At 46.8% G+C, this 57,671-nt stretch carries 53 protein-coding genes and 4 tRNA genes (2 of these 57 cut by a window edge); 48 read left to right on the forward strand and 9 right to left on the reverse strand.

What is annotated here, in order from left to right; all coding sequences use genetic code 11:
- The 17 genes from E1757_RS17575 to E1757_RS17655 form a co-directional block, all read left to right on the forward strand.
- Window positions 1-73, forward strand: the 3' portion of a protein-coding gene (locus tag E1757_RS17575) for a glycosyltransferase (protein WP_133230416.1). It extends 1,247 nt beyond the left edge of the window; 73 of the gene's 1,320 nt are visible here — the last part of the coding sequence; its start codon lies off the left edge, out of view; its stop codon occupies window positions 71-73.
- Window positions 74-152: 79 nt separating this feature from the next.
- Window positions 153-1,073 (forward strand): NAD-dependent epimerase/dehydratase family protein, encoded by a 921-nt coding sequence (locus E1757_RS17580; RefSeq protein ID WP_133230418.1) that lies wholly within the window; start codon window positions 153-155, stop codon window positions 1,071-1,073.
- A 20-nt stretch (window positions 1,074-1,093) separates the two neighbouring features.
- On the forward strand, window positions 1,094-2,470 hold the full coding sequence (locus tag E1757_RS17585) for a sugar phosphate nucleotidyltransferase (RefSeq protein ID WP_133230420.1): 1,377 nt from the start codon (window positions 1,094-1,096) through the stop codon (window positions 2,468-2,470).
- Window positions 2,471-2,504: 34 nt separating this feature from the next.
- The gene (gene gmd, locus E1757_RS17590) at window positions 2,505-3,590 is read left to right on the forward strand and encodes a GDP-mannose 4,6-dehydratase (RefSeq protein WP_133230422.1); all 1,086 of its coding nucleotides are present in this window, start codon (window positions 2,505-2,507) and stop codon (window positions 3,588-3,590) included.
- A 19-nt stretch (window positions 3,591-3,609) separates the two neighbouring features.
- Entirely contained in the window at window positions 3,610-4,551 is a 942-nt protein-coding gene (locus tag E1757_RS17595) for a GDP-L-fucose synthase family protein (protein WP_133230424.1), read from the forward strand.
- A 10-nt stretch (window positions 4,552-4,561) separates the two neighbouring features.
- Window positions 4,562-7,852 carry a hypothetical protein gene (locus E1757_RS17600; RefSeq protein WP_133230426.1) on the forward strand — a complete coding sequence of 1,097 codons (3,291 nt, stop codon included), beginning with the start codon at window positions 4,562-4,564 and terminating at the stop codon, window positions 7,850-7,852.
- A gap of 2 nt (window positions 7,853-7,854) precedes the next feature.
- Complete coding sequence (locus E1757_RS17605) at window positions 7,855-9,060, forward strand: NAD(P)-binding protein (protein ID WP_133230428.1); 1,206 nt, start codon at window positions 7,855-7,857, stop codon at window positions 9,058-9,060.
- A gap of 12 nt (window positions 9,061-9,072) precedes the next feature.
- Window positions 9,073-9,813, forward strand: coding sequence for a glycosyltransferase (locus E1757_RS17610; protein ID WP_133230430.1), 741 nt, complete (start codon window positions 9,073-9,075; stop codon window positions 9,811-9,813).
- Between the two features lie 23 nt (window positions 9,814-9,836).
- Window positions 9,837-10,184, forward strand: a complete 348-nt coding sequence (locus E1757_RS17615; RefSeq protein ID WP_133230432.1) for an EamA family transporter — start codon at window positions 9,837-9,839, stop codon at window positions 10,182-10,184.
- Window positions 10,177-10,521 (forward strand): EamA family transporter, encoded by a 345-nt coding sequence (locus E1757_RS17620; RefSeq protein ID WP_133230753.1) that lies wholly within the window; start codon window positions 10,177-10,179, stop codon window positions 10,519-10,521. The genes E1757_RS17615 and E1757_RS17620 overlap by 8 nt, the downstream gene beginning before the upstream one ends.
- A 68-nt stretch (window positions 10,522-10,589) precedes the next feature.
- Window positions 10,590-11,333, forward strand: coding sequence for a sugar phosphate nucleotidyltransferase (locus E1757_RS17625; protein ID WP_133230434.1), 744 nt, complete (start codon window positions 10,590-10,592; stop codon window positions 11,331-11,333).
- 9 nt (window positions 11,334-11,342) lie between these two features.
- Window positions 11,343-11,891 (forward strand): dTDP-4-dehydrorhamnose 3,5-epimerase, encoded by a 549-nt coding sequence (gene rfbC, locus E1757_RS17630; RefSeq protein ID WP_133230436.1) that lies wholly within the window; start codon window positions 11,343-11,345, stop codon window positions 11,889-11,891.
- Between the two features lie 14 nt (window positions 11,892-11,905).
- Complete coding sequence (rfbB, locus tag E1757_RS17635; RefSeq protein WP_133230438.1) at window positions 11,906-12,913, forward strand: dTDP-glucose 4,6-dehydratase; 1,008 nt, start codon at window positions 11,906-11,908, stop codon at window positions 12,911-12,913.
- 9 nt (window positions 12,914-12,922) lie between these two features.
- The gene (gene rfbD / locus E1757_RS17640) at window positions 12,923-13,768 is read left to right on the forward strand and encodes a dTDP-4-dehydrorhamnose reductase (RefSeq protein ID WP_133230440.1); all 846 of its coding nucleotides are present in this window, start codon (window positions 12,923-12,925) and stop codon (window positions 13,766-13,768) included.
- Entirely contained in the window at window positions 13,768-14,715 is a 948-nt protein-coding gene (locus tag E1757_RS17645) for a glycosyltransferase family 2 protein (RefSeq protein ID WP_133230442.1), read from the forward strand. The genes rfbD and E1757_RS17645 overlap by 1 nt, the downstream gene beginning before the upstream one ends.
- 82 nt (window positions 14,716-14,797) lie before the next feature.
- Window positions 14,798-15,664 (forward strand): glycosyltransferase family 2 protein, encoded by an 867-nt coding sequence (locus E1757_RS17650; protein ID WP_133230444.1) that lies wholly within the window; start codon window positions 14,798-14,800, stop codon window positions 15,662-15,664.
- Window positions 15,665-15,671: 7 nt separating this feature from the next.
- Complete coding sequence (locus E1757_RS17655; RefSeq protein ID WP_133230446.1) at window positions 15,672-17,081, forward strand: undecaprenyl-phosphate glucose phosphotransferase; 1,410 nt, start codon at window positions 15,672-15,674, stop codon at window positions 17,079-17,081.
- Window positions 17,082-17,178: 97 nt separating this feature from the next.
- Here the strand turns inward: E1757_RS17655 and galU are convergent, their stop codons facing one another.
- Complete coding sequence (gene galU / locus E1757_RS17660) at window positions 17,179-18,066, reverse strand: UTP--glucose-1-phosphate uridylyltransferase GalU (protein WP_133230448.1); 888 nt, start codon at window positions 18,064-18,066, stop codon at window positions 17,179-17,181.
- Window positions 18,067-18,333: 267 nt separating this feature from the next.
- On the opposite strand from galU, the gene E1757_RS17665 reads away from it, so the two are divergent.
- From E1757_RS17665 to E1757_RS17685, 5 genes are all read left to right on the forward strand, one after another.
- The gene (locus E1757_RS17665) at window positions 18,334-19,389 is read left to right on the forward strand and encodes an outer membrane lipoprotein-sorting protein (RefSeq protein ID WP_133230450.1); all 1,056 of its coding nucleotides are present in this window, start codon (window positions 18,334-18,336) and stop codon (window positions 19,387-19,389) included.
- A gap of 491 nt (window positions 19,390-19,880) precedes the next feature.
- Window positions 19,881-21,077: an alanine racemase gene (alr, locus tag E1757_RS17670; protein ID WP_133230452.1), complete on the forward strand. Its 1,197-nt coding sequence runs from the start codon at window positions 19,881-19,883 to the stop codon at window positions 21,075-21,077.
- 217 nt (window positions 21,078-21,294) lie between these two features.
- Window positions 21,295-21,576 (forward strand): CopG family ribbon-helix-helix protein, encoded by a 282-nt coding sequence (locus E1757_RS17675; protein ID WP_133230454.1) that lies wholly within the window; start codon window positions 21,295-21,297, stop codon window positions 21,574-21,576.
- A gap of 3 nt (window positions 21,577-21,579) precedes the next feature.
- Window positions 21,580-21,930, forward strand: coding sequence for a type II toxin-antitoxin system PemK/MazF family toxin (locus E1757_RS17680; RefSeq protein WP_014649298.1), 351 nt, complete (start codon window positions 21,580-21,582; stop codon window positions 21,928-21,930).
- A 479-nt stretch (window positions 21,931-22,409) separates the two neighbouring features.
- A complete protein-coding gene (locus tag E1757_RS17685; protein WP_133230755.1) occupies window positions 22,410-24,632 on the forward strand; it encodes a Tex family protein in 2,223 nt (740 codons plus the stop codon).
- A gap of 323 nt (window positions 24,633-24,955) precedes the next feature.
- Here the strand turns inward: E1757_RS17685 and cmpA are convergent, their stop codons facing one another.
- Together cmpA and E1757_RS17695 are read right to left on the reverse strand one after the other, a co-directional pair.
- Window positions 24,956-25,099, reverse strand: a complete 144-nt coding sequence (gene cmpA, locus E1757_RS17690; RefSeq protein WP_133230456.1) for a cortex morphogenetic protein CmpA — start codon at window positions 25,097-25,099, stop codon at window positions 24,956-24,958.
- 258 nt (window positions 25,100-25,357) lie between these two features.
- Entirely contained in the window at window positions 25,358-25,717 is a 360-nt protein-coding gene (locus tag E1757_RS17695) for a hydrolase/acyltransferase (protein WP_133230458.1), read from the reverse strand.
- A 139-nt stretch (window positions 25,718-25,856) separates the two neighbouring features.
- Between E1757_RS17695 and E1757_RS17700 the strand changes: the two genes are divergently transcribed.
- The 3 genes from E1757_RS17700 to E1757_RS17710 all read left to right on the forward strand — a co-directional run bounded on the left by E1757_RS17700 (window position 25,857) and on the right by E1757_RS17710 (window position 26,520).
- Entirely contained in the window at window positions 25,857-26,330 is a 474-nt protein-coding gene (locus E1757_RS17700; protein ID WP_133230461.1) for a SprT family protein, read from the forward strand.
- A gap of 18 nt (window positions 26,331-26,348) precedes the next feature.
- Window positions 26,349-26,424: transfer RNA gene (locus E1757_RS17705), tRNA-Asn, on the forward strand.
- A 7-nt stretch (window positions 26,425-26,431) separates the two neighbouring features.
- Window positions 26,432-26,520, forward strand: a tRNA-Ser gene (locus E1757_RS17710).
- A gap of 413 nt (window positions 26,521-26,933) precedes the next feature.
- Here E1757_RS17710 and E1757_RS17715 read toward each other — a convergent pair.
- The gene (locus E1757_RS17715) at window positions 26,934-27,755 is read right to left on the reverse strand and encodes a helix-turn-helix domain-containing protein (RefSeq protein WP_133230463.1); all 822 of its coding nucleotides are present in this window, start codon (window positions 27,753-27,755) and stop codon (window positions 26,934-26,936) included.
- Between the two features lie 287 nt (window positions 27,756-28,042).
- Between E1757_RS17715 and E1757_RS17720 the strand changes: the two genes are divergently transcribed.
- From E1757_RS17720 to E1757_RS17780, 13 genes are all read left to right on the forward strand, one after another.
- Entirely contained in the window at window positions 28,043-28,852 is an 810-nt protein-coding gene (locus E1757_RS17720; RefSeq protein ID WP_133230465.1) for a phytanoyl-CoA dioxygenase family protein, read from the forward strand.
- 345 nt (window positions 28,853-29,197) lie between these two features.
- Window positions 29,198-30,784, forward strand: a complete 1,587-nt coding sequence (locus E1757_RS17725) for a response regulator (RefSeq protein WP_133230467.1) — start codon at window positions 29,198-29,200, stop codon at window positions 30,782-30,784.
- The gene (locus E1757_RS17730; protein WP_165972164.1) at window positions 30,768-32,534 is read left to right on the forward strand and encodes a sensor histidine kinase; all 1,767 of its coding nucleotides are present in this window, start codon (window positions 30,768-30,770) and stop codon (window positions 32,532-32,534) included. The genes E1757_RS17725 and E1757_RS17730 overlap by 17 nt, the downstream gene beginning before the upstream one ends.
- A gap of 106 nt (window positions 32,535-32,640) precedes the next feature.
- Window positions 32,641-33,984 carry an ABC transporter substrate-binding protein gene (locus E1757_RS17735; protein WP_133230471.1) on the forward strand — a complete coding sequence of 448 codons (1,344 nt, stop codon included), beginning with the start codon at window positions 32,641-32,643 and terminating at the stop codon, window positions 33,982-33,984.
- 181 nt (window positions 33,985-34,165) lie between these two features.
- Window positions 34,166-35,089 carry a carbohydrate ABC transporter permease gene (locus E1757_RS17740; RefSeq protein ID WP_246079250.1) on the forward strand — a complete coding sequence of 308 codons (924 nt, stop codon included), beginning with the start codon at window positions 34,166-34,168 and terminating at the stop codon, window positions 35,087-35,089.
- Window positions 35,086-35,889, forward strand: a complete 804-nt coding sequence (locus E1757_RS17745) for a carbohydrate ABC transporter permease (RefSeq protein ID WP_133230473.1) — start codon at window positions 35,086-35,088, stop codon at window positions 35,887-35,889. The genes E1757_RS17740 and E1757_RS17745 overlap by 4 nt, the downstream gene beginning before the upstream one ends.
- A gap of 180 nt (window positions 35,890-36,069) precedes the next feature.
- Window positions 36,070-36,144, forward strand: a tRNA-Glu gene (locus E1757_RS17750).
- A gap of 305 nt (window positions 36,145-36,449) precedes the next feature.
- Window positions 36,450-36,531: transfer RNA gene (locus E1757_RS17755), tRNA-Leu, on the forward strand.
- Between the two features lie 264 nt (window positions 36,532-36,795).
- Window positions 36,796-37,023, forward strand: coding sequence for a spore germination protein (locus E1757_RS17760; RefSeq protein WP_133230475.1), 228 nt, complete (start codon window positions 36,796-36,798; stop codon window positions 37,021-37,023).
- Window positions 37,024-37,323: 300 nt separating this feature from the next.
- Window positions 37,324-38,337: a UDP-glucose 4-epimerase GalE gene (gene galE / locus E1757_RS17765; protein ID WP_133230477.1), complete on the forward strand. Its 1,014-nt coding sequence runs from the start codon at window positions 37,324-37,326 to the stop codon at window positions 38,335-38,337.
- A 236-nt stretch (window positions 38,338-38,573) separates the two neighbouring features.
- Window positions 38,574-38,753: a YjfB family protein gene (locus E1757_RS17770; RefSeq protein WP_133230479.1), complete on the forward strand. Its 180-nt coding sequence runs from the start codon at window positions 38,574-38,576 to the stop codon at window positions 38,751-38,753.
- 163 nt (window positions 38,754-38,916) lie between these two features.
- On the forward strand, window positions 38,917-41,151 hold the full coding sequence (locus tag E1757_RS17775) for a YhgE/Pip domain-containing protein (RefSeq protein ID WP_133230481.1): 2,235 nt from the start codon (window positions 38,917-38,919) through the stop codon (window positions 41,149-41,151).
- 111 nt (window positions 41,152-41,262) lie between these two features.
- On the forward strand, window positions 41,263-42,012 hold the full coding sequence (locus E1757_RS17780; RefSeq protein ID WP_133230483.1) for a glycerophosphodiester phosphodiesterase: 750 nt from the start codon (window positions 41,263-41,265) through the stop codon (window positions 42,010-42,012).
- A gap of 153 nt (window positions 42,013-42,165) precedes the next feature.
- Here the strand turns inward: E1757_RS17780 and E1757_RS17785 are convergent, their stop codons facing one another.
- Window positions 42,166-42,591, reverse strand: a complete 426-nt coding sequence (locus E1757_RS17785) for a DUF2621 domain-containing protein (protein WP_133230485.1) — start codon at window positions 42,589-42,591, stop codon at window positions 42,166-42,168.
- A 195-nt stretch (window positions 42,592-42,786) separates the two neighbouring features.
- Here E1757_RS17785 and E1757_RS17790 point away from each other — a divergent pair, with 195 nt between their 5' ends.
- Together E1757_RS17790 and purU are read left to right on the forward strand one after the other, a co-directional pair.
- Entirely contained in the window at window positions 42,787-43,911 is a 1,125-nt protein-coding gene (locus E1757_RS17790; protein ID WP_133230487.1) for a deoxyribonuclease IV, read from the forward strand.
- Window positions 43,912-43,951: 40 nt separating this feature from the next.
- Complete coding sequence (gene purU, locus E1757_RS17795; protein ID WP_133230489.1) at window positions 43,952-44,842, forward strand: formyltetrahydrofolate deformylase; 891 nt, start codon at window positions 43,952-43,954, stop codon at window positions 44,840-44,842.
- A gap of 403 nt (window positions 44,843-45,245) precedes the next feature.
- Here the strand turns inward: purU and E1757_RS17800 are convergent, their stop codons facing one another.
- Entirely contained in the window at window positions 45,246-46,355 is a 1,110-nt protein-coding gene (locus E1757_RS17800; RefSeq protein ID WP_133230491.1) for a GGDEF domain-containing protein, read from the reverse strand.
- A gap of 275 nt (window positions 46,356-46,630) precedes the next feature.
- On the opposite strand from E1757_RS17800, the gene tkt reads away from it, so the two are divergent.
- Together tkt and ppnP are read left to right on the forward strand one after the other, a co-directional pair.
- A complete protein-coding gene (tkt, locus tag E1757_RS17805; protein ID WP_133230493.1) occupies window positions 46,631-48,640 on the forward strand; it encodes a transketolase in 2,010 nt (669 codons plus the stop codon).
- Window positions 48,641-48,867: 227 nt separating this feature from the next.
- Window positions 48,868-49,191 (forward strand): pyrimidine/purine nucleoside phosphorylase, encoded by a 324-nt coding sequence (ppnP, locus tag E1757_RS17810; protein WP_133230495.1) that lies wholly within the window; start codon window positions 48,868-48,870, stop codon window positions 49,189-49,191.
- An 86-nt stretch (window positions 49,192-49,277) separates the two neighbouring features.
- On the opposite strand, the gene E1757_RS17815 is transcribed toward ppnP, so the two are convergent.
- Window positions 49,278-50,519 (reverse strand): NAD(P)-binding domain-containing protein, encoded by a 1,242-nt coding sequence (locus E1757_RS17815; protein ID WP_133230497.1) that lies wholly within the window; start codon window positions 50,517-50,519, stop codon window positions 49,278-49,280.
- A 199-nt stretch (window positions 50,520-50,718) separates the two neighbouring features.
- Between E1757_RS17815 and E1757_RS17820 the strand changes: the two genes are divergently transcribed.
- The 3 genes from E1757_RS17820 (at window position 50,719) to E1757_RS17830 (ending at window position 53,828) form a co-directional block, all read left to right on the forward strand.
- Window positions 50,719-52,074, forward strand: a complete 1,356-nt coding sequence (locus tag E1757_RS17820; RefSeq protein ID WP_133230499.1) for a glucose-6-phosphate isomerase — start codon at window positions 50,719-50,721, stop codon at window positions 52,072-52,074.
- 238 nt (window positions 52,075-52,312) lie between these two features.
- Window positions 52,313-52,957, forward strand: a complete 645-nt coding sequence (locus E1757_RS17825) for a YigZ family protein (protein WP_133230501.1) — start codon at window positions 52,313-52,315, stop codon at window positions 52,955-52,957.
- Window positions 52,958-53,237: 280 nt separating this feature from the next.
- Window positions 53,238-53,828, forward strand: coding sequence for a TetR/AcrR family transcriptional regulator (locus E1757_RS17830; RefSeq protein WP_133230503.1), 591 nt, complete (start codon window positions 53,238-53,240; stop codon window positions 53,826-53,828).
- A gap of 113 nt (window positions 53,829-53,941) precedes the next feature.
- On the opposite strand, the gene E1757_RS17835 is transcribed toward E1757_RS17830, so the two are convergent.
- Window positions 53,942-54,349 carry a secondary thiamine-phosphate synthase enzyme YjbQ gene (locus tag E1757_RS17835; RefSeq protein ID WP_133230505.1) on the reverse strand — a complete coding sequence of 136 codons (408 nt, stop codon included), beginning with the start codon at window positions 54,347-54,349 and terminating at the stop codon, window positions 53,942-53,944.
- Window positions 54,350-54,536: 187 nt separating this feature from the next.
- Between E1757_RS17835 and E1757_RS17840 the strand changes: the two genes are divergently transcribed.
- Both E1757_RS17840 and E1757_RS17845 read left to right on the forward strand, forming a co-directional pair.
- Window positions 54,537-54,761, forward strand: coding sequence for a DUF1128 domain-containing protein (locus E1757_RS17840; RefSeq protein ID WP_133230507.1), 225 nt, complete (start codon window positions 54,537-54,539; stop codon window positions 54,759-54,761).
- Between the two features lie 353 nt (window positions 54,762-55,114).
- Window positions 55,115-55,387 (forward strand): 50S ribosomal protein L33, encoded by a 273-nt coding sequence (locus E1757_RS17845; protein WP_133230509.1) that lies wholly within the window; start codon window positions 55,115-55,117, stop codon window positions 55,385-55,387.
- 204 nt (window positions 55,388-55,591) lie between these two features.
- Here E1757_RS17845 and E1757_RS17850 read toward each other — a convergent pair whose 3' ends face one another.
- The gene (locus E1757_RS17850) at window positions 55,592-55,873 is read right to left on the reverse strand and encodes a hypothetical protein (RefSeq protein WP_133230511.1); all 282 of its coding nucleotides are present in this window, start codon (window positions 55,871-55,873) and stop codon (window positions 55,592-55,594) included.
- A 68-nt stretch (window positions 55,874-55,941) separates the two neighbouring features.
- On the opposite strand from E1757_RS17850, the gene E1757_RS17855 reads away from it, so the two are divergent.
- Window positions 55,942-57,671, forward strand: partial view of an alpha-amylase family protein gene (locus E1757_RS17855; RefSeq protein WP_133230513.1) — the 5' portion only. It continues 274 nt past the right edge of the window; the window shows 1,730 of its 2,004 coding nt (coding positions 1-1,730); the start codon lies at window positions 55,942-55,944; the stop codon falls past the right edge of the window.

The raw sequence follows: 57,671 nt of genomic DNA on the forward strand, positions 1-57,671 counted from the left end.
ACTTACTGAAAACATTCAAGTGCCAAACCAAGTAGAACATTATGTAGATAATTTGATAGATATATGGAACTAAAATTTAAATATAGCTACATTATTGTTGGAATCTAATAGAATTCTTCTTCAGGATACAGAGATTTCGGAGGAATAATAAAATGAATTGTATTGTTTTTGGTGGTGGTGGATTTATAGGTTCACATATTTGCGACGAACTTTTATCACAGGATAATAAAGTTAGGGCTTTTGGGAGAACTCGATCTAATTATTTATCAAGAGATGTAGAATGGTATCAAGGAGACTTCTGTAAAGCTAGTGATGTAGAAAATGCACTAGATGAAATGGAAGTTATTTTTCATGTGATAAGTACTACTATTCCCCAAACTTCTAATGAAAGTCCCGATAAGGACATAGAATCAAATGTTATTTCTACTCTTCGTATGTTAGAAATTGCAAGAATAAAAAAAATTAAAAAAGTTATTTTTATTTCTTCGGGGGGAACAGTTTATGGAATACCTGAAAATATTCCAATTAATGAAAAACATGTAACTAACCCAATTAGTTCATATGGAGTTCATAAACTTACTATTGAAAAGTATTTAATGTTATACTTTTATTTATATGGTTTAGATTATGCTATTTTAAGAGTTTCAAATCCATACGGAATAAGGCAACCAATAATAGGAAGTCAAGGTGCAATAGGCATTTTTATTAATAAAGCACTTAATAGAGAAGTAATAGAAATATGGGGAGATGGTTCTGTAGTAAGAGATTATATTTATGTAACTGATGTTGCAAAAGCGGCATCATTGGTAGTTAATAATAATTCCTCATTAAAAATATTTAATATTGGAAGTGGAGAAGGTAAGTCTTTACTGCAAATTATTCAATATATTGAAAAACAATTAGATATAAAACTGAAAGTAAATTTTAAAAATGAGCGAAAATTAGATGTTCCAAAAAATATACTAGATATAAACCTAGCTCTTAATATATTATCCTGGAAACCATCGATATCCTTTGAAGAAGGAATAAATAAAACAATAGATTTTATGAAAGTTGAAATGTTACAGAAATAAGAGATTAGGATGGATATCAAATGAAATTTATTTTGCTTTCAGGTGGTTCTGGTAAAAGATTATGGCCTTTATCAAATGATTCTCGTTCTAAACAATTTTTGAAAGTCTTGAAAAATGATAATAACGAGTTAGAATCAATGTTACAAAGAGTTTGGAATCAATTAAATAAATATAATCTTTGCGAGAATTCATACATTACTACAAGTAAGTCCCAAGTAGAAATGTTACAAAATCAGCTAGGTCTTGAGGTACCATTGATTGTAGAACCGGAAAGAAGAGATACCTTTCCTGCTATTGCACTAGCTGCATCTTTTCTTTATTCAGTAAAGCAAATTAACTTAAACGAAGTAATCTGTGTATTGCCTGTAGACCCTTATGTTGAAGATGATTTTTTTGAAGATTTGTTAAAACTCGAATCAATTATTGAAAACGATATAGATATTGCTTTAATGGGTGTACGACCGACTTATCCATCTGAAAAGTATGGTTATATAGTACCAACGGAAATCGACACCTATTCTTCCTTTTTTGCAGTGGAATCTTTTATAGAAAAGCCTAGTGAAACAAAAGCGAAAGAGTTAATTTCTAAAAATGGATTGTGGAACTGCGGCGTATTTGCTTTTAAATTGAAATATTTGTTAGAACTATTAGTTGAAAAAAACTTACCATTGGACTATCACATTTTACAAAGAGAATATAGTAAATTGCCCAAGATTAGTTTTGATTATGAGGTAGTAGAAAGTGCTAAGAAAATAGCTGTTCTTCCCTATAATGGATTATGGAAAGATTTAGGGACTTGGAACACTCTGACTGAAGAAATGAGTACTGATGTTCTTGGTAGAGGAATCATTAGCGGGGATTCAAATAACACTCATCTTATTAATGAAATAGACATTCCTGTTATAGTGCTTGGTGTATCAAACGTAATAGTAGCTACAAGTCCTGATGGAATTCTAGTCGCTGATAAAAAAGAAAGTCCCAAAATTAAAGATATTATTAAAGGATCTACTTCAAGGCCAATGTATGAAGAAAGGCGTTGGGGATGGTATCGAGTTATAGATTATAAAAAATTGGAAAATGGAACTGAAGTATTAACAAAAAGAATTAATATACTTCCAGGAAAGAACTCAAGTTATCAAGTTCATCATAAAAGGAATGAGGTTTGGACTATTATTTCTGGTGATGGCGAATTTATTTTAGATAATAATTATTATCATATTTCTCAAGGGGATGTTTTAAAAATACCTGCTGGTTCAAAACATGCGATAAAGTCAGAAGAGGGTATTGAATTTATAGAAGTTCAAATGGGGTGTGAATTGATTGAAGAAGATATTATTAGATTAAGCTTAAATTGGGATGAAATACTTATGTGGGTTAATGATGAAAATATTGGATAAAATTAAAGAGATTTGAGAGGAAGAAAAATATAACATGAAAAAGACTGCAATTATTACAGGAGTAACAGGTCAAGATGGTGCATATTTAGCAGAGTTGTTGTTAAATAAAGGTTATATCGTTCATGGAATTAAACGTAGAACTTCATTAATAAATACAGCTAGAATAGATCACCTTTGTAGGAAAGAAGGAGAAAAGGACTTTTTTCTTCATAATGGTGATTTGACGGACTCTACCAACTTAATTAGGCTTGTTCAAGAAACTCAACCTGACGAAATATATAATTTAGCTGCACAAAGTCATGTGCAAGTTTCTTTTGAAACTCCTGAGTATACTGCGAATTCAGATGCGTTGGGACCTTTAAGAATACTAGAAGCAATTAGGATTTTACAATTAACAGAAAAAACTAAATTCTATCAAGCATCAACAAGTGAACTTTACGGACTTGTTCAAGAAGTTCCTCAAACTGAAAGAACTCCTTTTTATCCTCGAAGTCCGTATGCGGCAGCCAAATTATACGCTTATTGGATAACTGTAAACTATAGGGAAGCTTACAATATATATGCTTGTAATGGTATTTTATTTAATCATGAATCTCCTCTACGTGGGGAAACTTTTGTAACTCGAAAAATTACCAGAGGAGTAGCAAGAATTAAATTTGGTTTGCAGAAAAAAATTCTTCTTGGGAATCTTGATGCAAAAAGAGATTGGGGTCACGCTAAAGATTATGTCGAAGCAATGTGGAAAATGATGCAGTTAGATAAAGCAGAAGATTTTGTTATTGCGACAAATAAAACACATTCCGTCAGAAGCTTTGTGGAATTAGCATTTAAAGAGATCGGTATCGAAATTATTTGGGAAGGAAAAGGAATTAATGAAAAAGGCATTAATAGTAATACTGGAGAAGTTTTAGTTGAAGTAGATTCTAAATTTTTTAGACCGACTGAAGTAGATCTTTTGATTGGCGATGCAACTAAAGCGCAGCATAAATTAGATTGGTTTCCTAGAGTCAGTCTTTCAGAGTTAGTACAGGATATGGTTGCTTCAGATATATTGTCAGTTAAAAGAGATATATTTTGCTTAGAAAATGGTTTTGACGTACCGCATTACAATGAAAATTAATGTAATTGGAGTGAACATTTTGAATAAAAATTCAAAAATATATGTTGCAGGTCATCGTGGTTTAGTAGGTTCGGCAATAATTAAGAGTCTAGAAAAAGAGGGATTTACAAATCTTATTTATCGTACAAGTAGCGAACTCGATTTGCGAAAGCAATTTGAAGTTGAAGCTTTTTTTAACAAAGAAAAACCGGAATATGTATTTTTAGCAGCTGCATACGTAGGTGGAATTCAAGCGAATAATAATTTTCCAGCAAAATTTATTTATAATAATTTAATGATACAGACTAATATTATTGAAGCGGCATATAGATCAGGAACGGTCAAGAAATTAATGTTTCTTGGCAGTTCTTGTATATACCCTAAATTTGCTGAGCAACCCATTAAAGAAGAGTATTTATTGGGAGGTCCTTTAGAACCAACTAATGAGCCATATGCTATAGCAAAAATAGCAGGTTTAAAAATGTGTTCCTCTTATAATCGTGAATATGGTACTAATTTTATTTCCGTAATGCCCACAAATCTTTATGGCCCAAATGACAATTTTGATTTAGAAAATTCCCATGTCTTACCTGCTTTAATTAGGAAAGTTCATGAGGCGAAGAAAAATAATAACAACATCGTTGAAATTTGGGGAAGCGGGACTCCTAGACGTGAATTTCTATACGTTGATGATTTAGCTGATGCCTGTTTATATTTGATGAAAAATGTTGATGCTCATCAAATCGGAGAATGTATTAACATTGGTACAGGAATAGATGTTACCATACGTGAATTAGTTGAAATAATAAAAGAGGTAATTGGTTATGAGGGTGAAACTATTTATAACACTCAAAAACCTGATGGTACTCCTCGAAAATTATTGAATATTTCTTTAATTGAAAAGTTAGGGTGGAGAGCATCAACTTCTTTAAAAGAAGGAATAAAACAAACCTATAGTTGGTATATCCAAAATGAAGGGTAGAATAAAAGTCATGAGGCCATCAAAATTAACAAAAAAAAATATTGGTACTAATATACCAAAAATTGAGCCATGGATTTTGATGTTAAGTTTATTAATAAGTTTATTAATTACTATTCAGATATTTAAAAATCTGGATATTTCATTGCATTCTTTTACCGATAGAAGTATAGGAATTGTAGTTATGGATGGCGTTGATGCATCGCTTAGAACTTTTAATTATATAAAATTATTACTAATATTTACAATCCTTCTCTTGTTTTTATTATTTTTTATCTCATGGATCAATAATATTCTTAAACCCAAAATAATAAGTAATCTTATGATAGAAAAAAATGTTATAGCAATATTATCTGCTTTTTCAATCTGTCTTATATTATTGTATATAATAGGCAACCAAAATATTCATTTAATAATTTTATCACTATTAATTTTTTTATTAACTTTAGTCATTACAGTTATGTTTTTCAAAGTTCTTTTTTTTCAAAACAAAAATAAATATTTTCGATTGAATCCATTCTCAAATTACAATATTAATATTTTAGGTTTTTTATTGCCAATTGTTTGTATATTTTTATATTGGGTAGTTACTAACGGGGATTTTAAGTTTAGTTACAAACATTTATTTGTAATTGCTTTTACTTGGCTTTTTATTCATTTAATATATTATAAATTTCTCAAAAAAATTAAAAGCAAAACTTCGTTTTCTTTAATAAACAAAGCAATAATAATATCTGGAATTCCAATTATTTTTATTCCATTCTCTATACCGATTTCAAATGAAATTCAGTTTATGTTATCAGCTTATCTAAATATTCCTGCTCGAATCTTTAGTTTAATCATTATTATTTTTCTCCTATTTTTTAGCGTTTTAACTTATATATATATAATAAAAAGAAAGTTAAAATTTAATATTTCTAAAGCCATTTATAATATTTATTTTCCAATAATTATTGCAACATTTGTATTGTTTAATAATTATACATCTTTTATAAATAAAACTGAGTTTGATATGTTTCATGACGGTGAAGATTTAATAACCAATCAACAATTATTTTCATTCAATCATATCCCATTTATTCATACTTATCCGACTCATGGTCTATCAAGTATGATTTTCCAAATGGCTTATTCTTTTTTTAATGGTTATAGACCAGTAGAGACATGGCTTTGGAATTGGATGTTTGTTGTCTTCAGTTTCGTTTTATTATATTTTATCATTAAAAAAGTAATGAGCCCCTTGATAGCGGTATTAATTGTGTTATGTCTACCTATTCAAGAATTATTCTCTATATATTTTGCAATTTCAATAATTCCAGCATTATTATTAGGAAGCTTACTAACTAAAGGCATTACAAAAGTAAAATTATATTTTTATTGGATAATTTGTGCATTAATGTTTCTGTGGAGGGTAGATTTTGGTGTAGCTTTATTAGCTTCATCTTTTGGAATAATATTATTAGTATTTATTAATAGGATGATTTCAAAAGATAAAAAAACAATAATAGATTTAAGAGAACTTATTAATTCTTTTTTTATAGTATTTGGATTATGTACAACATTAGCAATTTTACTAATAGTATATTCCGGACAGTCAATAAAAGATTTATTCATATTAAATTTTCAATTTGTGAGATTTCAAGCTGCAGTGCAAGCTTATACTACTATTATAAAAAATTATTCGCCAACTGTTGTTCTTCAATACGTAATTTTACCAAGTGTATCTTTATTTTATGTAACTTGGTTTTCTTACAGAGTATTTACTAAAAAAGGTCAGCAAAATTTTAACTCACTACAAATCTCACTTATTTTATTATCTGTATTTTCACTTATTATGTCTATCCGATCAACTCAAAGACATAGCTTAATGGAAATTTATAATCCTTATTTGTTTGGATTTCTTGCTTTGTGCATTCCAAGTTTTTTGAATAAGTTTACTAAAAATAAAAATTTAGTTCTATTTTTAGGAATATTAGTGATTTATATTCTTTTTGTCCCTACAAATCTTTCACATCAAATTAAAAATGATTCATTATTTAGTTTTAAAAATTATGTTAATAAGGAAAGTAGAGTAAGCATTAATGATAGTCAATACAAAAATATATCTGATTTCTTAAATACTAATTTATCTAAAGATCAAACATTTTTTGAGTTTACAAATAACCCAATGTTATATGTAGGTTCAAATAAAGAACTATTAACATATATAATTCCAACAGTCTATAATGCCTCAGATCCAGTTCAAAAGATTGAAGTAAATAAATTAACAAATTATATCAATAAAAATAAGATACCGTACGTAATTTTCAAACAAGGGAATTTTTGGGATTATTTGGATAATGTACCAAACGAGATAAGAAGTTATCGAATTGCTGAACTTATATACAAAAATTATAAACCTCTAGGTACTATTGATAATTTCCAAATATGGTCAAATAAAGATTCAAGTACTAACATAAATGAAGAGAAAGAAAAAAATATTAATTTTAAAAATTTCAATGAAATACAATTACACAATGTTGTTGTTCAACCCAATTCTAAAGATAAATTAATAGTTAGTAATAATGGAAATGACCCCTACTTTTCAAATTTTCTTCAAATAGAAAAAAATTTACTATTAAAGCAAAACAAATTTTGGTTTTTGAAGGTAAAATATAATGTATCAAAATCTGGTGATCTGCAAGTCTTTTATTCGTTTAACAATAAAGATTTTAATAAAGATGACATTAGAACTGTACAAATAACCGAAAACCAAAATGTTGTATATATACCTATTCCTGTGAGTGAGAGCAAAAATATTTTGAGTGAATTGCGATTCGATCCACCGGATAATTCAACTTTTGAAATAAATAGTGTATCACTTGTAGAACAAGAAAATAGTTTGATACCTATAAAAGGAATTTATCAAAATTTCGATTTATTAAAGCTTCCTTATATTTGGGCCAATTATGATTCCAATAAATCAGTACTTAAAACAGAAGTATTAAAAACTATTATTAACTCTGAACAAAAAATAAATAAAAATGTTGCTATTAAAATCGGTATTGATTCTAATATTGATAAGTCAACGGGAAACTATATTCATTTAAGAATAAAATCTGATAAAAAGTCAAATGTTCTTTTGGCCTACGGCCCTAATAAATCTGTTATATCTTTTGAGTTAGTGCCTTCAAATAATTATGAAGACTATCTAATAAGAATTAGTTCTCAATGGGAATGGATGAGTGAAAATATTGACTTTATTACATTGCAAAGTAATGAAAATATTGCCATTGAAAAAATGCTAATTAGAAAAGGAGATTAGAGATGTATAAGGAATTTAAATATGTTATTTTAGGTGCTGGACCTTCAGGATTAAGTTTTGCCCATCGCTTGCTAGAGAATGGAGAGACCTCTTTTTTAATAGTTGAAAAAGAAAACATAGGAGGTGGACTATGCAGAAGCAAAGATATTGATGGTAGTCCACTTGATATTGGAGGAGGGCATTTTTTAGACGTAAGAAAAAAAAATGTTCTTGATTTTTTATTTAAGTTTCTACCGGAAGATGAATGGAATAAATTCGAAAGAATATCAAAAATTATCATAAGAGAAAATGAAATTGATTATCCTTTTGAGTCAAATATATGGCAACTTCCAGCTGATGAACAAATTGAGTACTTAATCTCAATTTCACAAGCCGGTTGTAATAATAACAAACCCATGCCAGATAAATTTAAAGATTGGATTTATTGGAAATTAGGTAATAAAATTGCGGAGGAATATATGATTCCTTACAATAACAAAATACAATCGATAGACCTAGATCGATTAGGAACTTATTGGTTGTATAAGTTACCTGATGTTTCTTTTAGAGATACTTTGGAGAGTTGCTTGAAAAAGCAGCAAAGTGGTACAATTCCTGCACATGCTCATTTTCTTTATCCGAAGAATTTTGGTTATGGCGAGGTTTGGAATCGCATGGCAACCGCAATTAAGGATAATATAGAATTCAATACAAGTGTAGAAAGTGTTGATTTCAATACTCTTGTAATCAATAATAAATATAAGGCTCAGATTATTATTAATACTATCCCATGGATTGAACTAGTAGGTTCAATTGGAATACCAGACCAGATAATAAATGAAATCAATACACTTGAATATAACTCAATAGACGTGACTTATTATGATGAGTCTGTTGATACAAGTGCACATTGGACTTATATTCCTGATGAATCAATCTCTCATCATAGAATACTTTATAGGAAAAATTTTTGTGCAAACTCAATAGGTTATTGGACAGAAACTAATTCAAAAAGAAGTATTTCAGGATCTAATTGGAAGCATACGAATAAGTACGCATATCCTTTAAATACTATTGAAAAACCTAAATCAATTAATGCTATTAGAGAATGGTCTGAATCAAAGTTTGTTTATGGTTTAGGTCGTTGGGGTGAATGGGAACATATGAATTCGGATGTAGCTGTTGAAAAAGGATTGAATCTAGCCGATTTCCTAATTGGTAAATTATAAGGAGATAATTATATGAAAATCACATTATGTTTATTGACATTTAATGAATTAGAAGGTTGTAAGCATGACATACCATTAATACAAAGAGAGATGTTTGATGAAATATATGCTGTAGATGGTGGTAGTAGTGATGGAACTATTGAATATTTGCAAAATCAGGGCATTACTGTATATAAACAACCCAAAAAAGGGCTGAATCCAGCTTGTAGGTTTGCATTTGAAAAATGTACGACTGATGCACTAATTTTTTTCCATCCTAAAGGAACGATACCAGTTTCGGATACTTTAAAATTCAGAAAATATTTTAATGAAGGATATGAACTTGTTGTTGGAAGTAGATCCATAAAAGGAGCTGTAAACGAAGAAGATACAAAGTTATTAAAACCCAGAAAATGGTTTGTGAAAGCTCTCGCAATTGTTGCATCATTAATCTTCAAAAGAGAAGGAAAAATGGTCTGGGATGTTTTACATGGTTTTAGAGGAGCAACTGTTAATGCATTTAAAAAAATTGATCCATTAGATTATGGTTTATCTATTGATATTGAAATGGTTGTAAGATCGTATAAGTTTAAAATAAGAAGAGTTGAGTTCCCAACAACAGAGGTTCCCAGAATTGCAGGAGAAACCCATTTCAAAGCGATCCCTACAGGGATAAAATTATTAAAGTATCTTTACTATGAGCTGTTTACTCGAAAGGATAAAGATTATGTTGAATTAAGTGTAAAAAAACAACAACTTCCCAAAAATATCTAAAAAAAAACAGTAGGAACGTGAAGATGCAGAATATTATAAATTCTATTGTGAAAAATAAAAAAGGAATATTGTTAATAATATTATCATCATTACTTATATCATTAGGACAGTTATTTTGGAAATTGTCTCATGGTGAACTTTTATTTTGGCTAGTCATTGGTTTCATTCTTTATGGTATTGGTGCTTTATTGATGATTTTTGCTTTTAAATTTGGAAAATTTTCTGTACTTCATCCAATGATTAGTACAAGTTATATATTCGCTATGATTTTTGGAAGTTTATTACTTCATGAAGATATTAATTTGTTGAAATATTTAGGTGTTGCCTTTGTTTTATTAGGTGTTATATTTATTGGGGGTAGTGATGATTAGTTACATCGCACTTTTTATTTTGTTTACTTTGATGGGATCATTTGGGGGATATTTTGTTAAAATAGCGTCTTCAAGAAGTGATACACTAGTCCAAATACTGTTTAATAAGTTTTTGTACATTGGCGGTATACTATATTTTTTAAGTGCACTTTTGAATATCTTTGCTCTAAAAAAATTACCTTATACATTAGTACTTCCCCTAACCTCAATAACTTATATTTGGACCTTAATAATATCGTATACATTACTTCACGAAAAAATTACAAAGTATAAAATAAGTGGAGTAATTTTTATTGTTCTAGGTTCAGTATTAATTGGATTGTCTACTATATCTTGAATAAGAAAACATAAGATTTTGCACTCGACAAATCTGAGAAACTATCGATTAATAAGGAGGAGGCCCACATGAAAGGAATTATACTTGCGGGTGGTACAGGTTCAAGATTATACCCATTAACTAAAGTAACAAATAAACATTTACTACCAGTAGGTAAATACCCAATGATTTTTCATTCTGTTGCAAAATTAAAGGAAGCGGACATTAGCGACATTCTTATCGTAACCGGAAAAGAACATATGGGTGATGTAGTTAATTTGCTGGGTAGCGGACGTGACATGGGTGTAACTTTTACTTATAAAGTTCAAGACGAAGCTGGAGGTATTGCTCAAGCCCTGGACTTGGCAGAACATTTTGTTGGCAACGATCAAATGGTCGTTATCTTGGGGGATAATGTGTTTTCTGATAGCATTACTTCCTATGTTGCCAATTTTAAAAATCAACAAGTTGGTGCTAAAATACTTTTACAAGAGGTACATGATCCGAAAAGATATGGAGTACCTGAACTACAAGGTGAAAAAATTGTATCTATAGAAGAAAAGCCAAAGAGTCCTAAAAGTTCTTATGCAGTAACAGGTATCTACATGTTTGATAGTTCAGTGTTTGACATTGTTAAAACTCTGAAGCCATCCGGTCGTGGGGAATTAGAAATAACTGACGTGAATAACTCCTATATTCAAAGAGGACAGCTAACCTATGATATTTTGCAAGGTTGGTGGACTGATGCCGGCACCCACGATTCTTTAGCAAAGGCAAATGAACTAGCTAAAGATTTATTATTTGGCGAAGAATTCGGAAAGCTAAAATTATAGAGGTGTCATATGAAAATACTACCAACCGAAATAAAAGATGTTGTAATTATTGAACCCTCAGTTTTTGGTGATAATCGCGGGTTCTTTATGGAAAGCTATAACAGTGCAAGTTTTAAGCAAGCAGGTATTGATTATAATTTTATTCAAGATAACCATTCTTTATCCGCAGAACCGGGAGTCCTCAGAGGTCTCCATTATCAATTGAACCCTAAAGCACAAACTAAATTAGTACGTGTTGCTGCTGGAGCTATTTATGATGTAGTTGTAGATATACGTAAAAACTCTCCAACTTTTGGGCAATGGGGTGGAGTTATCCTCAGCGCCGCGAATAAGAGGCAGCTCCTTGTTCCTATAGGTTTCGCACATGGTTTTTGTACATTAGTTCCTAATACAGAAGTTTTATATAAAGTGGATGAATATTATTCTTCTGAGCATGACCGCGGCATTGCTTGGAATGATCCTGCTCTTGGAATAGATTGGCCAACGACAACACCAATCTTATCAGAGAAAGATACCAAACATCCCTTATTAAAGGATGCTGACATGAATTTCGAATAACTGGAGGTTTACTTGTGAAAGTTCTTATAACAGGCGGCGCCGGGTTTATTGGCAGTAATTTTGTATTATATATGCTTAACAAATATCCGAATTATGACATCATCAATTTGGATGCGTTAACTTATGCTGGAAATTTAGAAAATCTTGAATCTATTCAAGAAAACAGCAAATACTCCTTTGTTAAAGGCGATATAGCAGATCCCATTGTAGTTGAATCGATTTTAGCAACAGGAGTCGACATAATTGTTAATTTCGCAGCTGAATCGCATGTCGACCGCAGCATTTTAGATCCGCAAATTTTTGTGAAGACGAATGTTATGGGAACGCAGGTGCTTCTGGATGCAGCTATCAAATATGATATTAAAAAGTTTGTTCAAGTATCTACAGACGAAGTTTATGGAACCTTGGGAGAAACAGGTTTATTTACGGAGTTAACGCCGTTAGCACCTAACAGTCCATACTCAGCCAGCAAAGCCGGTGGCGATTTATTGGTAAGAGCTTACCATGAAACCTTCGGCATGAATGTAAACATTACCCGTTGTTCAAATAACTACGGGCCTTACCAGTTTCCAGAGAAATTAATTCCATTGATGATATCCAATGCTCTTAACAATAAAGCACTTCCTATATACGGGGACGGATTGAACATCCGTGATTGGTTATTTGTTGAGGATCATTGCAGCGCTATTGACCTGGTTATGCATAATGGAGTTAATGGTGAAGTTTATAATATTGGCGGGAACAACGAAAGAACCAACAATCAAATTGTTGAAACGATATTGGATGAATTAGGGAAGCCGAAATCGTTAATTAAATATGTGAAAGATCGACTTGGGCATGATAGAAGATACGGTATTGATGCAACAAAAATAGTTAATGAATTAGGTTGGGAACCAAAGTATCATTTTGACTCGGGTATTAAGGCGACTATACAATGGTATTTGAACAATAAAGAATGGTGGCAGCGAATACAGTCGGGTGAGTACCAAGATTACTATGAAAAACAATACTCGACTAGATAGGAGTTTAAAATGAGAGTACTGGTTACTGGGGCATACGGCCAATTAGGACGCGATGTTGTTGATATATTTAGGGAAAAGCATGAAGTTTTGGGATTTGGAAGAAATGAGCTAGATATTACAGATCCCAATCACTGTCAGCAAATGATTCAAGAATATCGCCCCGATGTGATAATACATTGCGCAGCATACACGGCTGTTGATTTAGCTGAAAGTGAAGAGGATCAAGCTTACTTGGTCAATGCCTATGGAACCAGAAATGTAGCTGTTGCAGCAGAAAAAATGGGCTGTAAAATTTGTTACATTAGCACGGATTATGTCTTCGATGGCTCTTCAGCAAATCCATATAAAGAATACGATAATACGAATCCGACAAGTGTTTATGGAAAGTCTAAACGAGCCGGTGAAAATCTAATTCAAACGTTATCAAGCAAGTACTTCATTGTTCGGACCTCCTGGGTTTATGGGCAGCATGGCAATAATTTTGTTAAAACCATGTTAAAGATCTCGAAAGAGAGAGATAAGCTAAGTGTCGTAAATGATCAAATCGGCTCGCCCACATTTACAGAAGATCTTGCGAAATTTTTACTCGAATTAGTAAATTCTGAAAAATACGGCATTTACCATGCCTCAAATAGCGGTAGCTGCTCTTGGTATGATTTTGCAAAGGCTATTTTTGAGGAAAGCAATATAGCGATAACTGTTCAGCCTTGTACGACAGAAGATTTTCCAAGACCTGCTCCGCGGCCAAAAAATTCGGTGATGGATCATTTGTCCATTCGTGCAGATGGCTTCAAAGATCTTAGACCATGGCGTGAAGCATTAACTGAATTTCTTCAAAAATACGGTGATTCATAATGAATTCAATAAGTATTCACATTGTAACCTACAATAGCGAGCCCTACATTCAAGATTGCTTGGAAGCTGTTATGGCACAAAGTTATCCTATTGATTCGGTTATCGTTATTGATAACAACTCAAATGACCGCACCGAAGAGATGCTGAACCCTTATATTGACCGCATTACTTATATTGCCAACAAGAGTAATGTTGGATTTGCCGCGGCTCATAACCAAGCGATTCGCTTATCCCAATGTGATTATTATTTGATACTAAATCCGGATGTCAAGTTGCATCCGGATTATGTCTTTAATCTAATAAAGCAATTTAAGAATGACCCTTCGATAGGAAGCGCTACAGGGAAGTTGCTATTTAAACAGTCCCCGTCGATTGTTGACAGTACCGGTCTTATCATAAACAAAGCACGCAGAGCTTTTGATCGGGGAGCGGGTGGTCATAGCGAAGATTGGGATATAAGTATTTATGTTTTTGGTGTTTCCGGTGCCGCGGCGCTTTATTCAAGGTCAATGGTCGAAGATATAAGTGTAAACGGCTGTTTTTTTGACGAGGATTTTTTTGCTTATAAGGAAGATGTGGATATTGCTTGGCGAAGCCAGATTTACGGATGGAAGGCTTATTACTGTTCGGATGCAATTGCCCATCATGATCGCGGCTGGAAAAAAGGCGCGAGGAGTCATATCCCATTATTTATAAGAAAACATTCCTATATTAACCGTTATATGATGATGATCAAAAACGAGAGTATAGCCTATTTATTTAAACACTGTATGCCAATTATTTTATATGAAGGAATGAGCTTTATTTTTTTCTTGTTAAAAGAACCGAAGGTTTTGACCGCGTGGCTTGATTTCTTTAAACATTTTAAAAAATTGATTGAAAAAAGAAAGATCATTCAACAAGCACGCAAAGTCGAATTTTCTGAAGTTTACATGTTTTTCAAATAAAGTTGAAATTAGTATCGTTCTTTATAACTAGTTTCATGTTATAATTATGAATAAATTACTCCCCAGATATGAGGCAAAGTACATGGACCTAAGTATTATTATACTTAATTATAACACATGTGAACTAACGATAAATGCAATAAAGTCGGTGTATGCTTCTCATACTCATTATAAGTATGAAATAATAGTAGTTGACAATAACTCAGCTGACGCATCTGTACAAACGATAAATGAAAATTTTCCAAGTACGGTGCTGATTAAAAACGATGAAAACTATGGATTTGCTAAAGGTAATAACATTGGCATCAGAAAAGCAACGGGCCGATATATTTTATTATTGAACTCTGACACAGAGGTCCAGGAGGATACCTTGGAAACCATGATTGCTTTTATGGATAGCAATCGTTCTATAGGTGCTGCCGGTTGCAAAGTAGTCCTTCCTGACGGATCCTTGGACAAAGCATGCAGAAGAGGATTCCCAACGCCATCCGCTTCGTTTTATTATGCTTTTGGAATTTCGAAACTATTTCCCGACTCGCCTCGTCTAAACCAATATCAGCTGTCTCATTTAGACCCGGATCAAGATTATCCGGTCGATTGCTTGGTAGGGGCATTCATGATGGTGAGAAGAGAGGCATTCGAACAAGTAGGACTGCTTGATGAGAATTTTTTTATGTACGGGGAAGACATCGATTGGTGCTATAGAATCAAACAAGGCGGATGGAACATTCATTATTATCCCTATACGCAAATTGTTCATCATAAGGGTGCAAGCAGCAGACGAAAACCGTTCAAAATTATTTATGAGTTTCATCGAGCCATGTATTTATTTCATAAGAAGCATTATCAAACGCGCTACAACTTCTTGGTAAACTATTTTGTATACTTGGGAATATTCGTGAAATTCGCGGTTTCCGTAGCGTTAAATCGTTTTGGATCTGTGAGGTGAGTTAAAATTGGTCAGACAAAGCCATGGATTTCTATCGCAAATATATGCTGTAACTGATTTTATTTGTATTCAGCTCGTTTTTCTTTTTTCATGGTGGCTCAAATTCGATAGCGGCCTGATTCCATTTGACAACCCGTTAAGTTTTCACAGATATGTTTTATGGAGCGTCATTTATGGTGTTGTTGCCATTTTAATAAGTTATTTTTTTAATTTTTATACTCCGAAACGGAAGAAGCGATTTTCATACGAACTCTTTACCATTGTTCAAGTTCATTTTATTAGTGTGCTAGTATTACTCAGCTTCCTCTTTGTATTTAAGGAACTTGATGTATCTCGTTCTTACCTGCTTTTATTTTTAGTCAATAATATATTATTTATTAGTTTTTATCGATATGTTTTAAAGGCTAGTCTAAAACACTATAGACAAAAAGGATACAACAAGCAGTTCCTGCTCATCATAGGCGCCGGTTCTTTGGGCAGACGGTTTTATAAAAACCTGAAGCGTTATCCGGAATTGGGATATGAGGTGCTAGGATTTTTAGATGATTACCAAACCGAGCATGGAAATGAACATGATAGTAATTATAAACCTATTCTTGGCAAAGTAGATGAACTGGCGGTCTTTCTGGAGAAAATGCTGGTCGATGAAGTAATCATCGCTTTACCGCTTCATGCCCATGAGAAATACGCTAAAATCATCAATGTTTGCGAGAAGGCCGGAGTAAAGACGCTTATTATTCCTGATTTTTATGATTATTTGCCTTCAAGACCATATTTCGACAACTTCGCGGGCATTCCTTTGATTAATGTCAGAGATATTCCGTTAGACGAGTTTCGCAATCGTTTCTTTAAAAGAGCGTTCGATATCGGTTTCGCATCCGCGGCCATTCTTATTACTTCACCATTATTGCTCCTCGTAGCAATAGCCATAAAGCTTTCATCGCCAGGGCCGATTATTTTCAAACAGGAACGCGTTGGCTTGAACCGGCGCACGTTCATGATGTATAAGTTTCGGTCGATGAAAGTCCAGACGGATGAGGATTCGGATACGAAGTGGACGACGGAGGATGATCCGCGTAAGACGAAGTTGGGATCATTTCTGCGTAAAACCAGTTTGGATGAACTGCCGCAGTTTTTTAATGTGCTGTTTGGCCACATGAGTGTAGTAGGGCCTCGCCCGGAACGGCCGTATTTCGTCGAACAGTTTAAGGAAGAGATCCCGAAATATATGGTGAAGCATCACATTCGTCCCGGGATTACAGGCTGGGCTCAATCGAATGGTCTGCGCGGGGATACTTCAATAGAGGATCGCATCAAGCACGACATTTTTTATATCGAGAACTGGAGCTTTTTGTTCGATATTAAAATTATTTATAGAACGATTATTAACGGCTTCATAAATAAAAATGCATATTAAACGGAAAGGGCTGCCCCGTGGGACAGCCCTTTGTTTTCGATTGGCTTACTGGAGGAGCCATACACACTAGCCCTGCTTCTAAAGGGTTTTTACAGCATTATTTCGCTTTTCTATTCGATGCATCCCGAAGAACATTATCGAGATAATCAAGCAGCTCATACCTTAAATCATCCTGCTGCAAAGCGAAATCGATCGTAGTTTTAATAAAGCCCATCTTATCGCCGACGTCATATCTTTGGCCGATAAAGTTGTATGCATACACTTTTTCAGTGCTTTTAAGCTTGGAGATCGCGTCGGTTAACTGGATTTCGCCATTGGCCCCAAGCTCGAGATGCTCGAGAATATCAAAGATTTGCGGAGTCAAAATATATCTTCCCAAAATCGCCATATTGGAAGGAGCTTCTTCGACTTTCGGTTTCTCGATGAGCTGATCGATCTCATATAATCTTTCGTCAATAAGGTGCCCGTCAATAATTCCGTACCTCGATACTTCTTGTTGTTCTACCGGCTGGACCCCAATGATCGAAGAGTCATATGTATTGTAAAGGTTAATCATTTGTTTTAAGCAGGGAGGTTCGGCTTGCACGATATCGTCGCCGAGGAGAACGGCGAATGGTTCGTTGCCGATAAATTTTCGGGCGCACCAAACGGCGTGCCCCAGCCCTTTTGGTTCTTTTTGCCTGATGTAATGAATATCGACAAGGTTGGACGGCTTTTGGACCTCGTTTAATAAATCGAGCTTGCCTTTGGATAATAAAATTTGTTCCAGTTCAACATAATTGTCAAAATGGTCTTCGATCGCCCGTTTTCCTTTTCCCGTCACGATAATGATATCTTCGATTCCGGATGCAACCGCTTCTTCAACTATGTACTGGATTGTAGGCTTATCGACAATCGGCAGCATCTCCTTGGGCATCGCTTTCGTCGCAGGCAGAAATCTTGTTCCTAGACCAGCAGCGGGTATAATCGCTTTTCTTATTTTCACGGAACCACTCCTTGTTTAACATGCTTAATATACCTATAATGAACAAAGGTCATAGTGTTATTGTATTTAGTTAGTCTATATTTTATCACCAGTTGATGAACGCATCCAGCTTCAGCCCGTCGAAATTCGGTTCTTCACCACCAACTCCTATAACCACCCGGTTATAGGAGTTTTTATTTGCAGCCCCAACCTTGTCTGCATAATTGTCCAAGTCCCCACATAGACATGTTATCAAAGTTGCTTTTACTATGGGTGGAGGGGATTGGAATGCGGCGAGTCACATGGGTGATGGCCATTGTGATGTGTTTGGTCCTGCTGTTGGCCGGTTGCGGCAAGAAGGACGCGAGATCGGTAGTGAAAGATTTGGACACGGTGTTAAACAAGCTGGACAGCTATCAGGGCAGCGGGCGGATGATCCTGCACACCGGGCAGGAACCGCAGGAATATCAGGTGGACGTGTGGTATCAGAACCCGCATTATTACCGGATTTCGTTGAAAAACGACAAGAAAGATATTACCCAAATCGTGCTGCGCAATGACGATGGGGTGTTCGTGCTGACGCCGCATTTGAACAAGAGCTTCCGATTCCAGAGCGATTGGCCGGAGAATCAAGGCCAGGTGTATTTGTACCAGTCGCTCGTTCAAAGCATTTTGCTCGATAATGATCGACAATTTACGACGGATGAAAAAGGGTATGTGTTCGATGTGCTGGCGAATTATCAGAACGGTTCGTTGGCGCGGCAAAAAATTTGGCTCGATAAAAAGAATTATGCGCCGCAGCATGTTGAGGTTTCGGACGCCAATGCGAACGTCATGGTCGTCGTCGACTTTAACCAGTTCGAATTCGGCAAAAAGTTTGACAAGGATTCATTCGACATGCAGCGCAATATGACAAGCTGGAAGCTGGAATCGCTGCCGACGATGGCGCCTGTAGGCGGGGCGAAAGCTTCGACGGATACGGCTGCCAAGCAGAAGGCTTCCCAGAAGCAGTTCGGGGTCATAGAACCGTATTACATTCCGAGCGGCGTCAAGAAGCAGGATGCTACCGATATTAAGCTGGGCGAGGAGAAAGCGGTCATGCTGCGCTACTCCGGCAAATACAACTATACGCTCGTGGAATCGCAGCCGCAGACACAGACGGTATCCGTCCTTCCCGGCGATATCGTAGATCTTGGATACACGTTGGCGGTCATTACCGGGGATGCGAAGAAAACGCTAACGTGGACGTATGACGGCGTGGAGTTCAGACTATCGACTGGCGATCTTCCCATGACGGAAATGATTACGGTAGCCCAATCGGTACAAGGCGAGATGGGCAAATAAGTGAACTCGTTCAGCTTTGCTGAACATCGGGGAATCAGATGGGGACTCTACCCCACCTGATTCAAGGCCCACCTTAAAGGTGGGGGTCTTAACCCGATAAAGTCGTGATCGGATAAACTGACGCTTCGCTGATAGTTAGATGTTCAATATTTTGTTCATTGACACTCGGGGACGATGCGATTACCATAAGCTTTAGAGTAAAATCCTTTTTACATCAGGATGGACGAAGCATGCTTTGAGCTAAGGGCTCGCGGGGAGGCAGGATTCCTGCCTGGGCAAGGGTTCAATGACCGCCTTGCAGCACTACAAAGCGCCCGGGATTCGTGGGCTTTGGAACTGTTGCGGGACCGCTCCGACGCCGGAAATGAATATTGTATTCAAAGGCGAGGACCGCGCGTGCATGCATACTCCTTAACAATTATACGGCACGGTTAGGGGGAAGCTCCCTTGTTCAGGGGGGCTTCCCCTGATGTCATAGAGAAGGTGGACTTATGGATTCGTTTTTTCGGCCAACGAGAGTGGAAATTTCTTTGGATGCGCTGCGAGCCAATCTGCAGCAATTCCGGCGCGTGCTTCCCGACCATGTGAAGATGATGGCGGTCGTCAAAGCGGATGCGTACGGACATGGGGCCGTCGAGGTTTGCCGGGAGGCGCTTAGCTGTGGGGTTGGATACATCGCGGTCGCTTTTTTGGACGAAGGTCTGGAATTAAGGCAGGCTGGCATTACGGCTCCGATTCTAGTAATGGGCTATACTCCGCCTGAAGGGCTGGAGACCGCCTGGGAGCACGATATTACAGTGAACGTATACAGTCATGAAGTATTGGATGCTTTTGAACGGCTGGAGCACAGAGAGAAGCCGCTATCCATTCATGTGAAAATCGACTCGGGGATGAACCGGTTGGGGCTGCCTACGGAAGCCGAGGCGATTGAGCTGATTGAAAGAGCTCTGCATATTCCGGGACTGTATGTGGAAGGCATTTTTACCCACTACGCTTGTGCGGATGAAACGGATAAATCGTATACGATCGAGCAGTACGAAAGATTCGACCGGGTGGTGCAATATTTTCGCAGGAAGGGCATACAATTTGATTATGTTCATGCGGGCAACAGCGCCGCGGCGATCGATTCGCCTCATTTGACGTACAATATGGTGCGGCTCGGCATCAGCATGTACGGACTGTACCCCTCCGAGGAGGTCAATCACCAATTGATTGAGCTGCAGCCGGTGCTGAGCATCAAATCCGGAATCGTTATGGTCAAAACGGTGCCGCCAGGCTCCGGAATCAGCTACGGGACGATTTACCGGACATCAGGGGATGAAACGATTGCAACGCTGCCGATCGGGTATGCGGACGGTTTTTCGCGAATGCTGAGCGGGAAAGCCCATGTTTTGGTAAAAGGGGTTCGGGTGCCTGTCGTCGGCCGAATTTGTATGGATCAGTGTATGATGAACGTGACAGGCGTTGAGGATCTCCATCACGAGGAAGAAGTTGTCATATTGGGCCCGCAGGGTGATGATCGAATTACGGCGGAAGAGCATGCGGCATGGCTCGGCACAGTCAATTATGAGATTACGTGTATGATTTCGCATCGCGTTCCCCGTGTCTATATCCGTAACGGCGCGGTCGTATCTACAGTTAACCCGCTGATCCGGCAGCATCGGGGTATCGTTCCGCAGCCGGACTGACGGAATTTTCCAGCCGTTTTTTTGGATGAAGCGAAAAGGATTTTCCGTCCGGACAACGAATATATAAATACGGACTTCTATGGAATGGAGACATAACAAGTAAAGAAAAGGTATAACATATTTGCTATACTTGGTGCATATACTCATTTTGTATAATTTTTCTGTATATTCGCCATAATGGTAATACGGTTTGTATGTTTTTGGGGGTGCATGCTTGGTGTCCAACGCACATAACACGAAACGGATCATGATCAGTTTGCCGGACCATTTGCTGCAGGAAGTAGACGGCATCGTGGAAAAGGAAAATTCCAACCGCAGCGAATTCATTCGTCAAGCGATGAAGCTTTACTTGGTCGAACGGAAAAAACGTCACTTGAGAGAATCGATGCAGCGGGGATATATGGAAATGGCGAAAATCAACTTAAACATGGCCTCGGAGGCATTTCAGGCGGAGGAAGAAGCGGATAACACTCTGGACCGTTTAGTAAGCGGGGTGTAACAAGTGATTGTCAAACGTGGCGATGTTTTTTTTGCAGATCTTTCACCTGTCGTAGGATCGGAGCAGGGAGGCATCAGGCCTGTTCTGATTATTCAAAATGATATCGGCAACCGCTTTAGTCCAACCGTTATCGTAGCGGCGATTACAGCACAGATTCAAAAGGCGAAGCTGCCGACACATGTGGAAATCGACGCAGAGGCTCATGGCTTTGACCGGGATTCTGTTATTTTGCTTGAGCAAATCCGCACGATCGATAAGCAGAGACTCACAGATAAAATCACTCACCTGGATGAAGAAACGATGCGTAAGGTAGACGATGCCTTGCAAATTAGCGTGGGACTGATTGAGTTTTAATGCAGGTATGGATTGAAGCGAGAGGCCGCGTACAAGGCTTCTCGTTTTTTTGTTTATTCTTTGCTTCGCGCAGCCTTGATAAACCCGCCTGTTCTATAAGGACGGCAAAGCCGTTTATGCTGCTCACTGACACATATATGCGGAGCTGCGGCGGCCGGGAACAGGGCAGTGCTGGAAACCCGGTAAATCAGAAGGCCAAAAGGTCGGGAGTTCCAAAAGCACGGTCAGCATCTTGGCCTCGCATTGGATTTCAGCCGCCAGAGCGGGTACAATTCAAGGTAGCGGAAAGGCAGAGATTAGTTGGGCAGGATCCGTCTGCCAGCGGTTATGTAAATCACCTGATTTCCGCAATACAGTCCGCTCGAATACCGAAGTCCGCTTACACCACTTGCCATAATGTTACGGTTGTATGTTCATCGGCCGGGCAACGCAAGCTAGCTTGTATGAAGATAACCTTGGGGAGGCTACTATATATGACGATGTCGAAGGAAGAAGTGTTGCAGCTGGAAGAAACAAAAATACATACAGATATTACCGATGAAATGAAGGCGGCGATTCTGGAGCGCATTCAAAAGCAGATCGCTTCCGAGCTGCAGCTTGCGATCGGCAAGGTGCGCACGACTGTCGGGCTGCTGGATGAAGGGAATACGATTCCGTTTATTGCCCGTTACCGTAAAGAAATGACCGGAGAGCTGGACGAAAACCAGCTGCGGGATATCGAGGAGCGTCTATCCTATTTGCGCAATCTCGAATCGCGGAAGCTGGAGGTTATCCGGCTGATCGATGAGCAAGGCAAGCTGACCGCTGAGCTGAAGTCTTCGATTGAGCAGTCGGTGAAGCTGCAGGAGCTGGAAGACCTGTACCGCCCCTACCGGCAAAAGCGCAAGACGCGCGCCAGCGCCGCCAAGGAGAAAGGACTGGAGCCGCTGGCCGTCTGGATATTGTCCCAACCGCGCCAGGGCGATCTGCAGGCCGAGGCAGCGAAATACGTGAGCGAGGATAAAGGCGTGGCAACCGCGGCGGAAGCCGTACAGGGCGCGATGGACATATTGGCCGAGCAGATAGCGGATGACGCCAAGGTACGGGCGTGGGTACGCAAATATACATACGATCAAGGCATCGTCCGTACGGAAGCGAAGGATGCCGAGCAGGAATCGGTATATGAAATGTATTACAGCTACCAGGAGCCGGTCCGCAAGCTGCCGCCGCATCGTATTCTCGCAATTAACCGCGGCGAGCGGGAAGATGTGCTGAAGGTGACGCTCGACGTGCAAACGGAGCGCATTCACGAGTATATGGGGCGCCAGCTGATAAAGGGGCCTTCCGTTGTCAAGGAAACGTTGACTGCTGTCATCGAGGATGCCTACAAGCGTCTGCTTGCACCATCCATCGATCGCGAGGTGCGCAATGAGATGACGGAGATGGCGGAAGAGAAGGCGATTGAAGTATTTGCCGAAAATTTGCGCAATCTGCTGCTGCAGGCCCCAGTCAAAGGCAAGGTAGTGCTCGGCGTTGACCCTGCATACCGGACAGGCTGCAAGCTCGCCGTAGTCGATGATACCGGCAAAATGCTGGAAATCGCCGTCACGTATCCGACGCCGCCTAATAATAAAGTGACGGAAGCGAAGGCAAAGTTCCGCAACCTGATCGACACCTACGGCGTCGAGCTGATTGTTATCGGCAACGGTACGGCATCGCGGGAAACCGAGCAGTTTGTCGCCGAGCTGATTAGCGAAATGAAGCAGCGCAAGCTGCAGTATTTGATTGTAAGCGAGGCCGGAGCGAGTGTGTATTCGGCTTCCAAGCTGGCGGCGGGCGAGTTCCCGGATCTGGATGTGGCCGAGCGCAGCGCCATCTCGATTGCGCGGCGTCTGCAGGACCCGCTGGCCGAGCTGGTGAAGATCGAGCCGAAGGCGATCGGCGTCGGGCAGTACCAGCATGATGTGACGCAAAAAAGGCTCGACGAGAGCTTGACCTTCGTCGTCGAGTCTGCGGTCAACCATGTCGGGGTCGACGTCAATACCGCGTCGCCGTCGCTGTTGTCTTACGTTTCCGGCATTAACAGCACGTTGGCCAAAAATATCGTGAAGTACCGCGAGGACAACGGCAAGTTTATAAGCCGGGCTCAGCTGCAAAAGGTGCCGCGGCTCGGCGCCAAAGCCTACGAGCAGTGTGCCGGCTTTCTGCGGATCAGCGACGGCAGCAACCCGCTCGACAGCACGCCGATCCATCCGGAGTCCTATGATGCGGTGGACCAGCTGTTCCGCGAGCTGAGGCTGGAGCTGAAGCAGGTTGGCACGCAGCAGCTGAAGGACATGCTGCAGCAGGTTGCGCCGGCCGAGCTGGCGACGAAGCTTGGCATCGGAGTGCCGACGCTGCGCGATATTTTGGACAGCCTGCAGCGCCCCGGACGCGATCCGCGCGATGAGCTGCCTGCGCCGATTTTCCGTACAGACGTGCTGCGGATCGAGGATTTGACGGCTGGGATGGAGCTGCAGGGGACCGTGCGCAATGTTATTGATTTTGGAGCGTTCGTCGACATCGGCATTAAGAACGACGGGCTCGTCCATATTTCGCAATTGAGCGATACGTTCGTGAAGCATCCGAAGGATGTCGTATCCGTAGGCGATACGGTGACGGTCTGGGTACTGAGCGTCGACTTGAAAAAGGGACGTGTCAGCTTGACGATGAAAAAGCCGTAAAGCGGAGCAGTTAAGCGCCATTCACGGCCAAGTGAACTCGTTCAGCTTTGCTGAACATCGGGGAATCAGATGGGGACTCTACCCCACCTGATTCAAAGCCCCCTTAGAGGTAGGGGTCTTAACCCGATAAAGTCGTAATCGGATAAAGTATGTGAGCCTATTCAAAAAAAGAGCCCGGGATGCGCTGGTAAATCGCGTTCCCGGGCTTTGTTTTTGCCAAGTTTCGGTACGGAATAGCAAGCTGCTTGCTGGCAGGCTCACAGCTGTTTTTGACCTTTTCCGATACTTTTTCATCGGACTTTCAGAGCTGAAGCTTTCATATACTAATGGTGCTGAAACGACGAGGCATCCTCCGTATCGCACCGCCGCGTCCGGTAAAAAAACCAACAGTCGTTCAGCAGCCTGACCTGTCTGTGGTTTTTGTTGTAAAATGCGCGCATTAGTTGATTGCACAGCCATTGTGGCAAATGAACCAGCCCCTTCCCGCTATCCTGATGTGCGTGCTTAAAGCCTAACTCCGTTGGAGCGAAAGCGCGGAGGTTCTATTGAGCCTGCGCTTGGTTTCATTCCGGTCAATAGCGACCGTGGTCATTTCGCCAAACCAGCCTGAAAGCAAGCTCGTTGCAGGCGACGCAGCCGTTGATCCGGATTGCCGTTTCAACACGGGGCTTTAAACCGTTAAACATGGTATAGGATATGGTCTAGTGGGCTTCTGGGTGCAGGTCCTAATTGGCCGGTTCTTCTTCCTCCTCGTACCATTGCTCCAGCTGTGCCTGTAGCGCGCGGATTTCGGTCAGCAGGGACACAAGCGGATAGGCTTGTTCGTTGATGGAGGAGAACGTTTTTTCCAGCTGGTTAATATAATCGAGACCGTGGTGCAGCTTGTACTGCGGCTGAACGATATCCAGTTCGTCGCATTCGGCGATTACCTTGGGCAGCGAAGGGACGTTGGCCGCAGTCAGTTTGTCGAGCTCTTTATGCAAACGCTGGTTCAAGGCCGTCAGCTGGTACGTATGGGTTGCAGGCAGTTCAACGAATTCGATGTGATCATTATGCTGCAGGATGGCGTATCTCATTTTGGGCATGGTAGTGCTCCTCTCTGACTATCTGCTTAGGGAAGAAAGTTAAGTTATTTTATCCAATTAATAATACCTACTTGACAGTGTAGCCTATGATGCGGTTACAATTCAAGTGAGAAAACGAAACACCGAGGGTGGGTTACAAATGGAGGACCAGCAGCTGCAGCAATGGGTGGAGCGGATTTCGTTAGCGTCGTTCGGGCGTCCTTTTGTTCATAAGGCCCGTTTCAATCGCAGGCTTACTTCAACCGGCGGCAGATATTTCACCAAGTCGCATGATATTGAGATCAGCTGGCAGCAGTATGTGCAGTTCGGCGCGGACGATGTGGAAAAAATCATTAAGCATGAGCTTTGCCATTATCATCTGCATCTGGCGAAACGGGGCTATCAGCACCGGGATGCCGATTTTAAAGCGCTGCTCCAGCGGGTGGGAGGCACGCGCTTCTGCAAGTCGCTGCCCACAGCGAAACGCCGCGAGCCGTACCGGTACAAGCTTGTGTGCACAAGCTGCAATACCGAATATTTGCGCAAAAGAAAGCTCGATCCGCGGAAATATGCCTGCGGAAATTGCAGAGGGAAATTGAAGCTGCTGAAGCTTGACTTGCAGCAGCATTCGTGATAAATTATAACTTGTCTTTCCCTGATAGCTCAGTTGGTAGAGCACTCGACTGTTAATCGAGTTGTCACAGGTTCGAGTCCTGTTCGGGGAGCCATGTCTTTGGAGAGATACCCAAGTGGCTATAAGGGGACCCTCTGCTAAGGGGTTAGACTGCGTAAGTGGTGCGAGGGTTCGAATCCCTCTCTCTCCGTAAAGAAAAACCGCCTGTTTAGGCGGTTTTTCTGCGTTGAGGAGAGAATGGGATCGAACCCGGTAGAGGGGACGTCGAAGCGGCGTTATGGCCGTGAAGTCTCGCGATCCGCGAGCGAGGAACATTTAAGGAAAAAGGAAAGTGACACAATTGTCAGAGTAGATCCAGGGAGGGAACGGGTGTGGGGTGGAAAGTTTACGGGCCGTCTTTGAAGACGTATTTCCACCGCCTGCTCTAATCAAAAGAAATACGGCTTCAACAACGGCTGGAACCCCACACCTGTCCCTCCTCGCGCACCGACGTATGGGTGTGCACCTCTCGTAGGATTGTCTTGTAATTTTTCTCCGGCAGAGTCGAAGCGGCGATACGGCCGCGCCAGTAACAATCAAGACCATGCGCCGGCCGACGCACGTCTACGTCCCCGGCCGCCCGGGATTGCGCGCCTGTTTTTTATAAACGCTCGGGCTAACGCCGAACCGCTTGCGAAACTGATTGATGAAATGATTGTAATTTTGAAACCCGACATGATCGCATACTTCCGACGCGTTCAGCTCCGTATGCTCGAGCAGCAGCGCGGCCTGACGGATGCGCATTTGATTTAACGTATCGACAATAGAGGTGCCGGTGCTGGCCTTGAACAAATGAGAAAGCCTTGAAGGCGAGAGGCCGACCGTTTTCGCCAACTCATCGATCGTGAGAGGCCGGCGCATATGCTCCGAGAGCAGGTGCAGCGTTTCTTCGATGCGCGAATCCAGCTTCCGGCTGTTTTTTTGCGCCATCAGAATTAAAATCTCGCGCAGCGCATTGAGACACAGCTCATGCCAATACTCGCTTTGTTCCCGCGAATCCGCCAATATGCGCCGGAATGCCTGGAAGATGCGGTCCCGCGCGGATTCATTTTCCAGTGAGTGGATCAGCAGCGGCTCAACCGGCAGCAAAGAGGTTTCCATCAGCTGGGGGGAGAAATGCGCCCATACAAAATGCCAGCTTTGACCCTTCCGCGTGCCGTATTGATGGGGGGTGTCGGGTTTTAGCAGCGTGATGTCCCCGGATCGGCATATTCGTTCCGTCCCTGCTGTGATAAAGTATCCTTCACCCTCCAGCGTATACGTAATGAGCCAATCGCCCATCCCCTGGAGCCGCTTGGTCATATACGTGTCCGGCTCATGAAAATGTCCGGCGATCACGGTACCGTTCGAATGGCCGGTAAACTGGGATACCCGGTCAATATTCATCCTTTTCCTCTCCTGAATCCCTGCTATGCGCTGCTGATTCGGCATTTCCTTCAACAGAACGTTTCGTCATGTTCCTCAGCTTCGCAAATCGGGTTTGTTTTTTGCTGTCCGCGTCTGTCTGCATCCATTATAACCATCATACTTCAACGTATCCGATTCGCCAACAAGCAGCAGGATTGTGTGAATATTTAGCATGATTGCTACTACTTTTCGCCAAGCGTCCCCCGTATACTGAAGGCATAAGAAATATTCATTTCAATACCACTCGCGATGGGGAGGAAACATGTATGGCTAACGGATTAGGCAGGCTGTCGGAAGAGCAAATGCGGCAATTTGAAACGGAAGGTTATTTAATTGTGAAAGGGCTGTTTTCGCCGGGGGATTTGGCTGAAATCGAGCAAACCTTTGAGGAAATCGGCAATCAGACGGTACCCGGCCATTTCGAGCCGGAACTGAATGCGGAGGTGAACGATCCGCTGAAACGATATCCGCGCGTGATGCACCCGCACCGTTTTAATGAAACGGCCAAAAAATATATGCTGCATGAGCCGATTATCGAGGTGCTGGCGGATTTATTCCAGGAAGAGCCGCTGGCGGCGCAAAGCATGTTTTATTATAAGCCTCCGGGCTCGCGCGGACAGGCGCTCCACCAGGATAATTTCTACTTGAAGGTGGAGCCGGGAAATTGCATCGCGGCATGGGCGGCCATCGACCCTGCGGATGAAGAAAACGGCAGTCTTCTCGTCGTACCGAAGACGAATCATTATGAAATCGTCTGCCCGGACGAAGCGGATGCGAATGAATCGTTCACGGTCCACTACGTGAAGCCGCCGCAGGATCAGAAAGCGGTTCCCGTCGTGATGGAGAAGGGGGATGTGCTTTTTTTCAACGGCAATCTGATCCACGGCTCGTACCGCAATAAAACGAAGGACCGGTTCCGCCGGGCGTTCATTTGTCACTACGCCAATCAATCGGCGGTCCGCATCGGCACGCATTATCGCCCGCTGTTCCGTAAGGACGGCACGCCGGTCGATCTGGAAGCGAACCCGTCGGGAGGGCCCTGCGGCATTGAATTTGAAACGGTCTATCCGCACTGAAGCCGGAAAGCAAGCGGCATCAAGCCGTGCCGGCAATCGGTCAAGCTCCTCCAAAGCCCGGACCGTTCCATCCAAGAAGGCGTAAGGGACATTACCTTCGTCAAAAACGGATGAAATTGGCACGGTCTCAGCTATTCATCCATATTGCAGAAACGAATCCGGTCTGTCATAATCGAAGCAGCCTAAGCCCAATTGCTTAGGTTGTTTTTATCATGATAGAGAGTGAAAGTTTTCAATGGGGCCGAAGCTTCCTGTCATTCCAGGAAAAGCTTGTATTTTCATCGAAAGGCTTCGTTCTGAAGCTTCATTTAAGTTGCTATTATTTCCGGCGAGGAGGCAGAATGCATGGCGAACACGATCAAGGTCATGATTGTAGACGATGAAGTGCTGGCGATCCAGCATTTGCTGCATTTGATTCCGTGGGCGGAGTACGGCTTCGAGATTGTGGCCGAAACGACGTATCCGCAGCAGGCATTGGAATTGTTCAGGAAACACCGGCCGCAAATCATATTTGCCGATATCCGTATGCCGGGAATGGACGGTCTGGCGTTCAGCAAAGCGATATTGCAAATGAACGCGCCGGTTCATATCGTGCTGCTCACCTCTTACAAGGAATTCGAATATGCGAAGGAAGCCGTCAAAATCGGGGTATGCGACTATTTATTGAAGCATGAGCTGCACCCGGAAGAACTGGTTGCGGTATTGCAGCGGATTCGGGAGACATTGAAGGAGAACGAACAGAAAGAGGCGTTGATCCGTCGCCAGCTGTTCCAGGATTTGCTGAAGGGATTAGAGCTGACCTGGGAGCAAACCCGGCTGCTGTCCCAGGAAGGCGGGCGCCATGGCAATCCGTTTCTGTTTTTGCTGTTGGCTGCCAACGCAGCCCTTCCGGTTTTTCCGGTTCAACCGACGGAAGAAGCGCGGCCGGAGCCATTCGGATGGAACGAAATACCGGCGGACGACGGCTTCCGCTGTCTGGATATGCTTCCGATAGGCCGCCAACAGTGGGGGGCGATCCTGACTGTTCCCAAGACGTCCGGCTACCTGCAGGCGCGCAGCGAAACGATGGCGATCGCCCGTCTGTTTCAAAAAGCGTTTCAGGCGCAGCGCGGCATATCCGCATCCGTCGCGATTTCCCCGCTGTTTCCCGAACTGACCGAGCTGCATCGGGTATATGCCGGCTGCGATCGTATATTGCAGTATGCGCCTTTTTTTGAAAATGGATCGATTATCGAACCCGAAGTCGTACCGGTCAAAGCGGCCGACCTGCGGGAGGACGTTCAACCGTATGTGACCCGCACAGCCGCTCAGCTGGAGCGGCATGAGGCGGAGCAGGCATGCTTGACGGTACAGGAAGCTTTTACCCATTTGATTAAGCGCTTTCAATTAGAGGAAGCGATGCTGTTGTGCCGGGAGCTCGTCGCGATGCTCGATTCGTTTCGTCTCAAGCGGCGGCTGGCGAGGCTGGCGGAGCGGTCGGCGGCGGAGAGGGAACGCAGCAATTGGACGACCTTCAATCGCATCTCCCAATGGTTTCAGCACATGCTCCGGGAGACGATCCGCGAAGCGGATGCTATGCAAAGCAGCCGGTATTCGTGGAAGGTACGTCAGACGCTGGAGCGAATCCGTGAAAACTATAAAGAAGCGCTGACTGTGGAAAGCTTGGCTGAAGAGGTAGGCATCAGCGGCGACAGGCTGCGGCATTTGTTCAAGCAGGAAACCGGTGTGACCGTGCTGGATTATATCACACAGGTCCGCATGGAGCATGCCAAGCAAATGCTGCAGGACAAGCGAATCAAGGTATATGAAATCGCCGATCAGGTAGGGTATAAGAACAGCCAATATTTCAGCCAAGTATTTCGCAAGACGGTAGGTGTGAATCCATTGGTTTATGCGGAAGGGAAGCGGGCGGCCGATGAAATGGAAAATTAAAAGCAAGCTGATGCTGATTACGTTTTGCATCGTTTCCGTCTCGCTGGTGTGCAGCGGTTCGTTCACCTACTATTATGTAACCCAGATGATCCGGGAGCAGTCGATCCAGGACAGCCGGGTCAAGCTTTCCCAGAACGCTTTTCAAATCAAACGCATTCAGGAACGAACCGAAAAAATCGCCGAATTTATTATCAGCGACAACGACATCCAGCGGCAGCTTCAGGCTAATCCTACGCTGAACGAGGAGCAGACCTATTTTCAGAAAAAGGCTGTGGAAGAAAAACTGAAGAAGTTTACCGCGTTAAATGACTTTATTATTAATGTTTTAATTGTCAGAACGGACGGGGAGATGTTTTCCAACAATGCAGGCTTTGAAAATTATTTCGAATCATACTTGCAGGGGGACTGGTTCACCGAATTGGCGGCTGAAGGCGGCAATCCGCAGTTTTCAACGCCGCATCCTTTCTTTTATGGCAATGGGGTAGGAGAAATGCAGGCGGTAAGCTATGTGGTGCGTTACCGCAGCATCGATGAGCCGGATCGCGGGGGCGAGCCCCAGACGTTGATTTTCGATATTAAATATTCGGAATTTGCGGCCGCATTTCAGCAAAGCCAGGGCCAGTACGAGCAATTGCTGCTGCTGGGCAGCCACCGGGCGGTGCTGTACAACAGCAGGGATAAGGATGCCCTGTACGTGCCGGACCGACTCGAGCGTGAAATCGATTCGGGCCAAGGTTATTGGGAGGATCGGCAGTACATTGTCATTTACAATCAATCGATGCTGAAGGGCTGGCTCCAGGTTGCGATTATTTCCAAGACGAAGCTGTTCGCCCAAATCAACTCCATTCTGTTTTTGTATGTGACGGTCATCCTTTGCAGTCTGATCGTTATTTTTTCGGTCATGACGCCGACGATCGCCCAAATAACGCGTCCTCTTTCAAAGATGGTTTCGGCTATGAAGCGGGTTTCCGACGGCGATTTGAACATGCATATTTCCATTTGCAGCGGCGACGAGCTGGAAATTCTCGGAAACGGCTTCAACCGGATGATTGCCGAATTGAAGGAGCATGTCCGCAGCTCCGTGGAAAGCGAGAAATTGAAGCGGACGATGCAGCTGGAGCTGCTGATGTCCCAGATCAATCCTCATTTTATTTACAATACGCTCAATACGGTCATTTACTTAAGCCGCGCCAACCGCAACCGCGAAGCGGAGCAGATGACCCAATCGTTAATCGGCATTTTGCAAAATTCGGTGCATAAGGGCGACAGCTCCTTCTTCACGAAGCTGGCGGATGAAATCGGAATTGTCGAGCAATATGCGGACATTCAGCAGTGCCGCTACCCGGACCGGTTTCGGCTGGAGTGGAGCATCGACGAACGGCTGTACGATTTGATTGTGCCGAAAATGATTTTGCAGCCGATTGTCGAGAACGCGCTGTTCCATGGCATTTGCTCGACGGTCAGGGAGGACATGGGCCGCATACGGATTCAAGCGAGCCAAACGGACGAACTGGTCGAAATTTCGATCGAGGACAACGGCAAAGGCATGTCGGCCGAACAGCTGGAGCGGCTGGCTGCGGTACAGCCCGGCGGCGCCGCGGCAAACGCGGACAAAGGAGGGATCGGCTTGGCCAATGTGCGGGAGCGCATCCGATACCATTACGGGAAAGACTTCGGCGTGCATATCGAGAGCATCGAGGGCAAGGGCACGCGTGTCGTGTTGAAAGTGCCGCAGACGACGGCTTCATAACCGGAATTGAAACAAAATAACCGTTTTGTCTGGTTTATCGCGAGGGCGGCTGATTATAGAATAGAAATGTAATCGCTTACTTTACATTGTTCAAAGGAGGGTTTATATGGCCGCAAAACGAAAGAGCCGGTTTACCGTTGTACTTGCCGCATGTCTGAGCTTGACGCTGCTGCTCGCCGGCTGCAGCTCATCTCCCGCTTCCCAGCCGCAGGCTGCACCTGACGGTAAAGGGTCGACCAAGCCACAGGACATGAAGGCCACGATTAAAGTGTGGGATTGGGACGAAGCCTTTTTAAAGTATATGGTGCCTGAATTTAACAAGGTGTACCCGAACATTAAGGTCGAATACACCGTAGTGAACGGCAGCGACTATTTACAAAAGCTGCAAAGCGGCATCGCCTCCGGCTCGGATGTACCGGACGTTATTCTCGGCGAAATGGCCTATCGGGGACAACTGTTTGATCTGGGCATTTTGGAAAACCTGGAGGCCGCCCCGTACAATGTGAAAAGGCAGGATTTGTTCGATTATTTGATTCCGCTGCTGACCAACGCCAAAGGCGAGCTGGTCGGTGTCGATCAGCAGATCGCGCCGGGCGGCTTTGCTTACCGCAGAGATTTGGCCAAAACGTATTTGGGCACCGACGATCCGGCCCAGCTGGAAACGATGCTGAACGATTGGAACGCCTTTATCGCCAAAGGAAAGGAGGTCAAGGAGAAGAGCGGCGGCAAGGTGCTGATGATGTCCGGGCTGTCCGACGCTTTTCGTATTTTGTACGGCCAAACCGCCAAGGAATATATAAAAGGCAAAGAAATCGATCTGACCTCAAGAGTAAAAGCGCCGTTGGAAACGTTGTTTAAAATGAGGGACGCCGGCATTCTCGGCAAGCTGGAGAGCAATACGCCGGCATTGGCCGCCTCCTATTCGAAGGGCGAATTTTTGTTCTATCCGATGGCGCCGTGGGGGCCGAAATGGTCTGTCGCCGCCAACGACAAAGAAGGCAAGGGCAGATGGGGACTCGTCAAAGCGCCGGGCGGCGGAGCGACGATCGGCGGCACGTCGATCGGCATTAACAAAGGCAGCAAGGTGAAGGACGCAGCCTGGGCTTATATCAATTTCTGCTATTTATCCAAAGAGGGCACAACGTTGTCATTCACCAAATTCGGCTTCCCGCCGGGGCTCAAATCGTTTTACGTCAACAATGATTTGATCGAAAAAGGAACGGAATACGACGAATTTTTCGGCGGCCAAAATCTGATGAAATACTTCTATGCCAAAATCATTCCGGAAGTGAAGGGACAGCCGCAAACCAAATACGAGACGACCGTGCTCAGCGCGTACAATACGTTGTATCCGCTGTTTACGAAGGATACGGGCATCGATGCGAACGCGGCGCTGCAAAAATTTATTGCCGAGGTTAAAAATAAGGCTCCTGACGTGACTGTGAAGTAACGGTAACGGTCAAGTAAACGAGCCTCTTTTCGGCAGCCGTTCCGGTGAGCGGTTGCCTTCTTTTTTCAGTTGCCGGAAAGTTTTATACTTTGCTTCGCACAACCTTGACAAACGCGCCTGTCCTCTAAGGACGGCGAAGCCGTTTCTCCTGGTTCGGAGATTGGAAAGTGAGGCGTACCATGTGAAAGCTGTTATGCAGAGAACGACGCAGGGCGTCCGGATTTGGCCTTACCTGTTTTCCCTTCCGTTTATGTTAGCCTATCTTGTGTTTCATTTTTACCCGGTCATTTATTCCTTGTTTTTAAGCTTGCATGATTGGAACGGTATCGGCGATAAAACGTTCGTCGGTTTTCAAAATTATGCGGATTTGCTGACAAAGGATCCATTGTTCTACAAATCGCTTTACAATACGGCGCTGATCATGCTGATCTCGATTCCGGTCACGATTTTACTGGGTATGATCATGGCTTACGTGACATTTCATCTGACGGCGGGCAAGCGATTGTTTCAGACGGTTAATTTTATGCCTTATATTACAACTCCTGTCGCGATCGGCTTTATATTTTCCTATATGTTCGATTGGCAGAGCGGAATTTTGAATCAGCTGCTCATCCGGCTCGATCTGGTGAACGAGGGCGTGTATTGGCTGCAGGAGCCGTTCACGGCTCGATGCGTCATTGCGCTGATGTTCATATGGCGTCATCTCGGTTATTTCATGGCCATTTATTTGGCCGGTATGACGGCGATTCCCCAGGACATTTATGAAGCGGCCAAAGTGGACGGTTCGTCCGGCGCCCATACGCTGGTTACGATCACGCTGCCGCTGCTGAAAAATATATCGGTTTTTCTGATCGTAACGTCGGTGATCGGCGGGTTCCAGCTGTTCGACGAGCCGAAGCTGCTGTACGGCGGCTGGTCGGCGAATTCGATCGGCGGCCCGGACAACGCGGCGCTGACGGTCATCTGGAAATTTATTGACAATACGTTTATTTCCGACAACCGGTTCGGCTACGGGGCGGCGATCGCCTATACGTTATTTGTGATCATTATTTTCTTCTCGATGATCAGCTATCGGCTTTCCGCAGGGAAGGGGGAGAAGGAATGAGAGTCGTGAAGCTGTCGTTTTTGACAGTCATTACACTGGCTTCCTTGTTTCCGTTCTACATGATGGTCGTCATGTCGACTTACTATAACGAGGACTTGTTTCTGGGGCTGCCGCTGCTGCCCGCATCGTATTTTATTGAAAATTTAAAAACCGTGTTCAAATCGAATTTTATCCAGGTGTATGCCAACAGCCTGCTCGTCTCGGTGTTCGCGGTCGTTTTTTCCTGCCTCATCAGCGCCTTGATCGGCTTTGCCATTGCGAAGTATGAGTTCAGGCTGAAAAAGGCGTTAAATTATTTCATCATCATCACGATGATGGTGCCGTCCCAGGTCGGCACGATCGGTTATATTATCGAAATGCGCAATATGGGCTTCGGCAACACGCTGTTCCCGATTATGCTCGTATGGCTCGCATTTCCGTTCGGCGCCTTCTTTATGACGCAGTTTATTAAAGATACCGTGCCGAAGGAGATTATCGAATGCGCAAGGATCGACGGCTGTTCGGAGCCCCGGATAATGGCGCAGATCGCGATGCCGCTAATAAAATCGGGTATGTCCACGCTGGCCATTCTTGTGTTTCTATGGTCGTGGAACAGCTATTTGCTGCCGCTTGTTACGATCAACAACCCGAAGTGGTATACGGTGCCGATCTTCGTGTCCAACCTGGGAATTGTCCATCGTTCCGATTACGCCGCGAGGATGTGCGCGTTGACGCTGTCGACGATTCCAATTTTACTCGTGTTCATCGCCGGATCGAAAAACTTCATCAAAGGCATTACGGCGGGAGCCATTAAAGGATAACGCGATGGCGGAACCGCGCTGCTATAAAGCCCAAAAGTCGCCAGGGATCGTACTTCCGGCTGCTTTTTGGGCTTGGTTTCGCGCAATTTCGACATCGTGAAGAAAAAGCTTGTCAATCAATAGGCATTCGGCTATAATAACTCTTGTCGCCAAAAAGACAAGCGATTTTATCGCCGGCATGGCCCGTTGGTCAAGGGGTTAAGACACCTCCCTTTCACGGAGGTAACAGGGGTTCGAATCCCCTACGGGTCACCATTAGCTTCCATGCAGGGGATGAGAACCCCGAGGTTCGTCGGAGCTCATCATCGTTAGCATAAGCGTCGCAGTCTGGCTACGAAGTAGACAGTATCCCCTACGGGTCACCATTAGCTTCCATGCAGGGGATGAGAACCCCGAGGTTCGTCGGAGCTCATCGTCGTTAGCATAAGCGTCGCAGTCTGGCTACGAAGTAGACAGTATCCCCTACGGGTCACCATTAGCTTCCATGCAGGGGATGAGAACCCCGAGGTTCGTCGGAGCTCATCATTGTTAGCATAACGACTCATTTAATTTCATATCATGCGGTTGTGGTGGAACGGCAGACACGCCATCTTGAGGGGGTGGTGTCCTATGGACGTGCAGGTTCAAGTCCTGTCAACCGCATTACTGAAGAAGCCTTGTTTATCGGGGCTTTTTCTTTTTTTAGAGCGGCAGGTTTGTGGACTATGGCTTTGCCGTACAATTTGGAGATATGCATTTATCCATCCGCTTTGGATAGCTCACAACGAAAACGGTAACGTCATGCCAATATTACCTGGATGGTCGGATTGATCGTAATTCACCAACATAAAGAACAATTGTAACGTATGGGCGATTATCTCATATCATGGTGTTGTGGTGTAAATTTGAAGGAAGAGGTACTCATAAATGCCTTCAATTGTCGGTAATATTAAAATTAATAGTGTATGTCAGAGCTCAAATGTCCAAATTGGAGATACGGCGTTCATTACATTAACAAGTTCTTCCAAAAACTATGGAGGTGCGGCATCATTTTCTCCTGGTGATTCAATTGGAGGTATCGCGAACAACCAGGCTAGCAGTACAAACACCAATGATCCGGATGTGATCGACGGGTCCACCTCGACTATAGTATGATAGTAGTATTTTCGCCGTTTGGCTAACCAACTCCGGATAGCTTCCGACCAATCGGTTGAATAGGCCGGTAAAATTCCCCTTGGCAAAATCCCAAGCGTTTGGGATTATTAGCCCTGTCTCCTTCGGGATTGAGGGCTTTTTTCGTTTCCAAGGTCAAGTTTCGTTGTTTCAGATGCGGGCGGCGTTGGAAAACATTGCAGCGGCAAAGCGGATCTATTAACCGGAGGCGTTGGAATCGGGAAGCTTGATTGTTATAATAGAAACCAATTAGTGAAAATTATTGATTTTGGAGGCAGGACTATGGCGGTATTAGTAACAGGCGGAGCCGGATATATAGGCAGTCATACATGTGTCGAGCTGCTGAACAGCGGCTATCAAGTTGTCATTACGGATAATATGACGAACAGCAAGCAGGAAGTGCTGAAGCGTATTCGTGAGCTGACAGGCAAAGAGGTTCCCTTTCATCAGGTTGATTTGCTGGATCGGGCAGGGCTCGAAGATTTGTTCTCGAAGTACCCGATAGAAGCTGTGATCCATTTGGCGGGCCTTAAGGCCGTGGGGGAATCGGTAAGCATCCCGCTGCGCTACTACCACAACAATATTACCGGTACGCTGATTCTTTGTGAAACGATGCAAAAGTTCGGCGTGAAGAAGCTCGTATTCAGCTCGTCCGCTACTGTGTACGGAGTGCCCGAGAAGGTGCCGATTACGGAGGATTTCCCGTTGGCGGCTACGAATCCTTACGGACAAACGAAGCTGATGATCGAGCAAATATTGCGCGACCTTTACATAGCCGATAACAGCTGGAGCATTTCGCTGCTGCGGTATTTTAATCCGATCGGGGCCCATGAAAGCGGCCGGATCGGCGAAGATCCGAACGGAATTCCGAATAATCTGCTGCCTTATATTTCTCAAGTTGCGGTCGGCAAGCTGAAGGAGCTTAGCGTGTTCGGCAGCGATTACCCGACGGTAGACGGTACGGGTGTCCGGGATTATATCCATGTGGTGGATCTGGCGCTCGGACATGTGAAGGCGCTGGAGCAAGTGCTGACCGGCAGCGGCATCGAAGCGTACAATCTGGGCACGGGCAACGGCTACAGCGTGCTGGAAATGGTGCGGGCGTTCGAGAAAGCGTTCGGCGGGACGATCCCTTACCGTCTGACGGAGCGGAGACCGGGAGATGTTGCCGTATGCTATGCGGATCCTTCAAAGGCGAAAGAGGCATTGGGCTGGGCCGCGGTTAGAGGCATCGAGGAGATGTGCGCTGACGCCTGGCGCTGGCAGGTCAACAATCCAAACGGGTACGATGCTTAACGGAATGAAACTGTAACCACGTTAATCGTTCATTAGAAGTCCGGTGAGTGAACTCGTTCAGCTTTGCTGAACATCGGGGAATCAGATGGGGAATGAACGCCGGCTAACATCCCGATATGCGGTTCAACCGGAATGCTTCGGCGAGCCGATGAGCCCCGAGCTATAAAGGATGCGCCCGTACATGCCGATAACAAAGATACGGGCACGTAAGCTGCCCGGGAAAAGAGTGTACAGCCATGGAAATCAACAATGCCTTATCCGCCGCAAGCAGCGGGGATGCCCTGAAGCAGGCGGTCGGCATCGCCTTGCTGAGCAAGGTGAAGGATACGCAAACCGCACAGGCGGTAACGCTGCTGCAGGATTTTGCTGCGGCTCAGCATCCTTACCTGGGCAAGACGCTGGACATTAAAATTTAATCGAATGTCCGCAAACGCGCACAGCGCGTCAGAAGCAGGGGACCGCCCGGAATAGCGGCCCCCTGCTTCTTTCCTATATTTGAACAGGAAAGGATAGGAAAACGTTCAGGGCCAAATACTAAAACTAAAACGGGACGGTTATCACGGAAAGCAGGTGAAGGTTATGAACGGTCTCACTATGGCCATACATGATATTAAGGCGATGTGGTCTTCCAACATGGTGCGCCGATCGGTGCTGGGTTCGATGATTTTACCTCTTATGTACAGCTTTATTTACTTATGGGCATTTTGGAATCCGACGGACCTGCTGCATCATCTTCCGCTTGCGGTAGTCAATCTGGATCAAGGAACCGTACAGGCGGGCAAGCAGGTGAATCTCGGGCAAGAGCTGACGGACAAGCTGTTGGCGGATGAGAAAACGCACTGGACTTCGGTCACGGCGGAGGAAGGCCGGAAAGGAGTGCGGAGGCTGACGTACTTTCTGGTGCTGACGATTCCCGCCGATTTCTCGGAGCGGGCTTACAGCCCCAGCGGTCCGGAGCCGAAGTCCGGCGAGCTCGTCTATACGCTTAACGAAGGCGCCAACATGCTGGGAGCGAAAGTCGTCCGCAGCGTCATGGACAACGTAGGCGGGGAGCTCAGCCATAAGCTGAGGGAACAATATTTGCGCGTCATGTTCGACCAAGTGCTGAACGGCGGCGTTGGCTTGAAGCAGGCGGCGGAAGGCGCGGGCAAGCTGGCCGCCGGAACGAATCAGGCGGCGGAAGGGGTAGCTGCGCTGACCGCCGGGCTGAAGCAGACGCAGGAGGGGATGGCGCCGCTCGCGGAAGGCTTGTCCAAGCTGTTGGTCGGCGCCAATCAGCTGGAAAATGGCTTGATCCGGCTGGATACGACGATAAGCCTAGCCTCGGGCGGCGTGGATCAATTGGCGGACAGGCTTGGGCAAATCAATGGCCGTCTCGATACGCTGCTCACGGAAACCGGGAAGCTGCAAAAGTCGATTCAAGCCTCCTCTCAAGCGCTCCAGCAAAATATAGGAGCGCTGACCGCGGTGAGCAGCTCGATTGCGGATGCCGGCAAGCAGCTCGACCAGCTGAAGCGGGATTATGACGAGACCGTCGGCGCGCGGTTGAAGCAGCATAAGGCGGCGCTCGACAGCTTGACCGCCGACCTGCTGGAACTGGGCGATACGGTGGCCGGCCTGAGCGGCAACGAGCGGTTTCAGCGGGCCGTGAAGTCGCTGCAGCAAGCCAATGCGACCCGCCTGCAGCTGGAGCATGACCAGCAGCAGGCGGCGGCATCGCTGGAGCGGGTGCGCGCCAGCGTACGGCAAGCGTCCGAGCAGCTGCAGCAGGGCAATGCCAAGCTGGGCGAAAGCTTGAGCGTACTGACCGCGCAGGTCGACCAGCTGCACGGAACGCTGCAGCAGGGTCTGGAGCAGCTGCGGCAAAACGCCGGCTTCACGCAGGCTGCGGCGAAGCAGCTCGGACAGCTGTCCTCCGGCGTCAAGCAGCTGGAGCAGGGCAGCACCGCCCTGCTCGAGGGGATTAATACGTTCAGCAGCGGCTTTCAGCAGCTGCGTGACGGCAACACGCGGCTGCTGGACGGATCGACCCAGCTGGAGAAGGGATTGAAGGACATTCAGGCCGGGCAGCAGGAGCTGGCCGCCAAGCTGAGTGAAACGGCAGGCATGGCTGCGATGGACGGCAAAGCCGACGAACGGATACAGGTTATTGACAAGCCGATCCTGTTGACGGAAAACAACCTGTACCCGGTACCGAACAACGGGACAGGCTTCGCTCCTTATTTTATCGCGTTGTCCTTGTGGGTCGGCTCGCTTGTGCTGTTTTTCGTCATCGACCTGAACAAGGTGGTCGCCATACCGAAACGCCCGATCTCGTATTTGACAAATAAATATTTGGCTTTGTCATCGGTCAGCGTTTTCCAGGCGATCGTCTCCGTATTTGTGCTGCATACGGGTCTGGGTATTCCGACGGTCCGGCCCGCCATTCAGATGTACGGCTTTGCGCTATTGATCGGGCTGGTGTTTACGGCTATTTTGTTCATGCTGCTGTCGCTGCTGGGCAATGACGTGGGCCGGTTTGCGGCGATTGTCATTTTGATGCTTCAATTGACGTCCAGCAGCGGCTCCTATCCGGTAGAGATGGAGAACGGCTTCTTCCGGTTTATTCATCCGGCGCTGCCGATGACGTACGCGGTGGAAGGATTCCGCCATTTAATCTCCATAGGGGATGCAGCGGTGATTGGCCGCAATGCGCTCATTTTGTTCGCTTACGGTCTGGGAGCCTTAATCCTCCTCTATGTCGTCAAAAGACATAAGCTGCTGGATGATTTGCAGCAAGCCGAGCTTACCGAAGGCAAAGGCGCTTCGTCCTGACCTTTACAAATGATTATTATTTTTTGCTTCCAATTCGCTTGTTTTTTACGGAAATCGGTTCGATAATAGGGACAGAACCAAAGATGCTTTGGCTTAACAGGAGGGATTTTCGTGAAAAATCAGACAACGCTAGTCATCGGGCACCGCGGTGCGGCGGGCGAAGCTCCGGAAAATACGCTCGTCTCGTTCCGGCTGGCCATCCGGCAGGGGGCCGACGCGCTGGAGCTCGATATCCATGAATCCGCAGAAGGCGAGCTTGTCGTTTGTCACGACGAGACAGTGAACCGGACGACGAACGGCAGCGGGCGGATCGCGGACCTGTCGGCGGAAGAGCTCAAACGGCTCGATGCAGGCAGCTGGTTCGGCCCGCAATTCGGATCGGAGCAGCTCCCTTTGCTCCAGGAAGTATTCGCCCTGGTTCCTCCCGCCGTCATGATCAACGTGGAAATCAAATGTCCTTACAGCGCCCGCCTGGAACAGCGATTGCTGGAGCTTCTCCGTCATTATGGCCGGCTGGACAGCGTAGTGGTCTCATCCTTTGATCATAAGACGTTAATCAAGCTAAAACGCAAGGAGCCGGCGCTGCGGATCGGGCTGCTGTACAGCGCGAACGTGGCAAGCCACCGCCAATTGGCGGCGATAACCGGAGAGGACGTTTATTCGCTTCACCCGCAATATAAACTGATTGATGCCGACGATGTTGCGGATGCCGTACGCAGCGGACTGCAGGTGTACCCTTTTACGATCAATAAGGAGAATGACCTTCGTCAAGCATTGGCCGCGGGTGTCAGCGGAATTATTACCGATTTTCCGGGACGCCTGAGGGAGCTAATGAACGCCGATAAAGCCCGCTTGGGCTAGAAGTCCGGAACTACGATCCGTACGCGTAAGAAAATCGGCGGAAGAGTGTCCCGGCTGACGGGTTGACGGACTGCTTCTCGCAAAAAAAAACAAAAGCCGGTCGTTCAGCGTAATCAACGCTTGAACGGCCGGTTTATTATGGTTTAATCCGGTTTAATTAAGCAAATGCTTAAATTCGCTGTAATCTACCTGCTTTTTGTCCAGATAGGAAGTCAGACTTTTGTAATCGCGTCTGGGCGTAGCCAGGATGTACCCTTGTATACAGTGCTCCTGCGTAATCCGGTCGGCATTGCTTTCCAATGCGACCTGGCCGATCTTGGCGGCAATGGAATGACGGGCGATATCGCGAAACGGCGTGGGTACCGGATCTACGAGCATATTAAGAAACGCCTTGGAATCATCCGTCCACAAGTGGCGCGACGAATCGACGTAATGATTTTGCCAGTCCAGCTTGGATTTGCCGTCTTCCTTGGGAAGCACCTTCAAAAATTTTCGGAACATGAAGTAGCCGCCTATCGACATAAACGTAATGAGTACGAATACCCAAAATAAAATAAACCACATGAACCCGCTGTTCATCGCTTGTGTCACCTCGATACCATTATAGCTTATTTTCGCGCTATTCAAAAGCGGGCGGCCTTATCGGCGTCGAACGGATCGTGGAGGATTATGGGAATATATGATTTCTGCGCGTTATTTCTAGCTTTATTGCGGCAATACTAGTAAAATAGATAGAGTGCGATAGTGCGATAAACAAAGGAGTTGAATGTTACGATGCCTACCATTGGTTCTCATGTGTCGTTTTCGGACAAAGGCTTGTTGAACGCGGCGGAGGAAGCCGTCTCTTATGGCTCTTCGACATTTATGATTTATACGGGTGCGCCGCAAAACACGCGCCGCAAACCTATCGAATCGCAGTATATTGAGGAAGGCAAAGCTCTGATGAGCGAGCACGGGATCGGTGAAATCATCGTTCACGCCCCCTACATTATTAATCTCGGTTCGTATAAAGAGGATACGTTCGAGCTGGCGGTCCGTTTTCTGCAGGATGAAATCCGCCGCACGGCGTATATCGGTGTGAAGCAGATCGTGCTTCATCCGGGCGCTTATACGGACAAGGACGCAGAATACGGCTTGAACCGCATCGCCGAAGGCTTGAATGAAGTGCTGGCGGGCGTAAAAGATACGAATGTGCATATCGCTTTGGAAACGATGGCCGGCAAAGGGACGGAGCTGGGACGCAGCTTTGAGGAGCTCGCGGCGATTATCGACAAGGTCGAGGATAATAGTAAGCTTTCCGTCTGCTTCGATACGTGCCACGTTCATGACGCCGGGTACGATATCGTTAACGATCTGGACGGCGTTCTGGAGCATTTTGATAAAACTGTCGGTCTCGACCGGATCGCCGTCGTCCATCTGAACGACAGCAAAAATCCGAAGGGCGCGGGCAAGGACCGCCATGCTCCGGTTGGAGCGGGCTGGATCGGCTTCGAAGCGATGTATCGTATCGTGCATCATGAGAAGCTGAACCATTTGCCGCTGATTCTGGAGACGCCGTGGATCGGGAAGGAAGATAAGACGCAGCGCCCGATGTATGAAGCGGAGATCGCACTCTTGAGCGGAAATGCGGAGCAGCGGTTCGGCTCCCAGTTTCTGGAGGACGTTGAACGGATTGCGCATTTCTTCGGCAAAAAAGAAGTGCATCCGCGCGACTATGTGCTGCAAACTTGGGATGTGCTGAAAACGGACGCCAAAGCGAAAAAAGAAGACGGCCGCGAGCCGATGGAACGGTTATACGACCTGATTGCCGAAGAGCGTGTGCTGTCCGAGCTGAGCGAGGAGCAAATCAACCACCGCTTGACGGCTTGGCTTGCCGGTCAAAAAGTATTTCAAATGTAGATATACCGCAATAATGAATCGATGAGGAGCCGTAAGTATCATGACACCGAACAGAGTAGTAAAAAACAGCCGGGACGACTTGAAAAACCGTGCCAGGATGCTCGTATCCTGCCCGGATCAGCCGGGGATCGTCGCTGCCGTTTCCCGGTTTTTATACGAGCATGGAGCGAACATTGTGCAGTCCGACCAGTATACGATGGATCCGGAAGGCGGGATGTTCTACATCCGTATCGAATTTGATCTCGACGATCTCGATGCGCAGCGCGATCGGCTGAAGGCGGATTTTGCCGCCGTAGCGTCGCAGTTTCAAATGCAGTGGAGCCTTAATCGCGCCGGACGGAAAAAGAAGCTGGCGATCTTCGTATCGAAGGAGGACCACGCGCTGCTGGAGCTGCTGTGGCAGTGGCAGGCGGGGGATTTGGAGGCCGATATCGCCATGGTGATCAGCAATCACGATGATATGCGGAGCCTTGTGGAATCATTCGGCATTGACTACCATCATATACCGGTGAACGCGGAAACGAAGGCGGAGGCGGAGCGCAGGCAGCTCGAGCTGGTCGCGGGAGTCGACGCGGTCGTGCTGGCTCGCTACATGCAGATTATAACGCCCAAATTCATCGAGCATTTCCCGAACCGGATCATTAACATCCATCATTCGTTCCTTCCGGCATTTGTCGGCGGCAAGCCTTATGCGCAGGCGCATAACCGCGGAGTCAAGCTGATTGGCGCGACGGCGCACTATGTAACGGAAGAGCTCGACGGCGGTCCGATTATCGAACAGGATGTGCAGCGTGTCAGCCATCGCGACAATGTGAACGATTTGAAGCGGATCGGGCGCCATATCGAACGGATCGTGCTGGCCCGGGCCGTTTCATGGCATGTGGAAGACCGCGTCATTGTCCACGGGAACAAAACGGTCGTGTTTAACTGACGCCGTCAAAGTCCGTTGAACAAGCAGCGGAGCGGTTTTACTCACCGGACTTTGAACCGGCAATAAGAGTTAAAAGCGGACCTCGCAATCGGCGCTAAAGCCGGTGTGCGGGTCCGCCTTTTTGTTGCGGGCGAGTGAACTCGTTCAGCTTTGCAGAACATCGGGGAATCAGATGGGGACTCTACCCCGCCTGATTCAGGCCCACCTTAGAGGTGGGGTCTTAACCCGATAAAGTCGTAATCGGATAAACAATTCGGTTAGAGTCCGTAAAGGAAGGAGTGGTTTGCGGAAGATCGGGATCAAGAATGCGCATGGGGAAAGAGCAATTCGGCGCAATTCGGCTTCCCGTATGTCAGCCGGCGTCGATGCTGCCAGCGCCCGCAACCCGGCGCACCGTCCGGCATCAGGCTCCCTTAGGATCGCGGATGTACGAATGGGCGACCGTTTTGTTTTTGCCGGTACGTTTGGCGGTGTACAAAGAGGCATCCGCGCCCTTGAACAGCGATTCCTTGCCTTCGCCCTTGACATAGTCCTGCAGTCCGATGCTGAGCGTCGCCGCCTGCGAGTCCAATTCCGGATGAAGCGTCACGGCCAGCTTATGGCGGATTTCCTCGGCGATCGTAAACGACGATTCCGGCGTTTTTTCCGTAAAAATAACCGCGAATTCTTCGCCGCCGTAGCGGGCCACGAAATCGTTGGGCGTGACGGTTTCTTTAATAAGATTGGCAACCCGCTGCAAAATGATGTCGCCTACCCAATGTCCGTAGGTGTCGTTAATTTTTTTGAAATTATCGATATCCATAATGGCCAGCTGGAGCGGCAGCTCATTGCACTCGCTTTGCTCGATAAGCTTTTCCAAATATTCGTGAAACGTTTTGTGATTGTACAGATCGGTCAGCGCATCCATTTTCGCCAGCTTATCCATGATAATCGTTTTGACGAGCAGCTCCTGCTTCGTTTCGGTAGCATGCTTCAAATGATCCAGCAGTTCGATGCCGCTTGCGGCGATGGCCAGAGCGATGACGGTAACGCCGATGTACAAGAAGAGGACGCCTATAATGTGAAAGGGCTGCATGGACAAGCGAAGCTCGGGAGATAGCGCATAGATCAGGACGAAGCATAGCAGAATCAAGGTAAAGGCAGTCAGGATACGGTTCTTTTTGAAGGAGAGGACAGAGGTTAATATCGGGAAAATATAAATGGCCGGCACGATGCCGATCGCAGGGTTGATATAAATGATCGAAGAAGCGTAGATGGTTGCGGTGACGAGCAGCAGATTGTCGCTTTGTACCTTTCGGTAGCGGTACAGCATTTCGGCGATGCCGGTGACCGCTCCCAGCAGCAGCGCCTGAAGGATCAGCCCTTGCAGGTAGCCGTTGGATCCGAACGGAGGACTCGAGCGATGAATGAAATGCTCCAGTATGACGGTCAGAACAATCGTCACCCAGTATATATTAAGCATCTTTCGGTACGTTTGACGCTTATTGGCCAGTTCCAGCAATAGATGGTTCATGATCGACTCCCGTGCTCAAAATAAACCTTCTTGAAATCAAGTAATACATATTCGCCATTTATATGGAAAATCCTTTGGCTTCCTTCCGCATTTTATATGAATTTTTCGTATGATTCCTTTTTTAAGTTGGCAAACTGAAATGGACAATGGTAAAATGGTGCAAGTGAAATCTAGCGCGCGAGGTTTATGCACACGTTAAACATGCTTAAAAAACGGGCATGTGTGTCTGGTTTCCCGGTCTGCTATCACATTAAAAATTAGGAGGGTTTTTACTCATGACTGTCATCAATAAAGCAATCGAGCAATTATCGATCGACACCATTCGTACGCTGTCTATCGATGCTATTGAGAAAGCCAAATCAGGTCATCCTGGAATGCCGATGGGCGCAGCGCCTATGGGCTATTCGTTGTTCGCTAAATTCATGAACCACAATCCTGACAATCCGACGTGGATTAACCGCGACCGTTTTGTCTTGTCCGCAGGACACGGCTCCATGCTGCTGTACAGCCTGCTTCATTTGAGCGGCTACGATCTTCCGCTGGACGAGCTGAAGCAATTCCGCACATGGGGCAGCAAAACGCCGGGCCATCCGGAAGTAGGCCACACGGCAGGCGTAGATGCGACGACCGGACCTTTGGGACAAGGATTCGGCATGGCCGTTGGTATGGCTTTGGCCGAAGCGCAAATGTCCGCGGTATATAATAAAGGCAGCTTCAATATCATTGACCACTACACGTATGTCATTTGCGGCGATGGAGATTTGATGGAAGGAATTTCGTCCGAGGCGGCTTCGCTGGCCGGTCATCTGAAGCTGGGCAAATTGGTTGTGCTCTACGATTCCAACGACATTTCTCTGGACGGCGAATTAAACCTCTCGTTCTCCGAAAACGTCATGAAGCGGTTTGAAGGCTACGGCTGGCAGGTGCTTCGCGTTGAGGAAGGCAATGATCTGAACGAGATCGGCCAAGCGATCAAAGCGGCACAAAAAGACGAGCGTCCGACCTTGATCGAAGTGAAAACCGTAATCGGCTTCGGCAGCCCGAACAAAGCGGGTAAAGGCGGTCATGTAGGCCCTCACGGATCACCGCTTGGCGTTGACGAAGTGGCATTGACGAAAAAAGCTTACGGCTGGCCGGAAGATCAGCATTTCTACGTTCCGGCGGAAGTGAGCGCGCATTTTGGCGAAGTGAAACAAAAAGGCATTCAGGCGAACTCGGCTTGGGAGCAAAAATTTGCGGAATACGCGAAATCGTATCCGGAGCTTGCGAAGCAATTCAAGGCTGCAGTCAGCGGCGAGCTGCCTGAAGGTTGGGATAAAGACATTCCGGAAGCGGCTCCTGCCGAAAAAGGCACGCGTACGGCATCCGGCATCGTGCTGAATGCAATCGCGAAAAACGTGCCGTGGCTGGTAGGCGGCTCCGCTGACCTGGAATCGTCGACCATGACCCATATGAAAGACCTTGGCGTTGTGACGGCAAAAGATTACAGCGGACAAAATGTGTACTTCGGCGTGCGCGAGTTCGGTATGGGCGCGGCGGTTAACGGTATGCTGCTGCACGGCGGCTTGAAGGTGTTCGGCGGTACGTTCTTCGTATTCTCCGATTACTTGCGTCCGGCCATCCGTCTTGCATCGATCATGAGCGTGCCTGCGATTTATGTATTTACGCATGACAGTATCGGTGTCGGCGAAGACGGTCCTACGCATGAGCCTATCGAGCAGTTGGCGGCTCTGCGCGTCATTCCGGGCGTAACGGTAATCCGTCCTGCGGACGGCGATGAAACGGCTGCGGCATGGCGCTATGCGGTTGAAAACAAAAACGGCCCGGTCGCGTTGATCTTCTCCCGCCAAGCGGCTCCGAAGCTGGCCGGCACCGAGCAGGCCAAAGGCTCGCTCAGCCGCGGCGCTTATGTATTGTCCGATGCGGCTAACGGCAAGCCTCAAGCGCAAATTATCGCAACGGGCACCGAGGTTCAACTGGCTGTGGCCGCACAGAAGCAGCTTGCGGAAGAAGGCGTTCAAGTCCGTGTCGTCAGCATGCCGAGCTGGGAGCTGTTCGACAAGCAGTCCCAGGAATACAAAGATTCCGTCTTGCTGCCTGACGTGAAAGCGCGCTTGGCCGTCGAAATGGGCCATTCCTTCGGTTGGGAGCGCTATGTAGGAGATCAAGGCGATGTACTGGGGATCAACCGCTTCGGCGCTTCGGCACCGGGTCCGGTTGTTATCAAGGAATACGGCTTTACTGTGGAAAATGTGGTTGCCCGCGTAAAACAGCTGTTGAAGTGAACTCGTTCAGCATTGCTGAACATCGGGGAATCAGATGGGGACTCTACCCCACCTGATTCAAGGCCCACCTTAGAGGTGGGGGTCTTAACCCGATAAAGTCGTAATCGGATAAAACCTTTATGCCGTGTTCCATTTGCAGAATGCAATTGGATGCAGCGAATGACAATTTATAAGCAGAGGCCGGACCGGGTTGGTTCGGCCTCCTTCCTAAAGGAGAGCATAGAACGATGTCCCAATCCCAATTCGAGCAAGTCACTGTCGTCAAGCAGGCCAACATTTACTATGACGGCAAAGTTACTAGCCGCACCGTTCTTTTCGCGGACGGCAGTAAAAAAACATTAGGCATTATGCTGCCGGGCGAATATGAATTCGGCACCGATGCAAGGGAAATTATGGAAATTTTGGCAGGAGAGCTGAAGGTTCAGCTGCCGGGCTCAAGCGAGTGGATCGACATTAACGGAACAGGCGAATTCACGGTTGCCGCGAATTCCAAGTTCAAGCTGGTTGTGAAGACGGCGACCGATTATTGCTGCTCTTACATTGCCGGGTAACGTGTCTCTCCATTTCAGCTGAAAGTGCCCGGCCGCGTATTTATTTTCATACGCGAACCGGGCACTTTTGCTTTAATCCCATCGGGTTAAAGCTTGCTTTCTATGTACGTTTCGATTTTCAATCTCACATAAGGGGCAAGTCCGGACAGCATGCAGCCGTAGCGGAATTTGCCGCCGCCGCTGCTGTCGCTTTCGATGCGAATGACCCGCGCTGTGACCGGCGGAAGCTCGGCCTCCTGCGGAAAATGAATAACGACGAACATATCCATGGAAAGCGGAATGGAGGAAACAATCTGGATGCCGGAGTCGGACAAATCGACCAGCGTGCCTTCGATCGTTTGCCCGGTGAAAGAACCTTCCTGTTCCCACTGATGGACGGTCAAATGGAGTGGAATGTCGAGCTGGACCCGGGTGCTGCGGCGTCGTTCCAAGCCGGAAGCTTTATGACCGACCTGCATGTTCATCCATTCTTCATAGCATTGCACGATCGCCGACAAATCTTCTTCGCCGAGACCTTTGCCGAGACCCATCTGGAATACGCCTGTAGCCGCTTTCAGCATAGGGGACGGCAGCTGGAACTGTCCGGTCACCCGGTTGGCCAGCAGCAAATCCTTCAGCATCAGCTGCAAAGAAAACTGGCTGCTGAAATCGCGGTTTAAAATTTTGCCGCTCTTCATTTCGGTAATGCGGCTGTTTGCTCCCCCGGACTGGACGATCTGCAGAAATTGCTCGGCATCGATACCGGCCTTCGTGACGATCGATAGCCCTTCGACCAGGCTGAGCGCATTGATGGCAACCATCGTGTTGTTGGCCAGCTTGGCATAGGAGCCGGAGCCCGATTGTCCAAGATAAATCAGCTTCGATCCCATCGCTTCGAAGACGGGGCGCATATTTTCGGCGGCCGCATGGCTTCCGCCTACCATGAACGCGAGAATGCCGGCTTCCGCCTGCGGCTTGCTGCCGGTTACCGGCGCATCGAGGAACTCGACGGCGCGTTCCGCCAAGGCCGCGTGAAGCTGCTGGCTCGTCTCGGGCGAGACGGTGCTGCAATCGATCACCGTCTGGCCGGGCTGAACGACTTGCGCGATTCCGCCGCTGCCCAGCACGGCATCCAGCACAGCCGCATCATTGCTCAGCATCGTGATGACCGCTTCCGCGTCTTGAACCGCTTCGGCAGGCGTACCGGCGACCGCAGCTCCCAACGGAACCAGCTCTACCGCTTTTTCAGGCGACCGGTTATAGACAGTGACGGCAAATCCTTTTTTTAACAAATTGGCGGCCATGGGCTTACCCATAGTACCCAACCCGATAAATGCGATCTTTTTCATCGAATCACCTCGGTTTTATTGTAGCATTTCGTGCAACCTCTGTGAATGAGGCACTTGCTTTTACGCTGTCAAGTCGGTATTCTATTTTTAATGTGAATGCAGATGGCTGTCCTAAGCTTGCAGAGCTTTTTTCCGGCGCGATTAACGATGTTTATGATTTGCGATGCAAGTTATTAACTAACATTAAGGGGGATGTTTCATGAGCGCGAAGCTTAAGTTCGACTACAGCAAAGCTCTTTCATTTATTCAACAGCACGAGGTGGATTACTTGGCCGGCCCGGTTCAGGTGGCGCACGAGCAATTACATAATAAGACGGGAGCGGGCTCCGATTACTTGGGTTGGATCGACCTGCCGGTTAACTATGATAAAGAAGAATTCGCCCGTATTCAAAAATCGGCTCGGCAAATCCAGTCGGATTCGGATGCGCTCGTCGTGATCGGGATCGGCGGCTCGTACCTGGGCGCGCGCGCAGCGATCGAAATGCTGTCCCATTCGTTCTATAACCTGCTGCCGAAGGGCAAGCGCAAGACGCCTGAAATTTACTTCGTCGGCAACAACATCAGCTCCACCTATGTGACGCATTTACTGCAGCTTTTGGAAGGGAAAGATATTTCAGTCAACGTGATCTCCAAATCGGGCACGACGACCGAGCCTGCGATCGCATTCCGCATTTTCCGCGAGCTGCTCGAGAAAAAGTACGGCAAAGAAGCGGCGCGCAAACGTATATACGCAACGACCGACCAGGCCAGGGGCGCGTTGAAAAAGCTCGCCAACGAGGAAGGCTACGAGTCCTTCGTCATTCCCGACGATGTAGGCGGACGTTACTCCGTGCTGACTGCAGTCGGGCTTTTGCCGATTGCGACAGCGGGTGTCGATATTGCGGCGATGATGCAGGGCGCAGCGGATGCGAGAGAAGCGTATTCGAGCCCGAATTTGAGCGAAAACGAAAGCTACCAATACGCGGCTGTGCGCAATGCGCTGTACCGCAAAGGCAAAACGACGGAAATTCTCGTCAACTACGAGCCTTCGCTTCATTTTGTATCGGAATGGTGGAAGCAATTGTTCGGCGAAAGCGAAGGAAAAGACTATAAGGGCATTTTCCCGGCTTCGGTCGATTTCTCTACGGATTTGCACTCGATGGGGCAGTTCATCCAGGACGGCAACCGGACGCTGTTCGAAACCGTGATTCAGGTCGCTGAAGTAGCCGAGCAAATCACGATCGGTACGGATGCCGACAATTTGGACGGGCTGAATTTCCTGAGCGGCAAGACGATGGATTTCGTCAATAAAAAAGCGTTTGAAGGAACAATGCTGGCCCATACGGACGGCGGCGTGCCGAACCTGATCGTAACGCTTCCGGACACAAGCGCGTACACATTCGGTTATATGGTCTATTTCTTTGAAAAAGCTTGCGGCCTGAGCGGCTACCTGCTGGGCGTCAATCCGTTCGACCAGCCGGGCGTAGAGGCGTACAAGGCGAATATGTTCGCGCTGCTCGGCAAACCGGGCTATGAGAAAGAAAAGGCGGAGCTGGAAGCCAGACTGTCGAAGTAAGAGGCTTCGCGGTCGCTGCATAAACGGCATGCCCCGGACGGGAGCGGCGCGGACGCCGCTTTCTCGTCGGACAGCTTGGCTTGACGGCTTGCCGTGCAGATACGGGTTAACGATAAAAAAAGCGGTTCACCTTAAGCGGTGTGCTGCTTTTTTTTCAAGCAAGACAGGCAACCGGGCGAGAACCGCATAAAGACGCTCGAATGCAAGCTTGCCGGGCAAGAAAGGAGAGGGATCGAAGATGCTGGCGAAATACAAAACAGTCAGGCAGTTCGGATCGGCTGAAATCGTAATCAAAAAATCGCGGTTTATCGGGCATGCGAAGCCGGTTGCGACCGAGGAGGAAGCGGTTCAATTTATTCAGAGCATCAAGAAAGAGCATTCGATGGCGACGCATAACTGCTCGGCCTATATGATCGGAGAGCGCGACGAAATCCAGAAGCAGTCCGACGACGGCGAGCCGAGCGGCACCGCGGGCAAGCCGATTCTCGAGGTAATCAAAAACCAGGGACTGAAAAACATCGCGGTCGTCGTCACCCGTTATTTCGGCGGCATTATGCTGGGAGCGGGCGGGCTGATCCGCGCTTATACCGACGGAGCGGTCGTTGGTATCGCGGCGGCGGAGCCGGTCTATCAGGTGCTGCACAGGGAAGTGTTTATCGAAATCGATTATACGTGGCACGGTAAGGTGGAAAACGAGCTGCGCAACCGCGACATGCTGATGGGCGAGACGGCATTTACCGACAAAGTAATGTTAACTTGTTTGCCGCTTGCCGGAGATGCGGAAAGCTTCACAGTCTGGATGACGGATGTGACGCAGGGCCAAGGCCTTATAACGCTTGGCGAGGAACGGTATGTCGAGCATGATGCGGCTGCTGCGACATGAGGATGGGCGCGGTTTTTGCGGGCTGCGGCGCAGCTCGCCGCACGGCCGTCGGAGCGCTAGCGTTTGGCCATCCGAAAGCATTGTAGAAGAACCGTAGCGCTCATGGTCGGATCGAGATGGTACCGCAATCGAGAAGCAGAGGAGCTCGTGGAACGGGCAGCGGCGAAGCCGCTTCACAAAGCCGCGACGGACGTTACGATTTCTCTTGCTTTGCAGCTATAACATGATAGACTAGGAGAGAGAGTGAGAGTATTATTTAACGAAAGCGAGCTGAATCGCATTGGCCAGGAAAGCAGTGGCGCAGGAGCTGAGCCGGGAGCGAATTTTGGAGGAGGCGCGGCAGCTTTTTGCCGAATATGGCTATCATACTTTAACGATGCGCAGCATCGCCAAAGCGATGGGCTACAGTCACGGAGCGCTTTACTATCATTTTAACGAAAAAGCGGAGTTGTTCTACGCGCTGGTAACGGAAGATTTCACGATGCTGCTCGAGCGGCAGAAAGCGATGCTCGCCCGTTCCAGAATGGGCGATATAGGCCAACTGGAAAAGCTGATGCTGGCGTTTATCCAGTTCGGTCTGGAAAATCCTTACCATTACGAGATTATGTTTATGATCAACGATGCGGAACTGCAGCGCTACTCCCGAACCGAACAAGCGCAATGCCTCGAGCTGTTCGCCACGGTCGTGCGATCGGTCATCTCGCGCAAGCCGGGCCACGAGCATAAAATGTACAGCTTGCCATGGAGCCTGTTTATGTCGATGCACGGCTTTATTTCATATAATATCCGCTACCGCCAGTCCTATGAGGATGTCAAAAAGCTGGCGGAGCAGCATGTCAAATTTTTATGCGAGGGGCTGGATTCCAAATAAGGGGCAGTCCCTCTATCTATATTGCCGCCGCTTCCGGAGAACAAATGAACTGGTAGCCGCCGCCCGGGAAACCGCCGGTTTCCGAAGAGCAGCCGGCAGTCATACCGGATCGGTTAGCCGCGTATAAATTGTACGAGGCAGCTGCGCTCGCGCGGACCGTCGAACTCGCAGAAGTAGATGCCCTGCCAGCGCCCGAGAACGAGCCGTCCTCCGGCGATAAGCACGGTTTGCGACGTACCGGTGGTGATCGCTTTAAGATGCGCCGCGGTATTGCCTTCGGCATGCTGATACTGCGGGTGCTCCCACGGATAAACCTCGTTCAGCCGCATCAGAACGTCCCGCCTCACGTCAGGGTCTGCGTTTTCGTTTATCGCAATGCCCGCCGTTGTATGCGGGGAGTAGATGACGGCCATACCGTTGTCGGCCGGTTCCTGCTCCTGCTTTAGCAGTCCGCTGACGAGCCGGGTAATGTCGATCATTTCGTCACGCCGGTTCGTTTGGATGCGCAGTGTATGAATCAATGCAATCGCCCCCTGGTCCATGTTGACATGATTTCTATTGTTGTGCAGAAGAATCCTCGTTTGGCATCCATTATAATACAATGCGCGATTCATCGCCAAACATGCTAAAATGGGGAGTATGAACGAAAAGCGGCTGCGTACGATTCGTTATCCAAACGACGCGCGCTGCATCGAAAGGATGAGAACGATGAATTTAGCGGAAAACACATTGCCAAATTCCGAATTTATGATCGAGGAGATCAAGAAGAGGCTGCGAATGGCAACGGGGGCGGCTCTGAAGGCTACGCAGCTGAGCGACGAACAGTACGAGGATTTAAAGGATATTTATGAGATGGTGGCGAGCAAATCCCAATTCAGCATCAGTGAAATTGAAGCGATTACGATTGAGCTGGGGCGGTTGCGCAAAGCTTGATCCGTGCAGAGCCAGCTGTTCGAAATCGGGCGGGCTGGGCATTTTCGCAGCGCGCACCGCTTCCGGTGCGCGCTGCGGCGCTTTATGGCGCCGGTTAATCCCGATGCCGCTGCGGGCCGGCGATTGCAGCCTTATGCCGGGGGGCTTGCGGCGCCGTGATTCAGATCAGGCGCGCGCCGGTTGCTCCTGTTTCCGGCATCCGTTCACCTTGCAGAGAGCCTGTGCAAGACTACCCATCTTTCTCCGAATATAGACGGTTGAACAAGCAATCCGCACTTTGCCTTCGTACAATATAGCGTAATTCCCTTATCAAAGCGGGTTAAGACCCGACGCTATGTATGGAGGTGGACTCAATGAACAAAACGGTTCGCAAACAGGATGTCCGTAAGATGGTCGGCAAAACGGTATATGCGCTCAAGAAGGATGGTTCTGTGGTAAGCGGCAAACTGGTCCGCATTAGCGGCAACCGGCTCATCTTGGCGCCGGTTAAAGGCAAGCGGGTGCAAACATCGGCGTTCATCCCGCTCGTATTGTTTGATTTGCTGGCTATCGGCACTTCTCCTTTTGCTTTTGGAGGCTTCGGCTTTTCGCCTTTCGGTTTTGGAGGCTTCGACGGCTTCTTCTAATATTTGCGGCTAAACAAGCTTATCCGACTTGCTATCAGGCGGTCGGGTAAGCTTTTTTCAGTTGCCAAAAAAGTATATGTCTTTTTCCTTTGCTTCGCACAACCTTGTCAAACGCGCACGTCTCCTTAGGACGGCGAAGCTGTTGATCCTTAATGGCTGCATCCATCGAATTTTGCAGCATGGGCTTCATCCCCGCGGCGCCGCCTAACCGGCAGCCTGCGGACAATTATTGCTGCCGCGGCGATTCATGACCGCGCCGTACGAATGTCCGTCGGGCACGGGCCGAACCGAAGCCGAAGCTGTCCGTTGACCCTTACTGCGGCAGCCTGCGGCGACCGGACAATTTTGGTCATCCGTTTCCGGCGCTGTCCGCATGCGCCCTGCGTGCGCTGCAATCGGAATACCTTGAAACCGGACAAGAAACGTACAGCGGCGCAAGCGGCCGGAAAGCTGCGAAATGTCCGTTTTATGCCCATTCCGCTCCATTTATAATCAAGCGTGTAGAGAGAATCGCTGCCTTGCTTTTACCGGCGGGCTGGAAGGAGAAATGGCATATGGCATGGTGGCAGGACAACCGGCTGAGGCTGATCCAAAACAATTTGCGGGAAATTGATGCGGACCTCGATGTCGACTTATTAATATCGCAGCTCCGCCAATTTGAAGCGAATGTGCTGATGCTGAATGCCGGGGGCATTTTCGCTTTTTATCCGAGCAAGCTGGAGCATCATTATGTGACTCCGTACTTAAAAAAAGACTTGCTCGGCGAGGCGGTCGCCAAGGCTCACGCCAACGGGATGCGTTTTATCGCAAGATTCGACTTCAGCAAAACGCATGAGAGCCTGTTTGCGCGGCGGCCGGAATGGTACTACCGGACCAAAGAAGGCAAGGAAGTGAACTATCACGGCATCGTCCATACGTGCATCAACGGGGGCTATCAGCAGGAATATTCGCTGAAAATAATAGAGGAAGTGCTCGATCATTATCCGGTTGACGGTATTTTCTTCAATATGTTCGGCTATCAGACCCGGGATTACAGCGGCAACGATTACGGTTTGTGCTACTGCGACAATTGCAAGCGCAGGTTCAGGGACATGTACGGCATGGAGCTGCCGGAGAGCCGGGACCAGGGCAATGAAGTGTACCAGGCTTACAAACAGTTTCAGGCAGTGACGACGAAACAAATTTTGGATTCGATTCATGCGCTGGTCAAACGGAAAAATCCGGAGATTGCCTTGTGCACCTACCATACCCATCGAGTCGATATTGTCCGCAACGAGTCCAATACGGCGCTCGGCAGGCCGCATCCGGTATGGCTGTATTCCGCTTCGGAAAATGTCAAGTCGATTGAGGACGGATGGGACGACAAACTGATCAGCAACTGCTGCATCAACGCGATCGATTTAACGTACCGGTTTACCGGCGTCGCGGCCAATGAAGTGCAGATCCGTCTGTACGAAAGCATAGCCAGCGGGTCGGGGCTCGATTTCTGTATCATCGGCACGTTCGAAGGTTACCCGGATCAGGAAAATGTGGCGGCTGCGCAGGAGGTGTTCAGGTTCCACAAGGAGCATGAACGTTATTTCGGCCAATTGGGCTCGATGGCCGATGCCGTGCTGATCAAGCCGGATCCGCTGGACCGCGCGAATCCGAAGGAATACTTGGGCCTCTTCAAAATGATGAAGGAGCGGCATATCCAGTTTGACGTCGTACCTCAGGCCAGGCTGGCGGACAAGCTGGAGCAGCTGCGCGGTGTCCGGGCGCTGATCGTCCCGGGTATCCGGTGCATGGACGACGCCCAACTGAATGCGCTGCGGGAGCTGCAGCAAGGCGGCGTCCGGATCGTTGCGACGGGACATGCGTTGACCGGCGACGACCACAACAAGGAGGCGCTGTACGAGCTGTTCCGGGCGAAATATACCGGGACGACGACAGATACGATTCCCGCTTATCTCGAGACGTCGGATAAAACGGTATTCCGAAGCTTCCCGGCCCGCGACTGGGTGATCGTCGGCGAAACGTTCGGCAAGGTCGCTTTCGAAGGCGAGGATCAGCTGAAGCTGCTGCCGTTCGTGCAGCCCTCCACCTTCGGCCCGCCGGAGCGGGCGTACGGGCACCGGATTTCCGCCGAGTACGGCGCGGGGCTTCGCAAGGACAAAGGCGCTTACTTGCCGTGGGAGGCCGGACTCTTGTATTACAAGTACGGCTACGAGGACCACAAGCGGATACTGACCGATATGCTCGATGTTATGCTGGACGGCCGATATGTCGTGCAGACGGATGCGCC

The organism is Paenibacillus piri, assembly GCF_004354045.1.
Classification (GTDB): domain Bacteria; phylum Bacillota; class Bacilli; order Paenibacillales; family NBRC-103111; genus Paenibacillus_S; species Paenibacillus_S piri.

Excerpts from the sequence above, each read along its gene's own strand:
- E1757_RS17770 (WP_133230479.1), top strand. The coding sequence starts at position 38,574 with ATGGAAATCAACAATGCCTTATCCGCCGCAAGCAGCGGGGATGCCCTG.
- E1757_RS17790 (WP_133230487.1), top strand. The coding sequence starts at position 42,787 with ATGCCTACCATTGGTTCTCATGTGTCGTTTTCGGACAAAGGCTTGTTG.
- E1757_RS17825 (WP_133230501.1), top strand. The coding sequence starts at position 52,313 with ATGCTGGCGAAATACAAAACAGTCAGGCAGTTCGGATCGGCTGAAATC.
- alr (WP_133230452.1), top strand. The coding sequence starts at position 19,881 with ATGGATTCGTTTTTTCGGCCAACGAGAGTGGAAATTTCTTTGGATGCG.
- E1757_RS17600 (WP_133230426.1), top strand. The coding sequence starts at position 4,562 with ATGAGGCCATCAAAATTAACAAAAAAAAATATTGGTACTAATATACCA.
- ppnP (WP_133230495.1), top strand. The coding sequence starts at position 48,868 with ATGTCCCAATCCCAATTCGAGCAAGTCACTGTCGTCAAGCAGGCCAAC.
- E1757_RS17845 (WP_133230509.1), top strand. The coding sequence starts at position 55,115 with ATGAACAAAACGGTTCGCAAACAGGATGTCCGTAAGATGGTCGGCAAA.
- E1757_RS17665 (WP_133230450.1), top strand. The coding sequence starts at position 18,334 with ATGCGGCGAGTCACATGGGTGATGGCCATTGTGATGTGTTTGGTCCTG.
- E1757_RS17700 (WP_133230461.1), top strand. The coding sequence starts at position 25,857 with ATGGAGGACCAGCAGCTGCAGCAATGGGTGGAGCGGATTTCGTTAGCG.
- E1757_RS17840 (WP_133230507.1), top strand. The coding sequence starts at position 54,537 with ATGAATTTAGCGGAAAACACATTGCCAAATTCCGAATTTATGATCGAG.
- E1757_RS17605 (WP_133230428.1), top strand. The coding sequence starts at position 7,855 with ATGTATAAGGAATTTAAATATGTTATTTTAGGTGCTGGACCTTCAGGA.
- E1757_RS17650 (WP_133230444.1), top strand. The coding sequence starts at position 14,798 with ATGGACCTAAGTATTATTATACTTAATTATAACACATGTGAACTAACG.
- rfbC (WP_133230436.1), top strand. The coding sequence starts at position 11,343 with ATGAAAATACTACCAACCGAAATAAAAGATGTTGTAATTATTGAACCC.
- E1757_RS17720 (WP_133230465.1), top strand. The coding sequence starts at position 28,043 with ATGGCTAACGGATTAGGCAGGCTGTCGGAAGAGCAAATGCGGCAATTT.
- E1757_RS17820 (WP_133230499.1), top strand. The coding sequence starts at position 50,719 with ATGAGCGCGAAGCTTAAGTTCGACTACAGCAAAGCTCTTTCATTTATT.
- E1757_RS17735 (WP_133230471.1), top strand. The coding sequence starts at position 32,641 with ATGGCCGCAAAACGAAAGAGCCGGTTTACCGTTGTACTTGCCGCATGT.
- E1757_RS17610 (WP_133230430.1), top strand. The coding sequence starts at position 9,073 with ATGAAAATCACATTATGTTTATTGACATTTAATGAATTAGAAGGTTGT.
- E1757_RS17615 (WP_133230432.1), top strand. The coding sequence starts at position 9,837 with ATGCAGAATATTATAAATTCTATTGTGAAAAATAAAAAAGGAATATTG.
- E1757_RS17730 (WP_165972164.1), top strand. The coding sequence starts at position 30,768 with ATGAAATGGAAAATTAAAAGCAAGCTGATGCTGATTACGTTTTGCATC.
- E1757_RS17685 (WP_133230755.1), top strand. The coding sequence starts at position 22,410 with ATGTCGAAGGAAGAAGTGTTGCAGCTGGAAGAAACAAAAATACATACA.
- E1757_RS17745 (WP_133230473.1), top strand. The coding sequence starts at position 35,086 with ATGAGAGTCGTGAAGCTGTCGTTTTTGACAGTCATTACACTGGCTTCC.
- E1757_RS17625 (WP_133230434.1), top strand. The coding sequence starts at position 10,590 with ATGAAAGGAATTATACTTGCGGGTGGTACAGGTTCAAGATTATACCCA.
- E1757_RS17580 (WP_133230418.1), top strand. The coding sequence starts at position 153 with ATGAATTGTATTGTTTTTGGTGGTGGTGGATTTATAGGTTCACATATT.
- E1757_RS17760 (WP_133230475.1), top strand. The coding sequence starts at position 36,796 with ATGCCTTCAATTGTCGGTAATATTAAAATTAATAGTGTATGTCAGAGC.
- E1757_RS17800 (WP_133230491.1), bottom strand. The coding sequence starts at position 46,355 with ATGAACCATCTATTGCTGGAACTGGCCAATAAGCGTCAAACGTACCGA.
- E1757_RS17725 (WP_133230467.1), top strand. The coding sequence starts at position 29,198 with ATGGCGAACACGATCAAGGTCATGATTGTAGACGATGAAGTGCTGGCG.
- rfbD (WP_133230440.1), top strand. The coding sequence starts at position 12,923 with ATGAGAGTACTGGTTACTGGGGCATACGGCCAATTAGGACGCGATGTT.
- E1757_RS17645 (WP_133230442.1), top strand. The coding sequence starts at position 13,768 with ATGAATTCAATAAGTATTCACATTGTAACCTACAATAGCGAGCCCTAC.
- gmd (WP_133230422.1), top strand. The coding sequence starts at position 2,505 with ATGAAAAAGACTGCAATTATTACAGGAGTAACAGGTCAAGATGGTGCA.
- E1757_RS17785 (WP_133230485.1), bottom strand. The coding sequence starts at position 42,591 with ATGAACAGCGGGTTCATGTGGTTTATTTTATTTTGGGTATTCGTACTC.
- E1757_RS17775 (WP_133230481.1), top strand. The coding sequence starts at position 38,917 with ATGAACGGTCTCACTATGGCCATACATGATATTAAGGCGATGTGGTCT.
- tkt (WP_133230493.1), top strand. The coding sequence starts at position 46,631 with ATGACTGTCATCAATAAAGCAATCGAGCAATTATCGATCGACACCATT.
- E1757_RS17585 (WP_133230420.1), top strand. The coding sequence starts at position 1,094 with ATGAAATTTATTTTGCTTTCAGGTGGTTCTGGTAAAAGATTATGGCCT.
- galE (WP_133230477.1), top strand. The coding sequence starts at position 37,324 with ATGGCGGTATTAGTAACAGGCGGAGCCGGATATATAGGCAGTCATACA.
- E1757_RS17620 (WP_133230753.1), top strand. The coding sequence starts at position 10,177 with ATGATTAGTTACATCGCACTTTTTATTTTGTTTACTTTGATGGGATCA.
- purU (WP_133230489.1), top strand. The coding sequence starts at position 43,952 with ATGACACCGAACAGAGTAGTAAAAAACAGCCGGGACGACTTGAAAAAC.
- E1757_RS17695 (WP_133230458.1), bottom strand. The coding sequence starts at position 25,717 with ATGCCCAAAATGAGATACGCCATCCTGCAGCATAATGATCACATCGAA.
- E1757_RS17715 (WP_133230463.1), bottom strand. The coding sequence starts at position 27,755 with ATGAATATTGACCGGGTATCCCAGTTTACCGGCCATTCGAACGGTACC.
- E1757_RS17850 (WP_133230511.1), bottom strand. The coding sequence starts at position 55,873 with ATGGAGCGGAATGGGCATAAAACGGACATTTCGCAGCTTTCCGGCCGC.
- E1757_RS17815 (WP_133230497.1), bottom strand. The coding sequence starts at position 50,519 with ATGAAAAAGATCGCATTTATCGGGTTGGGTACTATGGGTAAGCCCATG.